The following is a 45,951-nucleotide window of genomic DNA, read 5'->3' on the forward strand; positions in this document are numbered from 1 at the left end:
AACCGACGAGCGTGGTCGGCCGATATTGCGCGACGGGAAAATTGCGTTGGGCGATCTGAGCGTTCGGCGCGATTTCGGCTTTGCGGGTGACTATGTGGAAGCGATGCGGTTGATCGTCCAGCATCATGCGGCGGATGACTACGTTATCGGCACCGGTGAAGACCATTCGATTGAGGAATTTTGCAACGAAGCGTTCAACCTGGTCGGCCGCAAATGGACGGACCATGTCAACGTCGATCCAGGTTTGCTTCGAAAGGTCGACAGCCACTATACGCGCGCAAACGCCGCCAAGATCCGTTCTGTGCTGAACTGGCAGCCAAAAGTCGGCTTTCGTGAACTCGTTTCCATAATGGTCAAGGCGCAGATCGATTCCATTCAGAGCAACGTACCATTGAGCGGAGAGCCCGATAACGGCCGCCGTAGCGTGGAATGTTGATGCGGGTTTTACACGCTTACAAAGTTTATCTTCCGGGCGTTTATGGCGGGATTCCCTCTGTCATAGCGATGCTGGCAAGACTATCGCAGTCGGGATTTGCGACGGAAATCCTTGTTGCGCGCGAATGCGGCTTCGCAAGCAGATACAATTTTGAAGGTGTTGACGTCGAGGCTGTCTCATCCATCGGGATGGCGATGTCGACCCCGCTTGCACCCGCTTTCCCGTTCAGATTCGCGAGGCGGGCGAGGGCCTCCGACATTGTCGTTCATCACGCTCCCTTTCCGTTGACGGATCTGGGGATATTGCTGATGCCGAAAGAGCCGGCTCTTATCGTTCATTGGCATGCGGAGGTGATCGGTCGTCTTCGGCTGATGCGATTGCTGACGCCGTTCATCCGGAACTCGCTCAAGCGCGCGGACGTGATTGTTGTTTCCGATCAGGCCATCGTCGAAAAATCTCCCTTCCTGAAGGATTTTGCCGACAAGTGCGTCGTTGTTCCTTATGGATGCGATGTGACGTACTGGGGCGAGCTCAGTTCATCGCAGCGCGAAGCCGTCGACAATTTGCAGAAGCAGCATCCGAGACTTGTGGTCGCGGTCGGCAGGCTTGTCAGTTACAAGGGATATGAAGTCTTTCTGCGGGCCATGCAGGATGTCGATGCCTACGCGGTTATTATTGGAGAGGGGCAGCTCAAGGCCGAGCTCAACAATCTTGCCGCGGAACTTGGTATCCTTGACCGGGTCAAATTCGTGGGCGTTCTGGAGCCCCATGAAGTGAAGCAATACATCCATGCCGCCAAAGTGCTGGCGTTCCCGTCGGTCACGGAAGCGGAAGCTTTTGGGATTGTTCAACTGGAAGCGATGTCGGCCGGCAAGCCTGTTGTGAACACGGATCTTGCGACGGCGGTGCCGAATGTGGCTCGGGACGGCAAGGAGGGGCTGACAGTTCCACCCAGTCAACCGGTCGAATTCGCGGGAGCGCTCCGCCGGTTGCTGGATCAGCCTGATTTCGCCGCCAGACTGGGCGCCGCGGGTAAGGAGCGCGCCTATGCTGAATTCAGCCAGCCGCTGTTTTTGTCTCGGATGCAAGACGTCTATAAAAAGGCCGTGCAACGGCGCCGATCGACTCGGTGAGCAATGGCTGATGGCGTTCCAGGAACGAGTGAATATCCGATGCTGATGGCTGGGCGGAGACAGATGCGCAACCAGGCGCAAATGGCGCTGCAGGACGCCATTGATGGCCTGTCTCTGTGGGCTCTCTGGGGCAAGCTCGGCTGGAACGATATCCTGCAGCGCTATCGTCGTTCGCTGCTTGGGCCGCTTTGGCTCACCGCAAGCATGGCGATCATGGTCATATCTCTGGGACTGGTTTATTCGAAGATATTCAAGACGGAACTGCGTGACTTTATGCCATTCCTCTGCGTCGGGTTGCTGATCTGGGGGTACATCAGCGCAATCCTGTCCGCTGCCGGGACACTGTTCACGGGGGCGGAATCTTACATCAAGCAGATCCGTTTGCCGTACTCGGTCTATGTGCTCCGCTTCATGTGGAGCAACGTCATCATCTTCGCGCATAATTTTGTCATCTACTTCGGAATCCTCATCTACTTCCAGATTTGGCCCGGTAGTGTGGCGCTCTACGCGATTCCAGGCTTTCTGCTGGTGACGCTCAATGGTGCGCTTGCAAGTATGTATCTCGGCATGATGTCGGCGCGCTTCCGCGACATCCCCCAGATTATTGCAAGCTTCATCCAGATCGCTTTCTTCGTGACGCCGATCATGTGGAAGCCGGAGTTGCTCGGCGAACATGCCAGCATTATGGATTTCAACCCGTTCTTTCACCTTATCGAGATTACGCGCGGACCATTGCTGGGACAAATGCCGTCGGTAGTAAATTATCTCGCGGTGGCCGTTATCACACTGTTGAACGCAATTTTCGCGATTGCGTTTTTCATTCGCTTCCGCGCTCGTATTTCGTACTGGGTGTAGGCGATGTTGCAATCACACGATATCGGCGGCCCGCAGACGCTCCTTCGTCTCGACAACGTGAATGTATCGTTCCCCGTGTATCACGGCGGATCGCGCTCACTGAAAAAGGCGATCCTCTCACGCAGTTCGGCCGGGCGCATTGCCCGCGATGCGAACGACCGGATCACCATCGACGCATTGCGTGATGTATCTCTGTCATTGGACAAGGGCGACCGGCTCGCCCTGATCGGTGCGAACGGGGCAGGAAAGACAACGCTGTTGCGGGTCATGGCGGGAATCTACGAGCCGTTTGCGGGCACCGTGCAAATCCATGGTCGGATTTCGCCGATGTTCGATATCGGACTTGGTATCGATAGCGATCTCAGCGGTTATGACAACATCCGGATTCGTGGCCTCTTGCTCGGCCTATCGGCGAAGCAGATTGATCGCATACTGCCTGAGATCGTCGAATTTACCGAACTTGGCGACTATCTCGATATGCCTGTGCGAACCTATTCGTCGGGTATGATCCTGCGACTGACGTTTGCGGTGGCAACGTGCTACGAGCCGGAAATCCTTTTGATGGACGAATGGATTTCAGCGGGCGACGCTCATTTCATGACGAAGGCTCGGGATCGCATCGATTCCTTCGTCAAGAAGGCGAGTGTTCTGGTGCTTGCGTCGCATAATCTGGATGTCTGTCGCCGGTGGTGCAACAAGGGGGTCTGGATGGACAGGGGGAGCGTGAGAGCGTTCGGTCCGGTCGAGGAGGTTGTCGCGCAGTATCACGCCCATGAATACTGATTGTGAATGGATCGCGGCCGAATCACGGACACGCAGTAAACGCACGGAAGCCGATACTATGCTGAATAACCCCCAATGATCGCGTGAGACCAGTCTCCGAAATGCTCGTCGGTTTTGAATCCAGCATCCTGAGTGGCCCGATGACCGGGGTTGCGAACTATACGTTCAATATCGTGCGCTGCGCATTGGAGCTGGATCCCGAAGTTGGCTTTTCAGGATTCCAGGGGCGGGATTGGCGCAGATTCGATCTTGGAGCCGCCCAGGAGATCGCTCAACGCAAGCAAACTGATTCCGATGGGCGCTTGAGCGCATACGCGCGCGTCAGGCGCCGCATGCGCGACCGTGCCGCACAGATTCCTGGTCTGCGCGGAGCCGCGGCGATTTATCGCGAGACACGGCGAAAGAAATTCGTGTCCTCGGTCCACAGCCAGTCGCTCGATCTGTTTCATGCTTTCAATTTCCGGCCGTTGACCGATCCGGGCATTCCCGTTCTGCCGGTAATTTATGATCTCTCGACGTTTCGGCATCCGGAATTTCATCCGGGAGACCGCGTGAGGTGGCTGGAGCCGCTGCGGCAGACGATCGAGCGCGCACCTTTGGTGCAGACCATTTCGGATTTCAGCCGACGGGAAATTGCCAGCCTGTTCGGCTATCCGATGGCGCAGATACTTGTCGTGCCGCCGGCCGCGGCCCCGTTGTTTGCGCCGCTCGGTGAAACAACAACCCAGCCGGGACTTGATGCGTTGGGTCTTAAGTACGGCCAATTCTTTCTTGTTGTTGGGACGCACGAGCCGCGCAAAAACATTCGGACTGTGATTCAGGCCTATTCGCGGTTGACTCCGTCGGAGCGCGCGCGGTGTCCGCTTGTGCTCGCGGGTGGACGAGGCTGGGGCAATCTCGATCTGCCTGAACAAACGGAGACGCTGGTCAGAGATGGATCGGTCCGGTTCGTGCACGATGTGACCGATCCACAATTGCGAAATCTCTACGAGGGCGCGCGCTTGCTGCTCGCGCCGTCACTCTATGAGGGTTTCGGAATGCCTGTCGTCGAAGCGCTGGCGTGTGGAACGCCTGTCGCGTACAGCGCCGACACGGCGATGGAAGAAATCTCAGGAGATACCGGCTCGCGGGTTGGCGCACTCGATGTCGATGGATGGACCGGCGTGCTCAGGAATGCGCTCAACAGCACCGATCATGCTGATCCTGCGCGCCGCACTGAGCGGATTGCTCGCGCGCAAGAGTTTGACTGGCGGCGGAGTGCCGGACTGGTTCTCGATGCCTATCGGCGCATTTTGAACTGATTTCTCGGTTCGGCGACAATCAGCCAGAGTTAACGCGAGCATCCCTGCGGTGCGATGAAATGATAAGGGAAGGTGAATTGTTTTCCAGTCCGTGTGCGCCGGAGCGAAAGGATGATTTCACGCTCCGCTGAGTAGGCTTTCCCGGGCAGGAATTTTGCCATTCGTTCCTTGAACTCAGGATCTGTATCCATCACAACGGCGCCGCCTTTGCGGAGCTTGTCGTCATTGTACCAGGTTGCTCCGGCGATTTCGCGATAGGCGAGCGCGGTCACGTTGCGTTTGGCTTCGATCCCGACGCCGTAGGTGGCTTGTCGGCCGCCGACGAAATAGGCAGGGCCGCAAGTATATTTGCTGTCCCAATCCTGGAGGATCAGCCGCGCGGCCTCCGCGGTTGGCTCCTGCATCGCGCTGTGGCTTGCGAATACCGTAAACACGACAGCCGCTATGATCCCGGCAACGAGGTAAAGCCCCGCGATCAGGGGGACCACACGGCGCTCAACCCAGCCCTTGCAGGATTGGCTCCATTCCATGAATGGCGCGACGGCGAGGAATGTCAGCATGATGTAGGGCGCGGCGAAACGCGCCAGGAAACTCAGCCCGGTAATCATGACAAGGACGATGAGGGCGGCGTGGGCGAACACCGCGGTAAAAAGCAGAAATCGGGACGTAGTAGACTGGTCGGATTTCCGGGGGCGGAATTCAAGAAACCTCTTCCACACGCCGATTGCGACAATCGCATATCCAGGTGCTCCGAAGGCGAGATATCCTGCGAACAGTTCGGCGATGCCGGTCAGGCGTTGCGAGAGCGAACTCTGAAAATCGAAGTGGTCGAGCCCATACTCGAATGCAGCGCTATGTCTGAGCACAGCGACGACATGAGGTAGGATCAACGCCATGCCTGTTGTGATCGCGGCGTAAAAGCCGGGTCGTTTCAATATCTGCCGGTAGCAGGGCAAAAAAAGAATGCTGCCTGCCATTCCGAAGAACAGAACTACGGCATTGTACTTTGTCAGCGCAGCCACGGCAGACCAGAATCCGAAGGCGATCCAGTCGCGCATGCGATCGGATTGGGCCGCCCGGAGAAAATGAAAGACGACGGCGGGCCACGATGTGAGCTGCAGGATGTCGGCGTTGAGCGCAAAGGAGAGAGGCGCGAAGATCGTATAGGACGATGTGCCGTACAGGAACGTGAAGAGCAGGGCATTGTCGCGCGTGGTGGCCAGCCGGAGCGTGCGATAGACATAAATCAGTCCGATCGCGATGAGGAACTGTCCAGTCAGGATCATGACAGCGGCGGATGTGCCGAAGAGCTTGTCAACGATCCCGCCAATCCAGACCATCATCGGCGGATGGAACGGCGTGACGATCGGAAATTCACGTCCCCACGCGATCAATTCGCGGGTGTCGTACATCGCGGTTGGAAACACGGCGACAGCGAGTAGCACCGGAAGCAGCAAGGCAAGTCCAAGAACGGCAAGCGCGGGGCCGCGCCGCAGGCTGGAGTGATCCTCATTGGGCATGACGATGATGTGCCTCGATGCCTTGTAGATTCGCGTGTCTTTGCAGAGATAAATATAGCAATCGAGGCCGCGTGTCGGGTGTTGCGGGCGCAGGCGGCGCGGAAGCCCTCCCCATATTGACCCTGCTGGGATTAGTCAGATACGGCTAGGGACCGCGGCTGAAAGCCGCCGCAGCAGGTGAGATGACGCCGCCATGGCCTCGTTTCTCGATACGTGGCTCGACGGTGTCGATGAGGGCTGGGGAATTCCGGCGTTCCTCGCGCTCTTCATCCTTTTGTGGACGGTCTTTCTTGGTATTGCGTACCTGAACGCGGATCTGCATCCGGACGTTATCGAGGCCTGGGCGATCGGGCGAACGCCGGACTGGGGCGGGGCCAAGCATCCGCCGTTGATGGGCTGGGTTACCCACGCGTGGACGACGGTTTTTCCGGCCCGTGATTGGTCGTTTCACCTGCTGGCGATGACGAATTCCGCCGCGGCGCTCTGGATTATCGACCTGATGACACGGCGGTTTGCAAGAGGCGACAAGCGCGCGATCGTGCTGCTGCTGTTGCTGCTGCTGCCGGTCTATCAATTCCAGGCCCAGCGCTTCAATGCGAACTCGGTATTGTTCGCGGTCTGGCCGCTGGCGATCTATTGCTTCCTGCAGTCCTTTGAGACGAGGCATGCCGGGTGGGCCGTGGCGGCGGGACTGGCCGGGGCGCTTGCGATCCTCGGCAAGTACTATTCCGCATTTCTGATCTTCGGCTTCGTTTTCGCGGCCATCTGGCATCCCGTGCGCCGGGCCTATTTTGCGTCGGCGGCGCCCTGGATTTCAGCCGTCGCAGGCCTGCTTCTACTGGCGCCTCACATTCACTGGATGCTCGGTTCGGGGACCAGTCCCTTCGGCTACGCGTTGGCAACCCATGGCGGCCTTACAGCGGGGCGTGCCTTCCTGTCCGGCCTGACCTTCCTGTTAGGGATCGCAGCTACCCTGGCGCTGCCAGGGCTTGTCTGGGCCGTCATGATCCGCACAAGAGCGGGAGACTACCTGAAAGGGCTGGCGCCGCTCGATCCAGGTCTGTTGCTGATCCTTCTCGTGGCCGTTGGTGCGATCCTTGCCCCGCCTGCGGTCAGCCTGATGCTTGGAAATTCGCTCAGCGCGGTCTGGGCCTCGCCGGGGCTGTTTGCCTTCGTACTGGTCGCGGTCTGCACCGCAAGGTTTCCCGTCAGCCGGACGGAAACCCGAAGGCTGGCCGCAGGTGTGCTTGCGCTCACGCTGATCGCGGTGGTTCTGCTTGCACCTGCTCATGCCTATTACCGGAACCGGCATCCGTTCAGCGAGGGGCGGAACTACTACAGTCCCGCGGCTGCTGAAGTGATGAAGCGCTGGCGTCAGATATCGTCAGTACCGTTGAAAACGGTCAGCGGTGACAAGCTCGCGATGGCGCTGGCCTTCTACTCACCGGACCATCCGGCTTACGTCATACCCTTCAATCAGCAATACGTCTGGCAGACGCCGTCCGACGCGGCGTTGCGAGAAGGCTGGGCGACGATATGCCTGCCGGATGAGGAAACCTGCCAAGTCTGGCTGAAGCACCAGGTTGCACCGGTAGCGCCGGGTGCCATCAGTCTTGATTTTGTGGTGCAGCCGCAATGGTGGGGCTCGGCAGGCATCCCGGCGCGGATCACCGGGCTCCTCGTTCCGCCGCGCGCAGCGCGCTGAGATGAGAACCGTGGCCGCCCGACTGTCTTGGTTGATGACCAGGCGAGGGGCTGTTCCGCTGCTGATCATCTGCCTCTGGGCGGTAGCGGCGTTTCCCAATCTCTCTGTGCGCTCATTCATCTGGGAGGAAGGGACGAACGCCGAGATCGCGCGGGACATTCTGTCCAATGGCAACCTGCTTCAGCCGGAGGTTTATGGACTTCGCTGGAACGAGAAGCCGTCGCTGCTGCCGTGGTTGATCGCCGGAGTTGCGAAGGTCACGGGCGAGGTCAACGAATTTTCCGCGCGGTTGCCTGCGATGATCGCGGTGGTGCTGACGGCGCTGCTGGTTCAGTCGCTGACGCGGCGCTACGCCAGCCTGAATGCATCGCTGCTCGCAGCGTTACTGTTCATGTTTTCCCCGATGCTGTTGCAGAAGCTCGCGATCGCCGAGCCGGATACGTTGGTGACGCTGTTTTCGTTTGCCGCCTTTGTTGTCTGGTGGAACGGCGTTGAGGCCGGCCGCGTCGGCTGGTGGCGCTGGATCGGATGCGGGTTACTGCTCGCGATCCTCGCCATGGCGAAAGGACCCCAGCCGGTGGGCTACTTTGTACTCGGCGTTTCGGCCTATCTCGCCGTAACGAACCGATGGCGCGATATTCCCGGGCTCCTGGTCAGTTTGTTGATCCCGGCCACCGCAACAGTTGCATGGGCAGCCGCAGTTTACCGGCCGGGCGACGAGGCGACCTGGATCAGCTACGCGCGATTAGGCTCAGCTCCGAACATCGGCAACTACATCGTCCAGAACGCGCGCGTTTTCTTCAGCCTTACTGTAGAGCTGATGCCAGCCATCCTGCTAGCGCCGTTCCTTTGGTACGCAAAAAACGACGGCAGGGCTGTTCCACATGTGGCGCTGCCGCTCGCGCTCTATGCTGCCTTGTGTACGATCGTTGTGGTGTTGTGGCCGGGTTCGAACAGCCGCTACGCCATGCCGTGCGTTCCAGCGATTGCAGTGCTTGCCGGGTTGGCTTGGGATGTAACGACAGAAGCGAAATACGGATGGTTGCGGCGTATAGCCGTGGCAATCGTCTCTGTGCTCATCGTCTTTCAGATGATGTTCACGAATGCGGTTGTCCCTCTATTCGCTGACAAATTTGGCGGATCGCGGATCGCGGGGCAGGGCATTGAGCGAGCCATCCGGGCCAATCCCGCTCCCGTGTTTTGCACCAGTCTTGCGACCAATCAGCTTTTTTATATGAGGGCGGGGCCGGTCCGTTGCGTTGATCCGGCCGGCCTTGGTTCGATTCTCGCGCCCGCATGGCTGATTATTCCGCGCGAACATGCACCGCTTTTGGCACAATTGAATTCTGGTCTCGGGGCGCGGTTGGCGGTGGAAACTGACACGGGACCCCACCTGTCGCTTATGCGGCTCGACAGGCGTTGAGCGGCCGTCCAACCAGTCGTCTACCATAGTTCAAAAATTGAATTATTGGCCAATCTGGCTCGCGAGCCCGCGGTCGGATGCTTTTGCGTCCGCGCAGTAAATGCCAAAGTTCCCCTAGATTAGCGGGTTTTCCAAGACGAGGGGCGCCTTCCTCATCGCGCGCCATGGCGCTTGACTAGTTCTAAAAAAGAACTGTAACTTCGCGATCAATAAAAGAAGCCGAAAACGGCAGCAATTGAAACGAGCCCGCCCGGCTTGAGTTGCGGGGCACGGGACATGTTCACAGGGGAGGAGAGACGATGATCAAGGGTTTGAAGCTCGCGTCAGCGTTGGTGGTTGCGCTGTCCGGTTCGGCCTTCGCCGCCGATACACCCGGTGTTACCGCAACTGAAGTGAAGGTCGGAGGCGTGTTCCCGTTCAGCGGGCCCGCGTCATCTATCGGTCTCGTGGGCAGGGGCGTTCTCGCTTACGTCCAATCGGTCAATGATCGCGGCGGTATCAACGGCCGCAAGATCAATTACATCGCCTATGACGATGCCTACAGCCCGCCGAAAGCGGTCGAGCATGTCCGCAAACTGGTCGAGAGCGATGAAGTTGCCTTCATGTTCGGCCAGCTTGGCACGCCCGGTAATACGGCAACGGCGAAGTATCTGACGAGCAAGAAAGTCCCGGCGCTCGGCATTGTGAGCGGCTCGAACAAATTCACGAACGTGAAGGATTTCCCGATCACGACGACCAGTCTCGTCAGCTTCGATACCGAAGGAAAAATTTACGCAAAGTATTTGAACAAAACGCTTCCCGGCAAGAAATACGCGATCCTTTATCAGAACGACGATCTCGGGAAAGACTACGTCAATGCCTTCAAAGAGCTGATGAAGGGCGAGTTCGACAAGCGTGTCGTCACCGCGGCCTATGAGATCGCGGACCCGACGGTCGATTCCCAAATCGTGAATCTGAAGAGTTCGGGCGCGGACGCCTTGCTGGTTGCAGGAACGCCGAAATTTGCCGCCCAGGCGATCCGCAAGGCATCGGAGATTGGGTGGAAACCGACGTTGTTGCTGAACTATCCGTCGGGTTCGGTCGGAGCGACCTTGAAACCTGCGGGCTTGGACAAGTCCATCGGCGTGATTGTCGGAACCATGACGAAGGATCCGACTGATACAAAGTGGAACAACGACAAGGGTATGAAGGACTATCGGGCCTTCATCGACAAATACATGCCTGGCGTCGATATCTCCGATACCAACTACATCTTCGGGTACACCCAGGGGATGATTCTCGAGCAGATCATCAAGCAGTGTGGTGACGATCTGTCTCGCGAGAACATTCTCAAGCAGGCAAAGAACCTGAAGGACATTGCTCTTCCAACGGTGCTGCCGGGCGTTCTTGTCAACACGAGCGAGAGCGTGAACCAGGATTTCACCCAGATGCGCCTGCAGCGCTGGACGGGTGAGAGCTGGGATCAATTCAGCGACGTGCTGGACGCGAAGTCCGAATAGCCCGTGAGATGAATCGAGGCCGGCACTCTTGCGAGATGCCGGCCTTTTTTGATTTGTTGTCCAGTTTTCTGGAATTCTAGAGAGGAGAGGGCCGTGAAGGGCTTAATGCAAAATCAGCCGCTGCTTCTGTCGTCATTGTTGCGGTATGCGGACCGGTTCCATGCGGGCACGGAAATCGTGTCGCGCACTGTCGAAGGCCCAATTCATCGTTATACCTATCGCGACGCTGCACGACGCACCCGGCAACTGGCCAGCGCGTTGCATCGCTGGGGTGTCAGGTTCAGCGACCGGGTCGCGACCATGGCCTGGAATAACTATCGCCATTTCGAGCTGGAGCATGGTGTAACCGGTATGGGCGCCATCTGGCATGCGATCAACCCGCGATTGATCCCGGCGCAGATCTCCTACATTGCCAACCACGCAGAAGATAAGGTTCTGTTTTTCGAGAGTTCATTCCTGCCGCTGGTTGAAAAGCTCGCACCCGACCTGAAGACCGTCCGGTTGTTCGTCTTGATGGTCGACAGCGCTTCAATGCCGTCTGCGACGACGATACCCAACCTGCAATGCTACGAAGATTTCATCAAAACCGGCGACGAAGATTTTGTCTGGCCCGAGTTTGACGAGCTATCGGCGTCTTCGTTGTTCTACACTTCAGGAACCACGGGCAACCCCAAGGGCGTGCTCTACTCCCATCGGTCCGATTTGTTGCACGTTCTGACGGAAAGCGGAGCGCATAGCTTCGGCTTTACCGCGCTGGACACGGTTTTGCCAATGACGCCGATGTTTCACGCCAACGGCGCCTGGGGGTTTACCTACGCCCCGCCGATGGTGGGCGCCAAGCTCGTCCTGCCGGGACCGAAACTCGATGCCGCAAGCATCGCCGAATTGATCGAGGCCGAGGGGGTAACGCTAACCGCCGGTGTGCCGACGCTCTACACAAAACTTCTGCAGCATTTCACGGAGCAGGGCCGTGGCGTCGGAACGTTGAAGCGGATCGCGGTTGCGGGATCTGCGCCGGCACCAAGCATGATGGAAGCCTTCGAACGCCTCGGTGTTTCGGTCAATCACATCTGGGGAATGACGGAAACGAGCCCCACCGGCACCACGCCACAGCCTTCACGGAAAGTCGCAAAATCGTCGGCGCAGGAGCAGCTTCACCGCAAGACCATGCAGGGGCAGCCGCTCTTTGGTGTCGATGTGAAGATCGCGGACGAAAATGGAAACGAGATGCCCCGCGACGGCAAATCCAGCGGCCGCCTGATGGTTCGCGGTCCCTGGGTTCTCAGCGGCTACTACCGCGAAGAAAAGCCTTTGCTGGAAGACGGGTGGTTCAACACGGGCGATCTCGCCGTGATGGATGATGACAACTACATCCAGCTTACCGATCGAGCCAAGGACGTCATCAAGTCCGGTGGTGAGTGGATCAGCTCGATCGATGTCGAGAACCTGGCGATCGGTTGCCCCGGCGTGGCCGAGGCGGCTGTCATCGGCATTCCCCATCCACAATGGGAGGAGCGTCCACTGCTCGTTGTGGTGCCATCTGCATCGGAACCGGCGACCGCAAAGTCGATCATCGCATTTCTGGAAGGGAAGATCGCCAAGTGGTGGATGCCGGATGATGTTATTTTCATCGACGCTCTGACCTACGGCGCGACCGGCAAGGTGCAGAAGATGGAGTTGCGCCAGCGCTTCGCTGGGCACTACACCGCGCAGAAAAGCGCGTAACGGAAAAGGCGCCAGAAAATCTGGCGCCTTTGTCAATAGATCGAACTGATCGTCTGGAACGTTGCTGTTTAAGCCGCCCGAGCCTTTGCTCGCGGGGTTTTGGCCTTGGCCACCCTCGCAGGCTTCGGCGGGATAGTCTTCGGGCGTGCACCAGGACCGGGATGGACGTGAACTTCCTTCGCCAGCAATGGCTCGCCGCATTCAGAGCAGATCATGACCGGGTTGAACTGGTGGCCGCATTTCTGATGTTCGTGCAGCAGCGGACGGCCGCGCTCATCGACCATATGGATATCGCCCCAGTGAACGATCGCCATCATGATCGGGTAAAGGTCGAGGCCCTTCTGGGTGAGAATGTATTCGTGCCGCTTGGGCGATTCCTGATAGGCGACTCGCCGCAGGACGCCGAGACGGACCAGCTTCTTGAGGCGCTCGGCCAGAAGATGCCGGGTGATCCCGAGAGCGGACTGAAATGCCTCAAACCGGCGGGTCCGCAGGAAGCATTCGCGCAGGATCAGGAGGCTCCATCGGTCGCCGATTACGCCGATGGTACGGGCCATGGAACAGGGTTCTTCTTCTAGTTCATCCCATCTCATCGTGGTCTCCGGTTCGTGCGCAAGGCTGATCGTCGGTTCATGTTATATAGCCTGCATACGTACCATTCTAAATAGGCACTGAGTTGGACAAAAGTCCTATTTTGGGCTGGGTGGCGTAAAATCTGCCCGGAAGGCCAGATCGAATTGACAGTTCAATTTTAGAACTCTATGAATGACCCACGCTCCGGGCAAGGGCGGTAAAATATCAAAAGACACGTCGGACGACGTGTGACGGAGGAGGAGGAGAAGCGCGTGACCAGTCCCTTGAAGGTCGAGTTTCAGTTCGATTTCGGTAGCCCGAATGCCTATCTGGCAGAATATGCGATTCCGGGCATCGAAAAGCGTACCGGCGTCAAGTTTGACTATGTCCCGGTGCTGCTTGGTGGCATCTACAAGGCGACCAATAACATGTCGCCGTCCGACTCGCTGCGTGGCATCAAGAACAAGCCGGAGTTCAATGCGCTCGAGACCGAGCGTTTTCTCCGCAAGTACGGCATCACCAAATTCAAGCAGAACCCGTTCTTCCCGGTCAACACGCTGACGCTGATGCGCGTCGGCACGGCGGCCCAGTTTGAAAACATGTTCGAGCCCTATTTCCGGGCCGCCTATCATCACATGTGGGAAGAGCCGAAGAAGATGGACGATCCGGAGGTGTTCCGGAATGCATTCCTGTCGTCGGGTATCGACATCGACCGGCTTTATGCGCGTGCGCAGCAGGATGATGTCAAGAAGCGCCTGATCGAGGTCACCACCGATGCGGTGAATCGCGGCGCATTCGGCTCGCCGACCTTCTTCGTCGGCAAGGAAATGTTCTTCGGCAAGGATCAGGTGCGCGACGTGGAAGAGTCCATTGTCGAACAGCTCGGCGCGGCGAAGGCCAAGTCCGCCTGATCGCGGCTTAAGGTTCTCGCCATCACGCCTTTGCTCGGGTAAGGCCGACAGGCCGTCCCGCCAGGAAATCAGGAAGAAGCAGATGTCCGGTCCCCTTCATGGTGTGCGCGTTCTGGATCTGACCGCGGTGGTGTCGGGACCGTATGCGACGATGTTCCTGGCGGACCAGGGCGCGGATGTGCTGAAGGTCGAGCCAACTACCGGAGATGGCACTCGCCGGAGCCGGAATCTGATCGATGCAGCTGGCGAATTCTCCGCGCTGTTCGTGTCGTGCAACCGCGGCAAGCGCTCGCTTTCGATCGATATAAAAAGCAACGCCGGCCGCGAAGTGCTGGCCAAGCTCGCTGCGCAGGCGGACGTGTTGGTGCAGAACTTCCGTCCGGGCACGATGGAGCGCCTCGGGCTCGGTCATGAGGAATTGCGCAAGAAGTACCCGCGGCTGATTTACGTCTCGATTAGCGGGGTGGGCGACAGCGGGCCTTACGTCAAAAAGCGCGTCTATGATCCGATCGTCCAGGCGCTGTCTGGTTTTGCCGACATCCAGTCGCAGCCGGGGACCAACCGGCCGCAGATGATCCGCACCATCGTCTGCGACAAGACGACGTCGGTGTTCACGGCGCAGGCGGTGTCGTCGGCTCTGTACGCACGCGAGAAGACGGGCAAGGGCGACCACATCCAGGTGGCGATGCTGGACGCCATGATCTCGTATTTGTGGCCGGAAGGCATGATGCAATACACCGTTGTGGGCAAGGAGACGGCGGTCGGCGATCCGAACGATCGGCCTGATCTCGTATTCCAGACGCTCGACGGTTACATTACCGCCGGCACCATCTCGGATTCCGAGTGGCTGGGCTTCTGCAACGCGACCGGCGACCCAGCACTGGCCAAGGACGAGCGTTTCGCCACGCCGAGCGCGCGGTTCATCAACGCCACGGCCCGTATCAACACCATGCAGACGTATATCGGCAAATACACCACGGCTGAATGGCTGAAGCGGCTGGACGAGAACGATGTGCCGTGTTCGCCGATCCTGCGGCGCGGCGAAATCATCGACAATGAGCAGGTTGTGGCGCGGGGTCTGATCGAGGAATTCGAGCAGCCGACAGTTGGCCGTGTGCGGCAGCCAAAGCCCGCGGCGATCTTCGAAGTCAACAAGGCTGCCATAGGAGGTCCGGCGCCGCGGGTCGGCGAGCACTCCCGCGCGGTGCTGCGCGACCTCGGCTACAGCGATAGCGCCATCGACGCCATGATCGCAAACAAGGCTGTTAGGGCGGCGGGGTAAAAAACCGCGATGCTCACCGCATCGCGGGTACTTTCATCGGAAAATCAAGCTTGCTTTTTGACAGGAGCACTGGGCGGCGTCGGCGTCATATTCGCTGCCATTCCGCTGCGATATCCCGGCCGCGCCTGGATGCGTTCGAGATAGGGGTGGGCGTTGTCGCAAATGCCGACACCGTAAGCGATCGCCCAATCGAGACATGTCGTGAGTAGAATGTCCGCGCTGGTAAACTGATCGCCCATCAAGAACGTTCGCCCATCGGCGAGAGCCACTTCGACGTGCCGCAACTGCTCGCGAAAATACTCGCCGGCTTTGGCGACGACATCGGGGGCAATGCCGTAGATCGGCCCAAGCGCGTCAGCGCTGTGGCGGCGCATCACGTAGAGGCTTGTTGAATCAAGCTCGGTCACAATGAAAAAGCACCATTCCAGCCACTTGGCATACTGCGCTTTGTCTTCTGGAATGAGCGATCTGCCTGGCCCGCCGTAGGTGCGCGACAGATACGCGACAATGGCGGCGCTCTCACCGATTGCGAAATCGCCGTCCTGCAGCAACGGCACTTTTTGGCGCGGGTTGAGCTTGGTGTATTCGGCGGTCTTGGTCTCGCCGGTGCGAGGGCCGATGGCGCGGGTTTCGTAGGTCAGGCCAAGTTCGGCCATCGCCCAGTGCGGGCGGACCGTACGGCTGGTTCCGACGCCCCACAGGGTGAGGTGCGGTGCGGTCGCCATGTCACCAGGTCTCCACAGAGGGACGCAGATCGAGTTCGTGAGTCCAACCGTCGCGCTTCTGGTGATGTGTGAACCAGTACGCGTCTGCAATCGAGTCTGTCTTGGTCAGGCTGTCGGCCGGGATGTCGCTAGCTTCAATACCCTTAGCGGCCTTCATGCGCAGATGAATCGCCTCGCTGTCCACGGCCGCGTCGATCAGCAGATGGACAACATGAATATTCTTGGGGCCCAGTTCGCGCGCCATCGCTTGGGCCACGGCACGGAGGCCGAACTTGGCAGATGAGAACGCGGCAAAACCTTTCCCGCCGCGCACACTCGCTGTTGCGCCGGTGAACAGGATGGTGCCCCGGCCGCGCGGGAGCATGTTCTTGGCGGCTTCGCGGCCGACAAGAAATCCGCCATAGCAGGCGAGTTCCCATGCCTTGAAGAACAGCTTCTCGGTGGTCTCCAGCAGCGGCTTGTTGACGTTGGACCCCGCGTTGTAGAGGCAAACCTCGATCGGCCCGATTTCCTTTTCGATGCGCGCAAACATGGCCTGCACATCGGCTTCCTGGCGGGCATCGACGCTGATGGCGTGGACTTCACATCCTTCCGCCTTCAATTCATCGACAAGCGATTGAGATTTCGCTGCGTCGCGGCGGGCCACGCATACCTTGTATCCACCCTTGGCGAATCGGCGGGCGACCGCCGCACCGATAGCGTCACCCGCGCCGACCAGCAAAACCACGCCGTTGCCCTGAGCCAAGATCGTTTCTCCCATTAAGTTCTTATTTGATACTTTCTTTCATAGCGGCCATACCGATCCTTGTAAACGAATATCGTCGCAATCTGCACCGACCTGTGGCCTATGGGTGGGCTGAGGCCGGAACCAAGATCTATCGCGCCGCATCATTCAGATTGACTAGTTCTAAAAAAGAACGCTAACGTGCGTCCACGTCAAGACCGCCGCCGAAGCGGTCGAAGAATATTGCCGGAGGATAAATTGGCTAGCGCTCAACCCGAATTCGATGTTTCCGATATTCTGGATGGATTGCCAGAGCGGCTACACGACACGATGGCACGCGCCGTCGCGGAAACCCCGGATCATCCGGCCCTGATCGAGGATGGCCGAGCCTGGTCTTATCGGCAACTGGCCAACAATGTTGACCAAACCGCTGCATCACTGACCGCATTGGGCATTCGTCCGGGCGACCGGATGATGATTGTCAGCGAGAATAGCATCGCGCTGGTGGCGCTTCTGCTGGCTGCCAGCAAGATCAACGCCTGGGCCATTGTTGTGAATCCGCGGCTATCGCCACGCGAGTTGGATCAGATTCGCGATCACAGCGGCTCGCGCCGCATGTTCTTCACGGCTGATGTCTCCGGCGAGGCTGCGAGCCATGCGCAGCGCGTGGGCACGGAAATCGCGAAGGTCGGTCCGCTCGACAATATCGGCGTCAGTGCGTTGAACGAGACGACGACGCCGGAGCCTGTGCAAACCAGTCCGGCGAAGCAGGTGGCTGTCCTGATCTATACGTCCGGGACCACAGGGACGCCAAAAGGCGTCATGCTGACTCACGAGAATCTGCTGTTTAGCGCCAGGACCACGGCGCTGCTCAGGCGGATGGACAATCGGGACAAGCTCTACGTCGTTCTTCCCATCTCTCATATCGTCGGTGTTTCGCTGACTTTGATGACGCTGATGACAGGCGGCACCGTCCGGCTGGTCAGCAAGTACGATCCCGCAGCGCTTGCAAAAGCCATCGCGGAAGAGGGGATCACCATCCTCAATGGTGTGCCGGCAACCTATCAGCGCCTGCTTGAGTACAAGACGCTTTCCGGCGTCCCGAAACTGAACAAGGGTTCGCTGAGATATATTGGCGTTGCTGGCGCGCCGCTCGATCCAGATTTGAAGTCCCGTGTCGAAGCAGAGCTTGGTCTGCCTCTGCTGAATGGATACGGCATTACCGAATGCGCGCCGGGGATTTCTGGCGTTCGGATCGAAGCGCCACGCCCTGACAGTGCGGTCGGCCAGATTGTGCCGGGCGTGGAAGGGCGCATCATCGATCGCGACGGCAAGCTGGCAGCGAACGGAGCTGTGGGCGAACTTCATGTTCGCGGAAAGAACGTGATGCTCGGATACTACCGCGCGCCTGATTTGACAGAGAAGGTCATCGATCGCGATGGATGGTTCAATACAGGCGATCTAGCGTACCTTGACGGCGACTGCATGTTCATCGTCGGGCGCACCAAGGAAATGATCATTCGTTCGGGATTCAACGTCTATCCCGCCGAAGTGGAAGCCGTGCTGAGTTCGCATGACGCAGTCGTGCAATCCGCTGTCGTCGGACGTAGTGCCGACGGCAACGAAGAAGTGGTGGCGTTCGTTCAGCTGCTGAAGGGCTCTAACGTGACGCCCTCCGAACTGATGGCGTTCGCCGGCAAACAGCTCACATCTTACAAGCGTCCATCGCAGATCATCGTGCTCGATGCATTGCCGGCGACATCGACGGGCAAGATTCTCAAACACAAGTTGGCTGAATCGTTGCGAGGCACCTGACGTCTCGTTGAGACGCCGCCTTCGCTGATGAACTTTGAAAATTCCTCTTTCTAGGAGAAAGATCTTGCAGAAACGTAACGCGACCGTGGCGGTGATCGGCGCCGGAGATTTCATCGGCGGCGAAATCGCCAAGAAATTCGCAGCCGAAGGTTTCACGGTCTTTGTGGGGCGCCGTCAGGGCGAGAAACTCGAGCCTCTGATGAAAGAGATCAGAGATGCAGGCGGAACGGTATTTGGCCGTTCGCTCGATGCGCGCAAGGAAGAGGAGATGATTTCCTTCATTTCCGACGCCGACAAGCATGCTCCGCTGGAAGTCTGCATTTTCAACATCGGCGCCAACGTCAATTTCCCGATCCTCGAAACCACCGAACGGGTCTTCCGCAAGGTTTGGGAAATGGCCTGCTACTCCGGCTTCCTTGCGGGACGTGAAGCAGCCCGGGTGATGCTGCCGCGCGGCAAAGGTGCGATCTTCTTCACCGGTGCGACCGCGAGCTTGCGCGGCGGTTCGGGGTTTGCGGCTTTCGCCAGCGCCAAGTTCGGTCTTCGCGCCGTCGCGCAGGCGATCGCGCGGGAGCTTGGACCGAAGAACATCCACGTTTCTCACCTCATCATCGATTCCAGCGTCGATACGGAGTGGGTGCGGCAACTGATCGCCAATCGCGAGGGCAAAGAGGCGATCGAGAATCTCGATCCGAACCGCCTGATGCGCCCGGCTGCGGTCGCAGAGACTTATTGGCAGCTTTATCAGCAGCCGCGCGATGCCTGGACGTTCGAGACCGAAATCCGCCCGTTCGGCGAGAAGTGGTAACGGAGCCTTCCGATGGAGCTGAAGCTTTCCAGTGAAGATGCGGCGTTTCGGGATGAGGTAAGGGCCTTCATCGCGGACAACTATCCGCAGGAAATGCGCGTGCCGAATCCGGAAACGGATCTGACCAAGGAGCAGTCGATGCTCTGGCACAAGATCCTGCACAAGAAGGGATGGATCGCACCGCTGTGGCCGAAGGAATACGGCGGGCCCGGCTGGTCGATCACACAGCGCTTTATCTGGGAGCAGGAAACCACGCGCGCCGGAACGCTGCCGCCTCTGGCGTTCAGCGTCACGATGGTTGGGCCTGTTATCTATACGTACGGCAACGACGCGCAAAAGAAGAAGTTTTTGCCGCGGATTCTGTCGGGCGAGGACTGGTGGTGCCAAGGTTACTCGGAGCCTGGCTCAGGATCGGATCTTGCGTCGGTTCGCACCAAGGCAGTGCGTGAGGGCGACCATTACATCGTCAATGGCCACAAGACCTGGACCACGCTGGCCCAGCACGCAGACTGGATTTTCTGTCTGGTGCGTACGGACCCGACAGCGAAGGCGCAGTCGGGCATTTCCTTCCTGCTCATCGATATGAAGAGTCCGGGTGTAACGGTTCGGCCGATTATCACGATCGACGGGTCGCATGAAGTCAACGATGTCTTCCTGGAGAACGTCCGCGTTCCCGCCGAAAATCTGATCGGTGAGGAGAACAAGGGTTGGACTTACGCGAAATTCCTGCTTGGCAACGAGCGGACCAGCATGGCGGGCATCGGGCGCTCGACACGCTATCTGAACAAGCTGAAGAAGATCGTGAAGGCCGAGATTGCCGAGGACGATCCTGCTTTCAATGAGTTCACCAAGGACATTGCCCGCGTCGAACTCGATGTGCTGGCGCTGGAAGCCACCGAGCTTCGCGTTGTTGCGCAGATGGCGCGGGGGATCGATCCGGGACCTGCGGCCTCGCTGTTCAAGATCCGGGGCACCGAAATCTTCCAGCGCATCACCGATCTGACGCACCGGGCCATTGGCAACTACGGTCTGGCGCTACGCGAGCATCCGGCCAGCGCAAACACCTTCATGCCGGGGCCGGCCGATGGTCACACCGCGCCAGAGAAGTATCTGAACGCGCGCAAGCTCAGCATTTACGGCGGATCGAACGAGATCCAGCGCAACATCATCGCGAAAGCGGTGCTCGGTCTTTAATCGCGTCGCACGAGGCATCCGGTGGATATTCAGTTTACGGAAGAACAGGAACTCCTGCGTAGCAGCATTCAGAAACTGCTACGCGACCAGTACGATTTCGATACGCGTCGTAAAATCGTCGCGACGGAAGAAGGGTGGAGCAAGAAGCACTGGAGCGCTTTCGCGGAGCTTGGCCTGCTGGCCGCCCCCTTTGCCGAGTCCTCTGGCGGGCTTGGCGGCGGACCGCTGGCGACGATGATCGTGATGCAGGAATTCGGCCGCCATCTCGTGGTGGAGCCCTTCTTCGAGACCGTCGTGCTGGCGGGTGGTCTGATCGAGGATGTCGGCACCGACGCACAACGTGAAGAATTTCTGCCACCGATCATGGCGGGTGAAGCTGTCTGGGCGCTGGCATGGACCGAGGGCCGGTCGCGGTATGACCCCAATAATGTAGCAACAACTGCCAAGCGCAGTGGCGACAACTACATCCTGAACGGTGCGAAAGCCGCGGTGATGGGAGCGCCATGGGCCGACAAATTGATCGTGTCGGCGCGTACGCTCGGCGGGCCGCGCGACAACGCCGGTGTCAGCCTGTTCGTCGTTGACCGTCAGTCGGCTGGACTTCATCTGCAAAGCTTCAAGACGATCGATGGGCGGCGCGCGGCGGAGATCACGCTGAAGGATGTCAGCGTGCCGGCAAACCGTCTGCTCGGGGTTGAAGGCAAGGGCGTGTCAGCGCTCGAAGCGTGCAGGGATCGTGCCATTGCTGCCCAGTGCGCCGAGGCAACCGGGGCGATGGCTGAACTGAACGCGGCCACGCTGGAATACAGCAAGACCCGTAAACAGTTCGGCGTGACCCTTGGAACATTCCAGGTGTTGCAGCACCGGATGGTCGATATGTTCATCGCGCTCGAGGAGGCGACGTCGCTTACCCAGCACCTGAACCTGAGCGTGGCTGACCGTGATCCGCAAGGATCGAAGCTTGCGTCGGGCGCAAAGTCGAAGATCGGCGAGGCGGCCCGTTTTGTGGGCGAGCAGGCGATCCAGCTTCATGGCGGCATGGGCATGAGCGACGAACTCAATGTCGGTCACTATTTCAAGCGCATCGCATCGATCAACATCCAGTTCGGCGACCCGACTTATCACCTCCTCCGTTACGCCCGCGCCGCCTGATCTTCGATCGACCCTCTTGCATGGCAGCATTGCCAGAGCCAGAGGCACTTTTTGTTATATGATGGATATAATACAAAAGAACTTCACCTAGAGCCTGCTGACAGTTGGCTCACATCCTGGAGATCATCGGATGGTAGATGCAGTTATCGTTTCCACCGCTCGCACGGGCATCGGCAAAGCCTATCGCGGCGCGCTCAACAACACCGAAGGTCCCACGATGGCGGGCCATGTCATGGCCGAGGCAGTGAAGCGCGCCGGGATCGATCCGGGCGAGGTCGAGGACGTGGTGATGGGCTGCGCGATGCAGCAGGGCACCATGGTCATGAACGTTGCGCGCAAGGGCGCGATCCGCGCCGGACTTCCGATCACGGTCGCCGGTACGACCATCGACCGCCAGTGCGCGTCGGGTCTGCAGGCGATTGCTGTCGCCGCGCGCTCGGTCATGCTGGACGGCGTCGAGATTGCTATCGGCGGCGGCATCGAATCGATCAGCCTCGTTCAGAACGAGCATATGAACAAGTTTCATGCTGTCGACGATGAGCTGATGGCGATGAAGCCGGACATGTACATGTCAATGCTGGAGACCGCCGAGGTGGTCGCTGCGCGTTACAACATTCCGCGCGACAAGCAGGACGAGTACGGCCTTGAATCCCAGCGCCGCACCGGCGCCGCCATTCAGGGCGGACGATTCAACGATGAAATTGTGCCGTTCAAGACCAAGATGGCTGTGGTGGACAAGGAGACCAAGCAGGTCTCGTTCAAGGATATCACCCTGACCAAGGACGAAGGCCCGCGTCCAGATTCGACCGCCGAAGGCATCGCCAGCATCAAGCCGGTGTTCGAGGGCAAGACCATCAGCGCCGGCAACGCCAGCCAGCTGTCTGACGGCGCCTCGGCCAGCGTCATCATGAGTGACAAGGTCGCTGCCAGGAAGGGCCTCAAGCCGCTCGGCATCTTCCGTGGTTTTGTCGCTGCGGGCGTCGAGCCGGATGAGATGGGTGTCGGCCCTGTGGTCGCGATTCCCCGCCTGCTGAAGCGTCATGGTCTCAAGATCGATGACATCGATCTCTGGGAATTGAACGAGGCCTACGCCGTCCAGGTCATCTATTGCCGGGACAAGCTGGGAATCGATCCGGAAAAGCTCAACGTCAACGGCGGCTCGATCGCCATGGGGCACCCTTACGGGATGACCGGCGCGCGCCTGGCCGGACACGTTCTGATTGAAGGCCGTCGCCGCAAGGCCAAGTACGGCGTCGTGACCATGTGCATCGGTGGTGGCATGGGCGCGGCTGGACTGTTCGAAATCGTGCATTGATTGCTCTACGGCGTTGGTCTCCCTGACTTGCGTCTTAAACTGGCCCGGCGCCCGATAGGTCGCCGGGCCTCTTTTATGAGGATTGGCCCGGAAAACATTTATCCCTGGCCCGAACAAAACTCCCCTTGATGCGTTCTAGAGCGTCGATCAATATTTGGCATCGATCCCAACCGATTGGGTGCGGACGTGTTGCGACGCAAGAGCATTGCTTTATCGCTGATCTCTCTCACCATGCTTTCCAGCGGGCTTGTTCTGGGCCAAACGACGCAGGCGACAACGCCGAGCACGCAAAATACGCAAGCTGACAAGCCCACGGATGCGGCGGCACAGGCGACGGGGACGATTCCGGCGCAATCGGAGCCTGTTACCGTTGCGCCTGCCCAGCCGGCAGAGGCGACACCCGCTCCGGCACCGGCCCCGCTGTCTCCAGCCGAGCAGAAAGCCGCCGACAACAAGGCTGCTCTTGATGCGTTACTCGGCGAAGCGATGGCGCTGAAAGCAAGTTATGAAAATTCGAGGCGAGGCAGGAGCAAGGCGCCGGTATCTCTGTCCGCATTCCGTAGCATGGGGTTGCGCCTGCAGATGGCCGCAGCCGCTGACCCCGCGAATGCGCAGGCGCTGGAGATGGCCAATGCCATGCGCATGATCCAGTACGGAATTCTTCAACCGTCCGTTCAGATCGCTGCCGTCGCCAACCGTGAACTCTATGCCCATGAAATGGGACAGCGGATGCGGGACGATGGAATGAAGGTGGAGGCGTCCGGCCGCGGCAACAGTACGGTCCGGTTTGTGTCGCCGCAGATGACGCGGCAGATGGCCATGCAACTGGTCGAGACGGCGAAGATTCCGGAGCAGGCCAGGGCTCTGCAGTTCAGGCGTGTGGTCTTCAGCAGCGGCCGCCGCTCCTGGACATATGACGTGGCGCGAGGGCGGCTTCGCTAAATCGTTCTCAATCTGCAAGCAGAAAGAGGCCGGTCGATCGGACCGGCCTCTGATCATTTTGGTGGTGCTCAGCTTATGCTTCGAGCACGGCGACAATTTCGAGCGTGCGCGGGTTCACGATCACGATTTCGCCGCCCACCAGGAAGAACTCATATCCACGCCAATCGGGGTAGATCGTGATAACTTCCGGCGGGAGCGGGTGGAAGCTTACCGTTCGCGGAACTCGCGTGCCGACGGAGATCGAGAAGTTAACGTTCGTCACAGGCTTGATGTTCTGCTTGGTGATCGAGGTGCGGATCGTCGTGCGCTGCTCGGTTGTAAGCTTTGCGCTGGCGCCAGCCTGACCGGTTGTTGCCCCGGTCTTCTGATCGCCCTTCATGCCATCCCTTTCGGCGGCATTCTTCTGATCGCCCTTCATGCCGTCCTTCTCAGCGGCGTTTTTCCGGTCGGCCTTCATGCCGTCTTTCGACCTGTCCATATTCGTTTCGGACGCAGCCTTGCCGCTCTTCGTATCGGGGGCCGTTTCCGCGCCCTTCGACTTCATGCCGTCTCGGGTGTTGTCCTGAGCACGCTGGGCATTTCCGCCTTCACGCGGCACCTGAGCCTGACCGCCCTTCATCTCACCGGACGGTGCAGCCTTTTCAGCAGGTGCGCCGGCTGACGGTGCGGGCTGGGATGCAGCAGGCGCGTTCGGCGCATTGCCAGGCGTCTGCGCTGAGACCAGTCCGGCGCTGCCGATCAGGGCGGCGGTCGCGACGGTCATCAAAAGCTTCGTCTTCATGGTATCCTCCTCGTTGTCTGCCCAATCCTCAACGAGAAGCCATCGGCTCTGTTCCTTATAAAAATGGTATGTTGCGTGAACAGCGGTTCATCCGGAACATCGCTCCGGGATGAGTGCGGAATTTTTTCGGATTACGAAATATCGTGTGATGGGGCGCGGTAGCCGTAGGCATGCGCTGCTGCAAACATCGCCCACATCGCGCCCAGCATCATCCAGAAATGCCGCCAGTGGTCGACATCGATGATGAAGGCCTCGCAGACCGTGCCAAAAAACGCGGAAAAAACCGCCAGATACATCCGCTGCCAAGGTACGCGCACGAAGATCAGCTTGAATCCCATAATAACGGTGATGAACACAAGCGCCGGGAAGCAAACCCCGGCGATCCAGCCGCCGGACATGAAGGCGTTCAGGAATGAGTTGTGCGTGTCTTCGGGGAAGAACTTGGTGAACTGAAGCGGGCCAATCCCCCACGGGAGTTCAAGGGCCATCTGGAAGCCGAGCGCATGCCGCCCGAAGCGTCCGAACCGCCCGCTGTCGTAAGTCTGGTTCAGGCTTGCACGTTCCTTGAAAAGATCGCCGATGGAATCGATTGAGAGCAGTGCGACCAGGAGCAACGCGGAGCAGACTACTGCCGCAACCGCCACGGTGACGATGCGTGTGCGCTGCGCCTGTGACGGCGTCGTCACGTACATCAGCATCAGCATGAGGGCCGAGCAGCCTATCAATTGCCCCCAGGATGCGCGGGAGAACGCAAGCAGGACCGCAAGGCTCACGATCCCGAGCGCAATCGCGCTGCGGAACGACTTCCAGAAAGTCTGGGTCACGACGCTCTGCAGCAGAAACAAGGCCGGCAGGATCAGGTAAGCGCCGAGCACGTTCGGATCCTTGAACGTCCCGCGCGCGCGGCTGTAAAGCGTGAAAAGGTCGTAACCCGCGAGATTGAAGTAACCAACGATGCCTGCCAGGGACGCAATCAGCGCTCCGAAGATCAGACCTCTCCGAAGATACTCAAGCCGGATGGCGGTGTCTTCCGCCAGAACCATCGCAAAAAACAGACACGTGATCGCCATGTACCATGAGGTCAAAATCCAGTTCAGGATCTCGGATTTGTCCAACAGGTATATCGAGCAGATGGTGTAGCCGACGTTCAGCAGGAAGAGCAGGATCAGCAGCGGAATGAACACCGGTCGCATGCGTAGGCCGGTCGCAAAAAAGAAGACCACCGACGCCAGCGTCATCAGTTCATAGGGGCTCGGCTCGATGAAGACGATCGCGCCGCCTGCGCCGACTGCCCACATCAACGCCCCCTGGATCGCCGCGATGCCGGGCGGCGTCGCAGTTGCGGGAAGGGCGTAGTCTGCGGCTGCGAGTGAAGCCATTGCGAACCGGAATCCTCTCCGCGCGTTCTGCGCGTCAGCTCAGTGGTTCGAGCATGATGTCGTCCGAAAGCCGCGTGGCAATCCTCGGCGTCATGCTCAGTAGGCGTTTTCGCCCTTGATCAAAGCGAACGGTGTCTTGAAGAGGATGTACAGATCGAACAGGACCGACCAGTTCTCGATGTAATACAGGTCAAACTCGACGCGCTTCTGGATTTTCTCGTCGGTATCGACCTCGCCGCGCCAGCCGTTGATCTGCGCCCATCCCGTGATGCCGGGCTTGACGCGATGGCGCGCAAAATATCCGTCGACGGCTTCGTCGAACAGGCGGCTTTGCAGCTTGCCTTGCACCGCATGGGGACGGGGGCCGACCAGCGAGAGGTTACCCTTGAAGACGACGTTGAAGAGTTGCGGCAGTTCGTCGAGGCTTGTCTTGCGGATGAAACGGCCGACGCGGGTAACCCGCTTGTCACCCTTGGTCACAACTTTCGAGGCCAGCGGGTCGGCCTGGTCGTGAAACAGCGACCGGAACTTGAAGACGTCGATGCGCTCGTTGTTGAAGCCATAGCGCTTCTGCAGGAACAGCACGGGGCCGGGGCTGTCGAGCTTGATGGCGAGCGCAACGAGTGCCATCACCGGTGCAAGCAGGACGAGGATGATCGCGCCAACGATGCGGTCGAATGCCGACTTCAGCACCATGTCCCAATCCGTAATCGGCTGCTCGAATACATCAAGGGTTGGGACTTTGCCGAGGTACGAATAGGAGCGCGGGCGGAAGCGCAGCTTGTTGGTGTGCGCCGACAAGCGGATATCAACGGGAAGCACCCAGAGCTTTTTCAGCATGTCGAGAATGCGCGTCTCTGCAGAGATCGGCAGCGCAAACAGCACCAGATCGATCCGGGTGCGGCGGGCGAATTCAACGATGTCGTCGATCTTTCCAAGTTTCGGCTGGCCGGCACAGGTGTCTAGCGCGCGAGAGTCGTTGCGATCATCGAACACGCCGAGGATCTGAATATCGGAGTCATCCTGCGCGTTGAGCGCGCGGATCAGGTTTTCACCGTTCTGGTCGGAGCCGACGATGATCGTCCGGCGGTCGAGGCGGCCTTCACGCGCCCAGCGGCGGACCATCGAGCGCAGAATGATCCGGTCCGCAAACAGCGCACCCAGTCCGACGAAGAAAAAGGCTGAAAGCCAGACGCGGGAGATCGTATCTCCCAGCTTGGCGAAGAACGATGCACCGATGAACAGCAGGAAGACGAAAGCCCATGACGACGCCATGCGCGTCATCTGCCGGAGTTGCCCCCGGAATATCTGCACATCGTATATTTCAGCGGCCTGAAAACTGATGACTGCGCAGGCCGCTACCCCGACGATAGCCGCGGCGTACTGAAAGGAGAAACCGCTAGTGCCCGGCAGCACATACCAGAGATACAATGCAAGCCCGACTGCCGTCAGCAGCAGGAAATCCACGATCCGCACAATGCCGCTGATCACGACTGTGGAGTAAGCCCGCCGGACTTTCTCATTGGCAACGGCAAGAGCCGCCGGAGAAAGGCGTTTGCGGCGCTCCAGCCGAGGCGCGCCTTCGGCCGCGCTCATGGTGGCTGTTCCCGCCGCGGCGGCATTCATCATCGTTCGGACGTCGATCGGTTCCACGGCTGAAATTTCCGCTGTTGTACCGTCATGTGGCGACAGGCCAAGGAGAACCAAGGTTCCCGGCCTCATGCCTAGACAACAAATCGGAAGAATTGGTTATCGTCGATAAAGGTAGGTTAACGTTCGTTGAACGCGTCGCGATAGCCGCTGATGATGCCGTCGACCATCGCCTTCTGGGAGAAGTGAACGAAGATGCGTTCGCGCAGGTTCCGGGCGCGCTCACGGGTCGCGTCCATGTCGGCGAGTGCCATTTCGATCGCGTCCGCCATCGCACCGATGCTGTTTGCGACAAAAAGTCCGCTCGTGTGTGGCCCGAGGATTTCGGGGATGCCGCCGACGCTGGCTGCGACCATCGGGATACCGGCGGCAGCGGCTTCGATAACAACGTATGGCATCGAGTCGCCGCGGGAAGGGACCACCAGCAGCTTGCCCTTCGAGAAACCAAATCTCGCCCTGACATGGCCGATAAACCGTACGGCATCACCGAGGTTCAGGCGGCTGACGAGTGCCTTCAGGGCCTCCGTTTCCTCGCCGTCCCCTGCAAGCGTCAGCGTCACAGGCTTGCCATCGGCCCGCAGCCGCGCCACGGCCTGGATCAGGAGGTCCGCGCCTTTGATCTCCCGAAACTCGCCGACATAAACAATATCGGTCGCATCTTCGGCCACCGGCACCGGGTCGAATTCGGACGCGGTGACGCCGTTGAAAACGCAGCGGACCAGCCCGCCGGGCTTGCCGACGACGCGCAGATAGGTGTCGCGTGCAAAGGCGCTTTCAAACAGGAACAAGTCGGTGCGGTTCATGAGGGCGCGTTCCATCCGCGCATAAGCGGCGCCCTTCAGCGTGCCGGGTGGATAGTGCAGGGATCCCCCATGCGGGGTGTAAACCCTGATCGACTTCTTCGACTTGCCTTTCAGGCGAACGAACGCACCGGCCTTTGCGCCATGTCCATGCAGCACGTCCGGCTTGAGGGACCGCGCGAGGCGCAGGAAATGCAGGGCGGTCAGGCTGTCGATGGGGTGCGGCTCCCGGCGGATGGCAAGGCGATAAATCCCGAGTTTGAGTTTCGGGGCGATCTCCTTGAGCGCGGCTTCTGCGCGCTCCCCGCCGGTCAGGCTGTCGGCGAGAATGCCGACCTCATGTCCACGTTCGGCCTGTCCCACAGCAAGGTCGAGGATATGACGGAAAATCCCCCCGACCGGCGCGCGAACAGCGTGCAGAATTCGCAGCGGAGAAGTCGAGGTCTCGGGCATCGTCAGAACCAGCGTTCGGCGACCACGACGGTGTCCCCGGGTTTCAGAAGCGTACCAGGCGGTACGACGGCCTGAACGGTGCCAGCTTCGCCCATTCGGGTTAATTTGATGCTGCTGCGCTGCGCGCGAGGGGTGAAGCCCCCAGCAATTGCGACGGCGCTCTCCACGGTCATGTTGGGCACGTAGGGATATTGGCCGGGAGCGGTGACTTCTCCGAGGATGAAGAAGGGCCGGTATGTTTCGACCTCCGCGGCGACATAGGGCTCGCGAAGGTAGCCGTTCTTGAGCCGGGCCGTGACCGCCGCAGCCAGCCCTGTTGGCGTCAGGCCGCGCGCGCGAACTGCGCCGATCAGCGGCATGGTGATCGAGCCGCTTGCGTCGACCGTGTAGGTGTTGGTGAGACCTTCCTGGCCGTAGACAACAATGCGCAGCCGGTCGCCGGAATTGAGCCGGTAGGACTCATCGTGAGAGCCGCCGGCGGAATCGACCGGGGTTGTCGCGACGCTCATCGCACGTATGGGCTGAACCGGACCATAGGCCATTGCGTCGAGGCTGCCGTTATCGATGACCGCCACCGGCGCAGCCGTTTTCATGCAGCCCGACATCACGAGCGCGAGAATGAAGCAGAAAAGACGCGCGCGGCTGCGCTGCATGGGAGAATCCAAATAAGTATCGAGTCTGATTAAGAGCTTTCATGGTTAATAAAATGTGACCTGAGCCCGTTTGGGCCACTGCCGGGAAGGGTGAGCACGTCCCTCGATTAACCCGGCAGCAACCTTAATGGAGTGTAATCAGCTCCGTAAATGATCTGGATTCGCGCCAGTGCCGTAGCGTCCGGGTGGAGAGTGTTCGATGCGTTTTTCGTTCTGGCGTGACTGGATGGACAAGGTGCCGTTCCGGGCCAAGTCTGCTGCCGCTCCGGCGATTGCAGCGCCCGTACCAGTTGCGCCTGCCTCATCCCCGGAGCTTGGCGACGTCGATCTTCGGGCCATCTGGAATACGCTGGTTCGCAAGCGGATGTGGGTCATCGGGCCGACTGCGCTTGCGTTCGTGCTCTCGCTTCTCGTCGTCAATATCATCACGCCCCGGTACAAATCCGAAGCCCGCATCCTGATCGACGGGCGGGAGAACGTCTTCCTGCGTCCGACCGGCGACCGCGCCGAGGAGCGGGGCAGCCTCGATGCGGAAGCGGTGACAAGTCAGGTCCAGTTGCTGTTGTCGCGCGAACTGGCCCGAGAGGTCATCAAGGCGAACAGGCTCTCGGAGCTTCCCGAGTTTGACCCGGTTCTGCGCGGCGTATCGCCGTTGCGAACGCTGCTGGCCCTGTTCGGCATCGTTCGTGATCCCTTCAAGATGACCCCGGAGGAGCGGGTTCTTGAGGCTTACTATGAACGGCTGACCGCCTATGCCGTCGACAAGTCGCGCGTGATGGTGATCGAATTTCAGTCGCAGGATCCCGAACTGGCGGCGCGCGTCACCAACTCCATTGCCGATGGCTATTTGGTGCTTCAGCAGGCCGCGCGGCAAAATCAGGCAAAATCGGCCTCGCAATGGCTGCTTGTCGAGATTGAGAGTCTGCGCAAGAAGGTTGCGGACGCCGAAGCTCGGGTCGAGGAGTTCCGCTCGAAGTCGAACCTTTTTGTGGGCACTAACAATACCACGCTGTCCAACCAGCAGCTCGGCGAACTGAACACACAGCTCAACAATGCGCGGGCGCTGAAATCCGACGCGGAATCGAAGTCGCGATTGATCCGCGAGATGCTTCAGAGCGGCAAGCCGATCGAAGCATCGGAAGTTCTCAATTCCGAGCTGGTTCGCCGCCTGTCCGAACAGCGCGTGACACTTCGGGCACAGCTTGCCGAGCAATCCTCCACGCTGCTCAGCGGTCACCCACGTATCAAGGAATTGAAGGCGCAGATCCTGGATATCGATCGACAAATTCGCGAAGAGGCGAGCAAGATATCCCGTTCGCTCGAGAACGATGCCCGTATCGCGAGCGCCAGGGCTGACGGGCTCAATGGCAGCCTCGATCAATTAAAGCGCCAGGCGTCATCTACCAACGGTCAGGACGTCCAGTTGCGTGCGTTGGAGCGCGAAGCCAAGGCGCAGCGTGACCTGCTGGAATCCTATCTCGCCAAGTATCGTGAAGCGACGACCCGCGAGAACATCGATACAGCCCCCGCTGACGGCAGGATCATTTCCCGGGCAATCGTATCGAACACACCGGCATTCCCGAAGAAGCTTCCCACGGTGCTGATCGCAACCCTGGCGACGCTGATGCTGAGCGGAGGTTACATCGCGACGGGTGAGTTGCTTCGTATGACTGCGCCACGCCCCGGCATTGCGGTGCGTGCTCCAATTGTCGCCCCACGCGATACGCCCCAGCAAATGCCCGCCGGTATCGTGGAAATCGAGCGACTTGCGGCCATGCTGCGCGGCGGCTCGGCTCGGAAAATTACCGTTATCGGCGCCCATCAGGACGAAAGTGTAACGCTGGTCGCGCTCACGCTCTCCCGATTGCTGTCGCGGAATTCCAAGGTTGTTCTTGTCGATCTTGCGATGGCGTCGCCGACGCTCGCAGCTGTGTCGACCGATCCGGCGTCGCCAGGATTGACCGAATTGATGCAGGGCTCGGCTTCATTCAGCGACATCATCACCAAGGATCGCCTGTCCCCGGTCCACATCGTCGGGGCAGGGCGCGATGCCGCGCAGCGGCAGCTTCTGCAATTGCCCCGGATCAATCTCGCAATCGATGCGCTGTCGCGTGCCTATGATTATGTGGTGCTCGATGCCGGCACTGCTTCGGATCTGCCCGCGAACGTCATCGCTGCGCAGGCGCATGCGGTTATCATTCCCGACCCGGCGATCACCACGACCGCGCGCGAGATGATGAAGAGCCAACTGCTTGAATCAGGGTTTGCCGGCGTGACCATTCTCGCCGCGCCGCTGAAGGTCATCGACCTCGTTGTGCCGGGTGAACGGGTTGCGGCAGCCTGAGCCGCTCGCGGAGATTTCCGACTAGCGGGAGATCGCGTTGCGCAGCAATTGCGCCATGTGCATCAGTGCCGGGTTGTGTTTGACCAGCCGCTTGGCGTGAGTCAGTGACGACATGCCCAGCGCCGCGAACTTGCCCCGCGCGGTCAGGGGAATGAACGCATCAACAAGCGGCTCGTCTTCCTTGCAGAAGGTTAGCTTGTACTCGTCCGATCCCACGCCGAAATCCACCGACCGATAGCCGCGATCGCCGAAGTGATCGATCATGTAGCGCAGCAGGATCAGGCCAGGGCTGTAACGCGCGTTGTCCGAAATCGTGTAGGTGTTGAACATGGTGGAAAACCGCTCGCCATCGGCGACGCAGGAGAACACCGAAATCAGCTCGCTGTCGCATTCGAGTGCGTGAAGCTCAATGGCGCGGTCGCCGTTTGGCAGTTTTGCCAGACAGGCGCTGCGAACAAAGGCTTTGGTCGCTTCATCGGAGAAGATATCAGGCAATTTCGAAAGCGCCATGCGCTGCGGCTTGATGATGAAGAATGCATCCAGCAGCCGGTTGATATCGGCGTCTGTCGCCGCAACGAAATAACGATAGCCCGGAAGACTCTGGAGCTTGCGCTCCTTGTTGCGCAAGCGCCGCCGCGTCGACGTACTGACGCGATCCTCCGGTTTGCAGCCGGGCGTCATTGTCATCATGGGGCAGGGGTTGGTCGAAGGCTGTCCGGCAAGCTGCGCCAGCGGATTGACGATGTTTTGCCAGCGCTGCGGTTGTTGCGCGAAAGCCAGGACGTCGATGTCATCCGTTTGGCCGCGGATCGCGGAGACCAACGCGTCCACTTCTGCGCGGGTCATGGTCTCGATGAAATCGCGGCGCCATAGCGCCATATTGAATGTTGGGTGCTTGCCGCCCATGAAGCGCGCGATCTTCGCGCCGTTCTCTCGGCTAACCACGAGCGGTAGCAACAGCAGCGGCCGATTGTCCGCACCGCTGGCGATAACGATAAGGGGCGTTGCGCCCTCATGCTTTCCGATGGTTTGCTGCCATGCGTCGAGCAGCTCGAAGCGCTGATAGGGGGTAGAAAGATACTCGGGACCTTCGAATGCCCGCCAGCGTGCCTCGGACTCCGGCATACTGCGAACAATATCGACGCGCGCGATCCGGTTTGAAGCCGGATGCGTCTGCGAATTTGTGTCGGAGCCGAGAAGTGCTGCAGCCATGGCCATCTGAGGACCTGAATTCCTTGGCATTTTGAGATTGCGGCTTGGCCGACCTTATTCAAAGAAATGTCAACAAAGAGTAATGAGAATACAGGCGCGGCTGGCGATGGCGCGCGCAAGAGGGGGCCCAGGTGCGGTTTCGGAGGAACATGCTGGCGGATGTGGGGCTTGAACTCGGCTATTTCTCCGGCTTGGCGCGTATACTCGAGCGGCGAACCGGCGGCTCCGGGGCCATCCTCAAATTCGAGCATGTCCGGCCCCGGCGCGGCGATCCGTTCCAGCCGCTGCGACCGTATGAGATCACGCCCGAATTTCTCGACAAGGCGATCGCTGCCCTGAAGCGGTGGGGCTTTGATTTTCTGTCCATCGGCGAGGTCGCCGAGCGTGCGCAACAGCCAGCCCTTGCGCAGCGCTTTGTCTGCCTGACCTTCGATGGCGCGCATCGCGACTTCATGACTTACGCCTATCCGGTGTTGTCGCGTCATCGGGTGCCGTTTACCCTCTATGTTCCGACGGGCTTTGTCGACGGTATCGGCAAAGCGTGGTGGCTCGCGCTTGAGCAGGTCATTGCACGCAACGCCCGGATCGGCCTTGTGATGAACCGTGCCGAAAGGCATTTCTTCGCCGCCGGTCTTTCGGAGAAGGATCAGCTTTACGATGCGTTGCACGGGTGGATGATGACGCTTTCACCGGACGATGTTGCGATTGCGATCGGCGATCTGTGCGGTCGTTACGGCGTTGATATCAACGCTATCTCGCGTGACATTGCTATGAACTGGCAAGACCTCGCCAAACTGGCGCGCGATCCGCAGGCGACGATTGGAAGTTCGACGGTCAATTATCCGAACCTCGCGCGCACAAAGGGCACGAGCGCCTTAAGGGAAATGTCCATGGGCCGAACGGTGCTGGAAACTGCGCTGGGCGGCCCATGCCGTCATTTTGCCTATCCGTTCGGTGGACAGGGATGTTTCGGGCCCCGGGAGATGATGCTGGCGCGCGAAGCGGGATTTATCAGCGCCGTGTCCACCGGGCCCGGCGTTGTCAGATCCGACGGTCAATCGGACCTGATGGCATTGCCGCGGATTGCGTGGGATGGGCGACGGAATTCGCTGCGCGCGCTCCGCGTAGTTCTGTCGGGGATCACCCTACGGAAGGCGAAGGTGCGCGTGCAGGAACCTGCGGTGAATTACGGCTGAGGATCCGGCCGCGACATCCATGCGATAAGCGGCATGGCGGGCAGCACCCAGCCGAGACCGGCCACCACGTAGAAAATCGCCTGCGCCAACTTTGACGCCGCCAGCCAGGGGGTTTGGGCGATCACCATACCGGCAAGCGACCAGACAATAACCAGCACCAAAAGGCCGAAGGTTCCGATCAGTTTTCGCGTGCGGATTGTCATGACAGAATTGTGCTGGTGGCTGCGAATACGCGGCTTGCGTGGAAAAGTGCGGCGACTATAAGGACCGCGCGAATTCATTCAAGGCTGCATTTTCGGACCATGACCGCCGCAATTCCAATCGTTCCACAGGCTGGGGCCGCAGGCATGCGCGGTGTCCGCGTTTGGCTCATCATTGTGGCCGCATTGGTGGTCTGCACGCTGATGGTCGGCGGCGCGACACGGCTGACGGAATCCGGCCTCTCCATTGTCGAGTGGAAGCCGGTAACCGGTACCATTCCGCCGCTGACTGACGCCGAATGGAGCCGGCAGTTCGAGGCCTACAAGACCATTCCGCAATATCGCGAAATGAATCGCGGAATGAGCCTGTCTGAATTCAAGACCATCTTCTGGTGGGAGTGGGGACATCGGCTGCTCGGGCGGCTGATCGGCGCGGTGTTTTTACTGCCGTTTCTCTGGTTCCTGTGGCGCGGTTTCCTGTCGCCCGGGCTTCAGCGCAGACTATGGATCATCTTCGTGCTTGGCGGTCTGCAGGGTGCGGTCGGATGGTGGATGGTGAGTTCGGGCCTCACTGAACGGGTCTCCGTCTCGCAGTACAGGCTCGCCATTCATTTCATGCTGGCGCTTTTCATTTTCTCGGCAATCGTCTGGCTCCTGCGGCGTCATACTCAGGGCGGCGTGCCGTCCGTGGCTCCGCTGCGGGTAAAGGTCGTGGGCAGGATCCTGCTGGCGCTGGTGTTTCTGCAGCTCTATTTCGGCGCGTTGGTGGCAGGCCTGCGCGCCGGCCGCGTGTTCAACACCTGGCCGCTGATCGATGGCGCATTCATCCCGTCATCCGCGCGGTTGTTCTTTGAACAGCCATGGTGGCGGAATTTCTTCGATAACACCCTGACCGTTCAGTTTAGCCATCGCATGATCGCTTATACACTTGTGGTCGTTGCCGTCGTTCATGCGATCGACGCTGTCCGCTCCCGGACAAGTCCCGCTATCGTGTCCGGCGCACTCTGGATCGTGGCGGCGATGCTTGTTCAGGTGGCCATCGGCATCCTGACGCTGCTCAATCAGGTGCCGATCGATCTCGGTTTGGCTCATCAGGCTGTCGCGATCGTCATTCTCACGATGACGCTGTTTCACGTCGAGCGGCTGGGCAGAACGTTGCCGGACAGAACGCCGGCCAAACTTCGTCTGGTGGTGGGCGAGGGCGGCTGAAATCGAACTATTCTAAAGTCTCCGGAGATGCAGGAATTCCCTGATTCACAGGCGTTTCTTGCATTTGAGACCTGAGTCACGATTTGGTGCGGTGCCGACCTGCTTTAACTTCGATTTGCACCGCGATAGAACGAAAATTCCTAACGCTGATTGTCACAAGGCCTTCCATGTCCAACGCATTCGTCCAGGCAGCCGTCATTCTGTTGCGTGAGGGCCTTGAGGCCATGCTTGTGATCGCGGCGCTTGCCGGCTATCTCCGGAAGGTCGGAGGCGGTCACCGCGTCACCGCGCTTTACGGCGGTGCGCTTGCCGCTGTCGGCTGCAGTATCATCGCGGCATGGCTGTTCGCGGTTCTCAATTCCGGTCAGCATAACGATATTTTCGAAGCGATCGTGATCCTCTTTGCCGCCGCGCTGATGCTCTACGTCAGCGGCTGGCTGATGGTGAAGCAGGACCCGCGCGGCTGGCAGGATTATCTTGCGCATAAGGCTGATAGCGCGCTCGCGCAGGAAACTGCCTGGGCTGTTGGCGCGCTTGCATTCTTTGCGGTGTTCCGCGAAGGCGCCGAAACCGTGCTTTTCATCAATGCGCTCGCGGTGACTGAAGGCGGCTGGAGCCTGGGGCTGTTCGCGGGCCTTGCCGCTGCAACGGCTGGTCTTGTCGTGTTGTTCTACTTCATAAACCTGATTGCGCGGAAGATCCCGCTGCGCCCGCTGTTCATCATCACGTCGGCGTTCCTGTTCGCGATGGGCATCAAGTTCATCGGCGAGGCTATCCAGGAATTCCAGGAACAGAGCCTGTTGCCCGTTACTGAGTTGAAGAGCTTTGGCTGGCTCCAGTCTCTCGGGCTGAATGCCACGCTCGAAGCCGTGTCAGCACAGCTTCTTGTCATTCTGTTCGCTCTTGCCACATTTTCAATCGTCCAGCGCAACGCCCGTCTGAGCCGCGAGGACAAGGCGAGAGCCTCGGGCGCTGTGAAGACCTGATTTTCCGATAGCACCTTTGCTCTCTGCATAATGAAAAACGCGGCGCCATGCCCGGCGCCGCGTTTTGCATTCAGGGGCTGGCTGAAGATTTTTAAGCCTTCAGCGCCTGATCGAGATCTGCGATCAGATCTTCCTTGTCTTCAAGCCCGACCGAAAGCCTGACGACATCGACGCCTGCGCCAGCCTGCGCCTTTTGCGCATCGCTGAGCTGGCTGTGCGTGGTCGAGGCCGGGTGGATAATCAGGGACCGTGTGTCGCCGACGTTGGCCAGATGCGAGAACAACTTGACGTTCGACACGAGGTTGATGCCCGCGTCATATCCGCCCTTCAGGCCGAAGGTGAACACCGCGCCCGCACCCTTCGGCGAATATTTCCGCGCGAGGTTATGATAGCGGTCGCCGGGAAGGCCTGCGTAGCTCACCCAGGCGACGGCAGGATGTGCGGATAGCCATTCGGCGACAGCCTTCGCATTGTCGGAATGCCGCTGGACGCGCAGGCCGAGCGTTTCGATACCGGTGAGGAGCAGGAAAGCATTGAACGGCGACAGGGCCGGGCCCAGATCTCGCAGGCCGATCACGCGCGCGGCAATCGCAAACGCGAAGTTGCCGAAGGTCTCCTGTAGCTTGATGCCGTGATACTCCGGGCGGGGCTCGCTCAGCACAGGATAACGGCCATCGCGCGACCAGTCGAACGTGCCTGCGTCGACGATGATGCCGCCGATGGAGTTGCCGTGGCCGCCAAGAAATTTTGTCGCCGAATGCAGGACGATGTCTGCGCCGTGATCGATCGGCTTGATCAGATAGGGCGACGCCAGCGTGTTGTCGACAATGAGCGGTACGCCGGCCTTGCGCGCGATGGCGGCGATGGCCTCGATGTCAGTCACTGTGCCGCCGGGATTTGCAATCGACTCGATGAAGATCGCCTTGGTTTTTGGTGAAAGCGCTTTCTCGAAGGTCGAGACATCGTCGGTGTCAGCCCAGACAACGTTCCAGCCAAAGTTCTTGAACGAGTGATTGAACTGATTGATCGAGCCGCCGTAAAGGCGCCGCGCGGCGATGAATTCATCGCCGGGCTGCAGCAACGCGTGAAACGTCACCAATTGCGCCGCATGACCCGATGCGACTGCCAGCGCAGCCGTGCCGCCTTCGAGCGCAGCGACGCGCTCCTCGAGCACTGCGTTGGTCGGATTGCCGATGCGGGTATAGATGTTGCCGAACGCCTGCAACCCGAACAGCGAGGCGGCGTGATCCGCGTCGTTGAACACGAACGATGTGGTCTGGTAGATCGGCGTCGCGCGGGCGCCCGTGGTGGGGTCCGGCTGCGCGCCAGCGTGAATGGAGAGCGTGGAGAAGCCCGGCAATCTTTCCGTCATAGGGTGTCCTTCTGAGCGCCGCGAATGGGCGTGGAGAAGATTATGCTGCGGGCGGATGCGCGCGGCGTCAAGCGGTTCGCGACAATCGGCCTTAACTGGCAATGAACCTGACGGTTTTCGCAGCCCCGCTGAAACGATCGTTCTGCGGTGCGCCGGATTCAGGGCAGGTCGTTCTTGTCCTTGGCGGCGCGGTCAGCCGCCGCGGTTGCACCGCCGGTTACGCTGCTGCGATTTAATGACAGTCGCATGTTGCTGGTTGGAATCGGCGCGCGCTTGGAACTGATGGTGCGCGAGTTGACGCCCACCCACTGAATTTCCGACGTCAGCCGCGCGTATTCGATTTTCGGGCAGCGGTTCATCACTACCTTTACGCCGGCGGCTTCCGCCTTGGCTGCTGCGGCATCGTTACGAACGCCGAGTTGCATCCAGATCACTTTTGGCGGCACCGGCAGCGCCAGCGCATCGTCGACGACCGCCGCGGCGGCCTCCGAATTGCGGAAGATATCGACCATGTCGACAGGACGGCCGATGTCCTTCAGCGATCCCACGAAGGGCTTTCCCACGAGACTCTTGCCAACCTGTCCCGGATTGATCGGGATCATGTCGTAGCCGCGCTCGACGAGATATTTGAACGCGAAATAGCTCGGGCGCACATTGACCGGCGATGCGCCGACCATGGCGATAGATTTCGTATTCGTGAGAATGGCTCGGATGTAATTGTCGTCGTAGGCGTCGTGGTTCACATCAACTTCCATCTGTTTTCGTCATTGCGAGGAGCGGAGCGACGAAGCAATCCATCTCTCGATCGCAAAGGTGGGTTGCTTTGCGGAGTTTATCATCCGGCCGGCGAAGCCGGACCCGTTGGCTCGCAATGACGAGCAATATGGATCAGCGGTCTTCCCACTTGGGATCGCGCTTTTCGATGAAGGCGCCGATGCCTTCCTGCGCGTCGCGCGCCATCATGTTCTCGGCCATCACCTGGGCCGCATAGGTGTAGGCGTCCGCGAGGCTCATTTCGGCTTGCCGGTAGAACGCTTCCTTGCCCACCTTCAGCGTGTACGCGGACTTGAGCGCGATCTTCTTCGCGAGGTCGATCGCGGCATCGCGCTCCGTTCCCGCCGGAACCACGCTGTTCACCAGCCCAAGCTCATACGCACGCTGTGCGGAGACGTGCTCTCCTGTCAGCAGCATATGCATGGCGTGTTTGCGCGGCACGTTACGTGACAGCGCAACCATTGGCGTCGAGCAGAAGAGCCCGATGTCGATGCCCGGCGTGCCGAACGTTGCCTGTTCGGATGCGACCGCCAGATCGCAGGTCGCGACCAGTTGGCAGCCCGCTGCGGTTGCAACACCCTGTACGGCCGCTACCACAGGCTTGGGCAGGCGAACGATAGCCTGCATCATTTCGCTGCAGGATTTCATCATGTGCGAAAAATAGGCTCTGCCTTTGTCGGCGTCGCTGCGGCGAGCGGTGAGTTCCTTGAGGTCGTGGCCCGACGAATAGGCTGGTCCTTGCGCAGCAATGACGACCGCGCGGACACTTTTTTCCTCGCGAATGGAAACGATGGCTTCGTGAATCGCGGCGATCATCGCTTCCGACAACGCGTTGCGCGTTTTGGGCGAATCCAGCGTGAGCACTGCGATGCTGCCGACGTTCTCGCGCAGGAGCGGCGAGGAGGCCTGCAATGGAGCACGTGATGTTTGCGCGGTCATAGTCTTTAGGCTCAGATTCCAGGTTCGCTTTTGGGGTCCGTCAGGCTCGCTATCGTGCTCACCCTAAGATACAAAACCGTCACATACGAGAGCAGGGCAGGACATACGTTCCATGAGCAAGGCGAAAATGACGGTGGCAGAACTCGAAGCGTTTCTCCACAGGGAGTTTCCGCAGGCCTTTGCCAGCGGTGAAATCCTGATCGAGAGCGCCGACGGTGCGACGTGCCTGCTGCGGCAGCCGTACAGCGAGCGGATGCTGCGCCCCGGTGGGACGGTCTCCGGCCCGACGCTGATGGCCCTGGCGGACTTTGCCATGTACGTGGTGCTGCTCTCCGCCATCGGCCCTGTCGGATTGGCCGTGACGACCAGCCTCAACATCAATTTTCTGCGCAAGGGCCAGCCCGGCCAGGATGTGCTGGCGGCCGCCAAGCTGATGAAGCTCGGCAAGCGCTTGGCTGTCGGAGAAGTCAGCCTGTTATCAGGCACTTCGCCCGATCCGATCGCCCACGTTACCTCAACATACTCCATTCCTAATACTCAATGATTTTAGGGGTAATATAGCACCATATTTATAAGCTGTTGTTTTTAGTAATGTATTTTTGCATTTTGCGTATTGACGCTTCGGGGCGGGTTATCTAGAACCTCGCCCAGTCCGGCGAACGCGCCGGACGTGCCATTTCACGGACAACTCACATGAAGACGTTTTCGGCAAAGCCAGCCGAGGTCAACAAGAAGTGGGTGCTGATCGACGCCAAGGGCTTGGTCGTTGGTCGCCTCGCGACTTTGGTTGCCATGCGCCTGCGCGGCAAGCACCTCCCGACTTATACTCCCCACGTCGATTGCGGTGACAACGTCATCATCATCAACGCGGCTCATGTCGTCCTTACCGGACGCAAGCGTGACAACAAGGTCTACTACAACCACACCGGTTTCATCGGCGGCATCAAGGAGCGCACCGCGAAGTCGATCCTCGAGGGTCGTTTTCCTGAGCGCGTCGTCGAGAAGGCCGTTGAGCGCATGATCCCGCGCGGTCCGCTGGGCCGTGTGCAGCTCGGCAACCTCCGTGTTTACCCGGGCGCCGAACATCCCCACGAGGCGCAGCAGCCTGAAGTCGTGGATATCGCATCGTTGAACCGCAAGAATACGAGGGCCGCATAATGTCCGATACCATGCAGTCTCTCGATCAGCTCTCGGCGCTGAAGACGGCGGCGCCAGACGCTCCGAAGTACGAAAAGAAGGTCGACAAGCTGGGCCGCGCCTATGCGACCGGCAAGCGCAAGGACGCGGTTGCCCGCGTCTGGATCAAGCCGGGCTCCGGCAAGATCGTCGTGAACACCCGCGAGGTCGAGGTTTACTTCGCTCGCCCGGTGCTTCGCATGATGATCCAGCAGCCGATCGTCGCTGCCGCCCGTCAGGGCCAGTACGATGTGGTCTGCACCGTCGCTGGCGGCGGTCTGTCCGGCCAGGCTGGCGCGGTGCGTCACGGCATCTCGAAGGCTCTGACCAACTTCGAGCCGGACCTGCGCAGCGTCCTCAAGAAGGGCGGCTTCCTGACCCGCGACTCGCGTGTCGTTGAACGTAAGAAGTACGGCAAGGCGAAGGCCCGCCGGTCCTTCCAGTTCTCGAAGCGCTAATCGTTTCGTTCAAATTTTCCGCAATCCGCGGGATCTGCAAGATTCAAAAGGCGCCTTCGGGCGCCTTTTTCTGTTCCAGATACAGCCGAATTGCAGAGATTTTTCCTGAAAATTTTGTGACCGCCGCAAACGGAGTGCCAAGACACCGTTGCTAGCTTCAACGAAGGCTGAGGGGGCTATTCCAGCTCCTCTATTTAAAAGCGCTGCATAGAACATGCCGGCTGGCACACATTTGTCTCTCGACATTTCAACGCTGTATCTCGTCGCGACGCTGGCAGCCGCACTGCTCGGCGCAATGCTGCTGTTCTTCTGGCGTCAGGAAAAGATCGCGGCGCTAGGCTGGTGGGGCGCTGCTTATATTCTCGGCGCGGCATCGGTCGCGCTGTGGACGGTGGGCGGCCCCGAGCTTGGCTGGGAGCTGTCGCTCGCTGTTAACGCCGTCGGCTTCATCGCCTGCGGATTGATGTGGGATGCGGCGCGCGCGTTCCACGGGCGCCCCGCGAACTTGATCGGAGTGATCGCCGGCCCCGTACTCTGGATCGCCGCGGTCGTTGCGCTTGATCCGATCGATCCCGAACTGCGGATGATCATCGGCGCGGCCATTGTCGCCGCCTATGCCGCGCTGACCGCCGGTGAACTCTGGCGCGAACGCCGCAAGAGCCTGCGTGCGCGCTGGCCGGCGATCTTCGTGCCGCTGTTGCATGGCGTCGTCCTGATGCTGCCGATTCTGCTCGGCGACCTGTACAGGTCTGCCGATGCAACGATCATGGCGCAGGTTTGGGTCGCGGCGTTTGCCGCCGAGCTTGTGATCTATGCCGTGGGCACAGTGTTCATCATCGTCATGCTGGTGTCGGAGCGGACGGTCAGCGCGCACAAGACGGCTGCGTCCATCGATCCGCTGACGGGCCTGCTGAATCGCCGCGGCTTCAGTGAGGCGACATCGCGCATGATCGAGCGCGAGGCCAAGGCCGGACGCCCGGTGACCGTGATGATCTTCGACATCGACCATTTCAAATCGGTCAACGATCGCTTCGGCCACGCCACCGGCGATGACGTGCTGCAGGTATTTGCCAATGTCGTCGTTGCCTCGCTGCGTATTACCGATCTCGTCGGCCGCGTTGGCGGTGAAGAATTCGCAGCTCTCCTGCCATGTTCTATGGATGAGGCGCTGGTTGCCGCCGAACGCGTCCGCGAAGCCTTCGAGACGTGCGGTGTCGCCATCGACGATGTTCCGCTGGAAACCACGGTCAGCATTGGTGTCGCGGGCGGGCCGGCCAATACCGAACTCGAAGTGCTGATGGCGTCGGCCGATACCGCGCTCTATCAGGCCAAGCGGGGTGGACGTAACCGTGTGGAAGCGGCGACCGAGCAGCCGCTGTCGCTGGAGGATGCACGGCGCAAGATGATCCGGACGGCTGCCGCGCCCGGCGAGAAGGCGGCTGCGAGCCACGCCGAGGCGCTCGCCTGAGATTGCTAACCGTCTGTTTACCATGCGCGCCCTACGATGCGGCATGACCATCGTACGCAGCCACGATTCACAGTCCGACATCACCGCCCTTGAAGCGACCGTTGCCTCCGCACGGGCCGGCTTTGCGTGCATGTTTTCGACATCCGACGAGTATGAGAACGCCCTGATTGCCGCGCGCCGGGCCGAGGGGCGCTATCGATCGGTGTTCGACTGGCAGCCGGTGGTTCTGGGAGGCTGCGCGCTGGCGCTGCTGGGAGCGCTCGTGACCTTCATGTGAGGCTGTTAGCGCAGCAGTATGGTTTCAACAGGGCGCTCGCGGCGCCCTTTGTCTTTTCCGGTCCGCGTTTTTGCGCTAGAGCCGCCCCCTGATAACCAGAAAGGGCGGACAACCATGATCACCGAAATCGCACAGATCGAAATCAAGCCGGGCAGCGAGAAGGATTTCGAGGCGGCCGTCGCCAAGGCGGAATCGATCTTCAAGCGCTGCAAGGGCTGGAAAAGTTTCGAACTGCACCGGTCGATCGAAAAGCCGTCGCGCTACCGGCTGCACATCAAGTGGGAAACCCTCGAAAACCACACGGTGGATTTTCGCGAATCCGACAATTTCACCGAATGGCGCGCGCTGGTCGGGCCGCATTTTGCCTCGCCGCCGGAGGTCGAACATACCAACACGGTGGCGAGCTTCTGACACTATTCCCCGTCATTGCGAGGAGCTATTGCGACGAAGCAATCCAGTCTTTGCTGTCAAAAGCTGGATTGCTTGGCTTCGCTCGCAATGACGAACGTTTACGTCACGCTATCTTGAACTCCGGTTCGCGCTGCTCGTCCTCTTCGCGCAGATAGGTGATGATCACCTTCACGATCGCCATCAGCGGCAGCGCCAGCGCCAGTCCCCACAGCCCGAACACGACGCCGAGCAGGATCTGGAACGCGAACAGCGTCGCGGGCGGGATGTCGAGCGCCTGACGCTGGATGATCGGCGTCAGGATGTAGCTTTCCAGCGCGTGCACGCCGAGAAACAGCACGAAGGCACTGAAGGCCGCAACCCAGCCTGAGGCGAGGCTTGCCAGCACGATGATGAGGCCGCCGATCAGGGCGCCGACGGTCGGGATGAACGCCAGCAAGCCGGCCTGAATGCCGAGGATGAAGGCGCTGTCGATCCCGATGATCGTGAGGCCAATCCATGTCACCAGGAACACGGCGGCCATGGTGATCATCTGCGCGATCAGCCAGCGCTCCAGCGTGTCGCTGATCCGGTCAACCACGGCCGTGACACTTGCCCGGTGTTTCCTGGGAGACAGCGCCAGCACGCCTTTGCGATAGACGCCCGGCTGCGCCGCGAATGACAGGCCGAGAAACACCACGATGAAGAAGTTGCCGACGGCGCTGACCGTGCCGAGCAGCAGCTTCAAGGTCTGGCTGACGATGGCACCGCCGCCGGAGGCGAGAGCGCCTGCGCTCGGCAGGTTTTTGGGAAGGCCTGGAGCGGGGGCCGCTGCCGGCGTGTCGGTGGCGCCCGCCGGCGTTGCTGTCACGCTGCCGAGTTCGAGATAGCTGGTATCGACGCCATGCTGTTCGAGGAACGTCTTCACGGTCACAAGTTGCGACTTGAGGGTGTTGCTCAGAACGGCAGCCTGCCGGGCGATGGTCGAGCCGCCGAGGAACACGACGCCGGACAGAAACCCCGCCAGCACCACGCAGACCAGCGCGAGGCGCAGCGCGTGCGGCCCGCCCATGACCTTCCGCAGCAGATTCGTCATGGCGGTGAGGGCGACGCCGAGCAGGATGCCCGCGAACACCAGAAACAGCGTGGCCGCATAGTACCAGGCGAACACCAGGAAGGCCGTGAAGGCGACGACACCGATGCCCCCCACTGCGATCGACCACGCAAGGTCACTGCGGGTCTGCACTCGGGTCTCGATGGGGGCTGACACGTGCGGTCCTCTTCCGTTATTGCGGTCGCAGTCTTTCCCGAAAGGCCGCGCCGGATCAAGAGAAGATGGCGTGACAGCGGCGTCGCCTGCGCCTAATCCAGAGGCTTGCGCGCAGAATCAAAGGTCACGCCGCATGAACTGGAAGAGATGGGTCGGCCCGGCGGTGCTGCTGGCAGCGCTGGTGATCGGCGAGCGAATCTACCTTTACCGGCCTGACCACAAATACCGACTTACCCTGGAAGTCGATACGCCCGGCGGTGTCCGCTCGGCGTCCGGCGTGATCTCGGTGACCCCCAATCGCGCCTATGGCGGCTCCGGCAGCGGACCGGCCGGCCCCCGCATCAAGGGCGATGCCGTGTTTGCCGATCTCGGCAGCGGGCGAAATCTCACGGCGCTCCTGCTGCACGGAACGAACCCGGCCGAGACGGATGGCCTGAGCTACCTGCCGCTGCGTGCGTTTGCCGCGGTCGGACGGCGGATCGATTTCCGCGACGTCAAAAAGCAAACCGGGAGGGTCGCTGTTACGGGCGAGTTGATCCCGACGTTGGTGACATTCGCCGATGTGTCGAACCCCGCATCCGCACGCGTGGTCGATCCCGCGAAGCTGTCGGTTGCCCTTGGCGACAGGTTCGGGGTGCGGCGGATATCAATTGACATTCTGCCGGCGGGAGTATGGCCGCTGGATTTTGGCGGCGCGCTGGGCGAGCCGGTGACGCGGGATATTCAGTCACGGCTGCCGTGGTCAAACGATCCGGCAAAGGCGGCCGCGGCGCTGAGTGCGGCGGGGATCGTCGCCGTGCCGCCGCCGGATGCGGGCTTCAGCCCGGTGCAAGCATTCCAGCGTGAGTAACGCGGCGTCTCGCTTTCTTCCGATTCAATTTTCAAACAGCATGCGCGCGTGGGGCCTGCCCATTCGCGCCAACGAAAAGGCGTGCGTCATCGCTCTCGCGCTCTGACAGCGCGAGGTGAGCTTTTCGTTGTGCCCCTTGATGCGCGCGCCGAGGCCTGCCTCGTTCGCGCCCCAAACAACGAGGGGCATGGAGCGCCGCGAGGCGCACCTTGTGTTCGTTTCGCTTCCGGCATCGCGTGCGAAGCGATGGTCTTCCGGAAGCGCATCGCCTTGCGGCGCTCCACTGCGGCGATTTT

44 protein-coding genes (1 of these 44 only partly in view) are annotated in these 45,951 nt (G+C 60.0%); 28 read left to right on the top strand and 16 right to left on the bottom strand.

Going from position 1 to position 45,951, the window contains the following annotated elements:
- From I554_RS0104910 to I554_RS0104930, 5 genes are all read left to right on the top strand, one after another.
- On the top strand, window positions 1-436 hold the end of the coding sequence (locus I554_RS0104910) for a GDP-mannose 4,6-dehydratase (protein WP_244432713.1). It extends 635 nt beyond the left edge of the window; the window shows 436 of its 1,071 coding nt (coding positions 636-1,071); its start codon lies beyond the left edge, outside the window; it ends in the stop codon at window positions 434-436.
- Window positions 436-1,569 (top strand): glycosyltransferase, encoded by a 1,134-nt coding sequence (locus tag I554_RS0104915; protein WP_024575218.1) that lies wholly within the window; start codon window positions 436-438, stop codon window positions 1,567-1,569. Before I554_RS0104910 ends, I554_RS0104915 begins: the two co-directional genes overlap by 1 nt.
- 81 nt (window positions 1,570-1,650) lie before the next feature.
- Window positions 1,651-2,424, top strand: a complete 774-nt coding sequence (locus tag I554_RS0104920) for an ABC transporter permease (RefSeq protein WP_024575219.1) — start codon at window positions 1,651-1,653, stop codon at window positions 2,422-2,424.
- A 3-nt stretch (window positions 2,425-2,427) separates the two neighbouring features.
- The gene (locus I554_RS0104925) at window positions 2,428-3,207 is read left to right on the top strand and encodes an ABC transporter ATP-binding protein (RefSeq protein ID WP_024575220.1); all 780 of its coding nucleotides are present in this window, start codon (window positions 2,428-2,430) and stop codon (window positions 3,205-3,207) included.
- Between the two features lie 332 nt (window positions 3,208-3,539).
- Complete coding sequence (locus I554_RS0104930; protein WP_244432714.1) at window positions 3,540-4,508, top strand: glycosyltransferase family 1 protein; 969 nt, start codon at window positions 3,540-3,542, stop codon at window positions 4,506-4,508.
- A 29-nt stretch (window positions 4,509-4,537) separates the two neighbouring features.
- On the opposite strand, the gene I554_RS0104935 is transcribed toward I554_RS0104930, so the two are convergent.
- Entirely contained in the window at window positions 4,538-6,028 is a 1,491-nt protein-coding gene (locus I554_RS0104935; protein ID WP_024575222.1) for a glycosyltransferase family 39 protein, read from the bottom strand.
- A gap of 193 nt (window positions 6,029-6,221) precedes the next feature.
- On the opposite strand from I554_RS0104935, the gene I554_RS0104940 reads away from it, so the two are divergent.
- The 4 genes from I554_RS0104940 to I554_RS0104955 all read left to right on the top strand — a co-directional run bounded on the left by I554_RS0104940 (window position 6,222) and on the right by I554_RS0104955 (window position 12,380).
- On the top strand, window positions 6,222-7,733 hold the full coding sequence (locus tag I554_RS0104940; protein WP_024575223.1) for a glycosyltransferase family 39 protein: 1,512 nt from the start codon (window positions 6,222-6,224) through the stop codon (window positions 7,731-7,733).
- 34 nt (window positions 7,734-7,767) lie between these two features.
- Window positions 7,768-9,156, top strand: a complete 1,389-nt coding sequence (locus I554_RS0104945) for a glycosyltransferase family 39 protein (RefSeq protein ID WP_024575224.1) — start codon at window positions 7,768-7,770, stop codon at window positions 9,154-9,156.
- Between the two features lie 299 nt (window positions 9,157-9,455).
- Window positions 9,456-10,655 carry an ABC transporter substrate-binding protein gene (locus I554_RS0104950; protein WP_024575225.1) on the top strand — a complete coding sequence of 400 codons (1,200 nt, stop codon included), beginning with the start codon at window positions 9,456-9,458 and terminating at the stop codon, window positions 10,653-10,655.
- A gap of 105 nt (window positions 10,656-10,760) precedes the next feature.
- On the top strand, window positions 10,761-12,380 hold the full coding sequence (locus I554_RS0104955) for a long-chain-fatty-acid--CoA ligase (protein ID WP_034462038.1): 1,620 nt from the start codon (window positions 10,761-10,763) through the stop codon (window positions 12,378-12,380).
- Window positions 12,381-12,448: 68 nt separating this feature from the next.
- On the opposite strand, the gene I554_RS26235 is transcribed toward I554_RS0104955, so the two are convergent.
- Entirely contained in the window at window positions 12,449-12,973 is a 525-nt protein-coding gene (locus I554_RS26235; protein ID WP_024578258.1) for a helix-turn-helix domain-containing protein, read from the bottom strand.
- A gap of 252 nt (window positions 12,974-13,225) precedes the next feature.
- Between I554_RS26235 and I554_RS0104965 the strand changes: the two genes are divergently transcribed.
- Window positions 13,226-13,864, top strand: coding sequence for a 2-hydroxychromene-2-carboxylate isomerase (locus I554_RS0104965; protein ID WP_024575228.1), 639 nt, complete (start codon window positions 13,226-13,228; stop codon window positions 13,862-13,864).
- An 82-nt stretch (window positions 13,865-13,946) separates the two neighbouring features.
- Window positions 13,947-15,146, top strand: a complete 1,200-nt coding sequence (locus I554_RS0104970; RefSeq protein ID WP_024575229.1) for a CoA transferase — start codon at window positions 13,947-13,949, stop codon at window positions 15,144-15,146.
- A 44-nt stretch (window positions 15,147-15,190) separates the two neighbouring features.
- Here the strand turns inward: I554_RS0104970 and I554_RS0104975 are convergent, their stop codons facing one another.
- Both I554_RS0104975 and I554_RS0104980 read right to left on the bottom strand, forming a co-directional pair.
- Entirely contained in the window at window positions 15,191-15,871 is a 681-nt protein-coding gene (locus I554_RS0104975) for a glutathione S-transferase family protein (RefSeq protein ID WP_024575230.1), read from the bottom strand.
- A 1-nt stretch (window position 15,872) separates the two neighbouring features.
- Window positions 15,873-16,631, bottom strand: coding sequence for an SDR family NAD(P)-dependent oxidoreductase (locus I554_RS0104980; RefSeq protein ID WP_029659685.1), 759 nt, complete (start codon window positions 16,629-16,631; stop codon window positions 15,873-15,875).
- A 222-nt stretch (window positions 16,632-16,853) separates the two neighbouring features.
- On the opposite strand from I554_RS0104980, the gene I554_RS0104985 reads away from it, so the two are divergent.
- The 6 genes from I554_RS0104985 (at window position 16,854) to I554_RS0105010 (ending at window position 23,821) form a co-directional block, all read left to right on the top strand.
- Window positions 16,854-18,410: an AMP-binding protein gene (locus tag I554_RS0104985; RefSeq protein WP_024575232.1), complete on the top strand. Its 1,557-nt coding sequence runs from the start codon at window positions 16,854-16,856 to the stop codon at window positions 18,408-18,410.
- 64 nt (window positions 18,411-18,474) lie between these two features.
- On the top strand, window positions 18,475-19,218 hold the full coding sequence (locus I554_RS0104990) for an SDR family NAD(P)-dependent oxidoreductase (RefSeq protein WP_024575233.1): 744 nt from the start codon (window positions 18,475-18,477) through the stop codon (window positions 19,216-19,218).
- Between the two features lie 12 nt (window positions 19,219-19,230).
- The gene (locus I554_RS0104995) at window positions 19,231-20,412 is read left to right on the top strand and encodes an acyl-CoA dehydrogenase family protein (RefSeq protein ID WP_024575234.1); all 1,182 of its coding nucleotides are present in this window, start codon (window positions 19,231-19,233) and stop codon (window positions 20,410-20,412) included.
- Window positions 20,413-20,433: 21 nt separating this feature from the next.
- Entirely contained in the window at window positions 20,434-21,564 is a 1,131-nt protein-coding gene (locus I554_RS0105000; RefSeq protein WP_024575235.1) for an acyl-CoA dehydrogenase family protein, read from the top strand.
- A gap of 130 nt (window positions 21,565-21,694) precedes the next feature.
- Window positions 21,695-22,879: an acetyl-CoA C-acyltransferase gene (locus I554_RS0105005; RefSeq protein WP_024575236.1), complete on the top strand. Its 1,185-nt coding sequence runs from the start codon at window positions 21,695-21,697 to the stop codon at window positions 22,877-22,879.
- 186 nt (window positions 22,880-23,065) lie between these two features.
- Window positions 23,066-23,821: a hypothetical protein gene (locus I554_RS0105010; protein WP_244432715.1), complete on the top strand. Its 756-nt coding sequence runs from the start codon at window positions 23,066-23,068 to the stop codon at window positions 23,819-23,821.
- Between the two features lie 73 nt (window positions 23,822-23,894).
- Here I554_RS0105010 and I554_RS0105015 read toward each other — a convergent pair whose 3' ends face one another.
- The 5 genes from I554_RS0105015 to I554_RS0105035 form a co-directional block, all read right to left on the bottom strand.
- Window positions 23,895-24,602: a DUF1236 domain-containing protein gene (locus tag I554_RS0105015; protein ID WP_024575238.1), complete on the bottom strand. Its 708-nt coding sequence runs from the start codon at window positions 24,600-24,602 to the stop codon at window positions 23,895-23,897.
- Between the two features lie 131 nt (window positions 24,603-24,733).
- Window positions 24,734-25,981: an O-antigen ligase family protein gene (locus tag I554_RS0105020; RefSeq protein ID WP_024575239.1), complete on the bottom strand. Its 1,248-nt coding sequence runs from the start codon at window positions 25,979-25,981 to the stop codon at window positions 24,734-24,736.
- Between the two features lie 96 nt (window positions 25,982-26,077).
- Window positions 26,078-27,634 (bottom strand): undecaprenyl-phosphate glucose phosphotransferase, encoded by a 1,557-nt coding sequence (locus tag I554_RS0105025; protein ID WP_024575240.1) that lies wholly within the window; start codon window positions 27,632-27,634, stop codon window positions 26,078-26,080.
- Window positions 27,635-27,750: 116 nt separating this feature from the next.
- The gene (locus I554_RS0105030) at window positions 27,751-28,884 is read right to left on the bottom strand and encodes a glycosyltransferase family 4 protein (RefSeq protein ID WP_024575241.1); all 1,134 of its coding nucleotides are present in this window, start codon (window positions 28,882-28,884) and stop codon (window positions 27,751-27,753) included.
- A gap of 2 nt (window positions 28,885-28,886) precedes the next feature.
- Window positions 28,887-29,537 (bottom strand): polysaccharide biosynthesis/export family protein, encoded by a 651-nt coding sequence (locus tag I554_RS0105035; RefSeq protein WP_024575242.1) that lies wholly within the window; start codon window positions 29,535-29,537, stop codon window positions 28,887-28,889.
- Window positions 29,538-29,736: 199 nt separating this feature from the next.
- On the opposite strand from I554_RS0105035, the gene I554_RS0105040 reads away from it, so the two are divergent.
- Window positions 29,737-31,881: an exopolysaccharide transport family protein gene (locus I554_RS0105040; RefSeq protein WP_024575243.1), complete on the top strand. Its 2,145-nt coding sequence runs from the start codon at window positions 29,737-29,739 to the stop codon at window positions 31,879-31,881.
- A gap of 21 nt (window positions 31,882-31,902) precedes the next feature.
- On the opposite strand, the gene I554_RS0105045 is transcribed toward I554_RS0105040, so the two are convergent.
- Window positions 31,903-33,099 (bottom strand): GNAT family N-acetyltransferase, encoded by a 1,197-nt coding sequence (locus I554_RS0105045; RefSeq protein ID WP_024575244.1) that lies wholly within the window; start codon window positions 33,097-33,099, stop codon window positions 31,903-31,905.
- Between the two features lie 143 nt (window positions 33,100-33,242).
- Between I554_RS0105045 and I554_RS0105050 the strand changes: the two genes are divergently transcribed.
- On the top strand, window positions 33,243-34,289 hold the full coding sequence (locus I554_RS0105050) for a polysaccharide deacetylase family protein (protein ID WP_051358599.1): 1,047 nt from the start codon (window positions 33,243-33,245) through the stop codon (window positions 34,287-34,289).
- Here I554_RS0105050 and I554_RS0105055 read toward each other — a convergent pair.
- Entirely contained in the window at window positions 34,280-34,492 is a 213-nt protein-coding gene (locus I554_RS0105055; protein ID WP_024575246.1) for a DUF2842 domain-containing protein, read from the bottom strand. The genes I554_RS0105050 and I554_RS0105055 overlap by 10 nt on opposite strands.
- A 99-nt stretch (window positions 34,493-34,591) precedes the next feature.
- On the opposite strand from I554_RS0105055, the gene I554_RS0105060 reads away from it, so the two are divergent.
- Both I554_RS0105060 and I554_RS0105065 read left to right on the top strand, forming a co-directional pair.
- Window positions 34,592-35,698, top strand: a complete 1,107-nt coding sequence (locus tag I554_RS0105060; protein WP_024575247.1) for a COX15/CtaA family protein — start codon at window positions 34,592-34,594, stop codon at window positions 35,696-35,698.
- Between the two features lie 167 nt (window positions 35,699-35,865).
- Window positions 35,866-36,684 carry an FTR1 family protein gene (locus tag I554_RS0105065; protein ID WP_024575248.1) on the top strand — a complete coding sequence of 273 codons (819 nt, stop codon included), beginning with the start codon at window positions 35,866-35,868 and terminating at the stop codon, window positions 36,682-36,684.
- 91 nt (window positions 36,685-36,775) lie between these two features.
- Here I554_RS0105065 and I554_RS0105070 read toward each other — a convergent pair whose 3' ends face one another.
- The 3 genes from I554_RS0105070 to I554_RS0105085 all read right to left on the bottom strand — a co-directional run bounded on the left by I554_RS0105070 (window position 36,776) and on the right by I554_RS0105085 (window position 39,769).
- Window positions 36,776-38,056, bottom strand: a complete 1,281-nt coding sequence (locus tag I554_RS0105070) for an O-acetylhomoserine aminocarboxypropyltransferase (protein ID WP_024575249.1) — start codon at window positions 38,054-38,056, stop codon at window positions 36,776-36,778.
- A 158-nt stretch (window positions 38,057-38,214) separates the two neighbouring features.
- Entirely contained in the window at window positions 38,215-38,799 is a 585-nt protein-coding gene (locus I554_RS0105080; protein WP_024575250.1) for a CoA-binding protein, read from the bottom strand.
- Between the two features lie 145 nt (window positions 38,800-38,944).
- Entirely contained in the window at window positions 38,945-39,769 is an 825-nt protein-coding gene (locus I554_RS0105085) for an enoyl-CoA hydratase (protein ID WP_024575251.1), read from the bottom strand.
- Between the two features lie 112 nt (window positions 39,770-39,881).
- On the opposite strand from I554_RS0105085, the gene I554_RS0105090 reads away from it, so the two are divergent.
- The 6 genes from I554_RS0105090 to I554_RS0105115 all read left to right on the top strand — a co-directional run bounded on the left by I554_RS0105090 (window position 39,882) and on the right by I554_RS0105115 (window position 43,559).
- On the top strand, window positions 39,882-40,313 hold the full coding sequence (locus I554_RS0105090; RefSeq protein ID WP_024575252.1) for a PaaI family thioesterase: 432 nt from the start codon (window positions 39,882-39,884) through the stop codon (window positions 40,311-40,313).
- A gap of 149 nt (window positions 40,314-40,462) precedes the next feature.
- Window positions 40,463-40,927 carry a 50S ribosomal protein L13 gene (rplM, locus tag I554_RS0105095; protein WP_024575253.1) on the top strand — a complete coding sequence of 155 codons (465 nt, stop codon included), beginning with the start codon at window positions 40,463-40,465 and terminating at the stop codon, window positions 40,925-40,927.
- Window positions 40,927-41,403, top strand: coding sequence for a 30S ribosomal protein S9 (gene rpsI, locus I554_RS0105100; protein ID WP_034462036.1), 477 nt, complete (start codon window positions 40,927-40,929; stop codon window positions 41,401-41,403). Before rplM ends, rpsI begins: the two co-directional genes overlap by 1 nt.
- Window positions 41,404-41,617: 214 nt before the next feature.
- Window positions 41,618-42,871, top strand: coding sequence for a GGDEF domain-containing protein (locus I554_RS0105105; RefSeq protein WP_024575255.1), 1,254 nt, complete (start codon window positions 41,618-41,620; stop codon window positions 42,869-42,871).
- 43 nt (window positions 42,872-42,914) lie between these two features.
- Window positions 42,915-43,148: a hypothetical protein gene (locus I554_RS0105110; RefSeq protein WP_024575256.1), complete on the top strand. Its 234-nt coding sequence runs from the start codon at window positions 42,915-42,917 to the stop codon at window positions 43,146-43,148.
- Between the two features lie 114 nt (window positions 43,149-43,262).
- Window positions 43,263-43,559 (top strand): antibiotic biosynthesis monooxygenase family protein, encoded by a 297-nt coding sequence (locus I554_RS0105115; protein WP_024575257.1) that lies wholly within the window; start codon window positions 43,263-43,265, stop codon window positions 43,557-43,559.
- A 103-nt stretch (window positions 43,560-43,662) separates the two neighbouring features.
- On the opposite strand, the gene I554_RS0105120 is transcribed toward I554_RS0105115, so the two are convergent.
- On the bottom strand, window positions 43,663-44,805 hold the full coding sequence (locus I554_RS0105120; RefSeq protein ID WP_024575258.1) for an AI-2E family transporter: 1,143 nt from the start codon (window positions 44,803-44,805) through the stop codon (window positions 43,663-43,665).
- 133 nt (window positions 44,806-44,938) lie between these two features.
- Between I554_RS0105120 and I554_RS0105125 the strand changes: the two genes are divergently transcribed.
- Entirely contained in the window at window positions 44,939-45,655 is a 717-nt protein-coding gene (locus I554_RS0105125; protein WP_024575259.1) for a hypothetical protein, read from the top strand.
- 24 nt (window positions 45,656-45,679) lie between these two features.
- On the opposite strand, the gene I554_RS27465 is transcribed toward I554_RS0105125, so the two are convergent.
- On the bottom strand, window positions 45,680-45,951 hold a 272-nt coding region (locus tag I554_RS27465; RefSeq protein WP_029659688.1), incomplete at its 5' end, for a hypothetical protein.

The organism is Afipia sp. OHSU_II-C1, from assembly GCF_000497575.1.
In the GTDB taxonomy this organism is placed as follows: Bacteria; Pseudomonadota; Alphaproteobacteria; order Rhizobiales; family Xanthobacteraceae; genus Afipia.

Coding starts and splice junctions, on each gene's coding strand:
- I554_RS0105055 (WP_024575246.1), bottom strand. CDS start 34,492: ATGACAATCCGCACGCGAAAACTGATCGGAACCTTCGGCCTTTTGGTG.
- I554_RS0105065 (WP_024575248.1), top strand. CDS start 35,866: ATGTCCAACGCATTCGTCCAGGCAGCCGTCATTCTGTTGCGTGAGGGC.
- I554_RS0104920 (WP_024575219.1), top strand. CDS start 1,651: ATGGCGCTGCAGGACGCCATTGATGGCCTGTCTCTGTGGGCTCTCTGG.
- I554_RS0104975 (WP_024575230.1), bottom strand. CDS start 15,871: ATGGCGACCGCACCGCACCTCACCCTGTGGGGCGTCGGAACCAGCCGT.
- I554_RS0104945 (WP_024575224.1), top strand. CDS start 7,768: ATGACCAGGCGAGGGGCTGTTCCGCTGCTGATCATCTGCCTCTGGGCG.
- I554_RS0105110 (WP_024575256.1), top strand. CDS start 42,915: ATGACCATCGTACGCAGCCACGATTCACAGTCCGACATCACCGCCCTT.
- I554_RS0105040 (WP_024575243.1), top strand. CDS start 29,737: ATGCGTTTTTCGTTCTGGCGTGACTGGATGGACAAGGTGCCGTTCCGG.
- I554_RS0104950 (WP_024575225.1), top strand. CDS start 9,456: ATGATCAAGGGTTTGAAGCTCGCGTCAGCGTTGGTGGTTGCGCTGTCC.
- I554_RS0104930 (WP_244432714.1), top strand. CDS start 3,540: ATGCGCGACCGTGCCGCACAGATTCCTGGTCTGCGCGGAGCCGCGGCG.
- I554_RS0104915 (WP_024575218.1), top strand. CDS start 436: ATGCGGGTTTTACACGCTTACAAAGTTTATCTTCCGGGCGTTTATGGC.
- I554_RS0104980 (WP_029659685.1), bottom strand. CDS start 16,631: ATGGGAGAAACGATCTTGGCTCAGGGCAACGGCGTGGTTTTGCTGGTC.
- I554_RS0105090 (WP_024575252.1), top strand. CDS start 39,882: ATGAGCAAGGCGAAAATGACGGTGGCAGAACTCGAAGCGTTTCTCCAC.
- I554_RS0104970 (WP_024575229.1), top strand. CDS start 13,947: ATGTCCGGTCCCCTTCATGGTGTGCGCGTTCTGGATCTGACCGCGGTG.
- I554_RS0104925 (WP_024575220.1), top strand. CDS start 2,428: ATGTTGCAATCACACGATATCGGCGGCCCGCAGACGCTCCTTCGTCTC.
- I554_RS0105070 (WP_024575249.1), bottom strand. CDS start 38,056: ATGACGGAAAGATTGCCGGGCTTCTCCACGCTCTCCATTCACGCTGGC.
- I554_RS0105125 (WP_024575259.1), top strand. CDS start 44,939: ATGAACTGGAAGAGATGGGTCGGCCCGGCGGTGCTGCTGGCAGCGCTG.
- I554_RS0104940 (WP_024575223.1), top strand. CDS start 6,222: ATGGCCTCGTTTCTCGATACGTGGCTCGACGGTGTCGATGAGGGCTGG.
- I554_RS26235 (WP_024578258.1), bottom strand. CDS start 12,973: ATGAGATGGGATGAACTAGAAGAAGAACCCTGTTCCATGGCCCGTACC.
- I554_RS0105050 (WP_051358599.1), top strand. CDS start 33,243: ATGCTGGCGGATGTGGGGCTTGAACTCGGCTATTTCTCCGGCTTGGCG.
- I554_RS0105030 (WP_024575241.1), bottom strand. CDS start 28,884: ATGCCCGAGACCTCGACTTCTCCGCTGCGAATTCTGCACGCTGTTCGC.
- I554_RS0105115 (WP_024575257.1), top strand. CDS start 43,263: ATGATCACCGAAATCGCACAGATCGAAATCAAGCCGGGCAGCGAGAAG.
- I554_RS0104995 (WP_024575234.1), top strand. CDS start 19,231: ATGGAGCTGAAGCTTTCCAGTGAAGATGCGGCGTTTCGGGATGAGGTA.
- I554_RS0105015 (WP_024575238.1), bottom strand. CDS start 24,602: ATGAAGACGAAGCTTTTGATGACCGTCGCGACCGCCGCCCTGATCGGC.
- I554_RS0105105 (WP_024575255.1), top strand. CDS start 41,618: ATGCCGGCTGGCACACATTTGTCTCTCGACATTTCAACGCTGTATCTC.
- I554_RS0105005 (WP_024575236.1), top strand. CDS start 21,695: ATGGTAGATGCAGTTATCGTTTCCACCGCTCGCACGGGCATCGGCAAA.
- I554_RS0105060 (WP_024575247.1), top strand. CDS start 34,592: ATGACCGCCGCAATTCCAATCGTTCCACAGGCTGGGGCCGCAGGCATG.
- I554_RS0105020 (WP_024575239.1), bottom strand. CDS start 25,981: ATGGCTTCACTCGCAGCCGCAGACTACGCCCTTCCCGCAACTGCGACG.
- I554_RS0105085 (WP_024575251.1), bottom strand. CDS start 39,769: ATGACCGCGCAAACATCACGTGCTCCATTGCAGGCCTCCTCGCCGCTC.
- I554_RS0104935 (WP_024575222.1), bottom strand. CDS start 6,028: ATGCCCAATGAGGATCACTCCAGCCTGCGGCGCGGCCCCGCGCTTGCC.
- I554_RS0105045 (WP_024575244.1), bottom strand. CDS start 33,099: ATGGCCATGGCTGCAGCACTTCTCGGCTCCGACACAAATTCGCAGACG.
- I554_RS0105035 (WP_024575242.1), bottom strand. CDS start 29,537: ATGCAGCGCAGCCGCGCGCGTCTTTTCTGCTTCATTCTCGCGCTCGTG.
- I554_RS0104955 (WP_034462038.1), top strand. CDS start 10,761: ATGCAAAATCAGCCGCTGCTTCTGTCGTCATTGTTGCGGTATGCGGAC.
- rpsI (WP_034462036.1), top strand. CDS start 40,927: ATGTCCGATACCATGCAGTCTCTCGATCAGCTCTCGGCGCTGAAGACG.
- rplM (WP_024575253.1), top strand. CDS start 40,463: ATGAAGACGTTTTCGGCAAAGCCAGCCGAGGTCAACAAGAAGTGGGTG.